Source organism: Ruegeria sp. 6PALISEP08 (genome assembly GCF_001238295.1).
In the GTDB taxonomy this organism is placed as follows: Bacteria; Pseudomonadota; Alphaproteobacteria; order Rhodobacterales; family Rhodobacteraceae; genus Ruegeria.
The window spans coordinates 53,723-107,260 of the sequence record NZ_LGXZ01000016.1; the positions used below are offsets into that span (position 1 = coordinate 53,723).

At 56.7% G+C, this 53,538-nt stretch carries 51 protein-coding genes (1 of these 51 running past the window's edge); 15 read left to right on the plus strand and 36 right to left on the minus strand.

Annotated features, from left to right (window positions below):
- Positions 1–204, plus strand: partial view of a hypothetical protein gene (locus ALB80_RS19095; protein WP_050605741.1) — the 3' portion only. It extends 120 nt beyond the left edge of the window; the window shows 204 of its 324 coding nt (coding positions 121–324); its start codon lies off the left edge, out of view; the stop codon is at positions 202–204.
- Between the two features lie 4 nt (positions 205–208).
- Complete coding sequence (locus ALB80_RS22755) at positions 209–427, plus strand: GDCCVxC domain-containing (seleno)protein (protein WP_083445370.1); 219 nt, start codon at positions 209–211, stop codon at positions 425–427.
- A gap of 211 nt (positions 428–638) precedes the next feature.
- Here ALB80_RS22755 and ALB80_RS19100 read toward each other — a convergent pair whose 3' ends face one another.
- Both ALB80_RS19100 and ALB80_RS19105 read right to left on the minus strand, forming a co-directional pair.
- A complete protein-coding gene (locus ALB80_RS19100) occupies positions 639–1,115 on the minus strand; it encodes a DUF411 domain-containing protein (protein ID WP_050605696.1) in 477 nt (158 codons plus the stop codon).
- A 283-nt stretch (positions 1,116–1,398) separates the two neighbouring features.
- Positions 1,399–1,812 carry a MerR family DNA-binding protein gene (locus tag ALB80_RS19105; protein ID WP_050605697.1) on the minus strand — a complete coding sequence of 138 codons (414 nt, stop codon included), beginning with the start codon at positions 1,810–1,812 and terminating at the stop codon, positions 1,399–1,401.
- 89 nt (positions 1,813–1,901) lie between these two features.
- Here ALB80_RS19105 and ALB80_RS19110 point away from each other — a divergent pair, with 89 nt between their 5' ends.
- Complete coding sequence (locus ALB80_RS19110) at positions 1,902–2,930, plus strand: lysylphosphatidylglycerol synthase domain-containing protein (RefSeq protein WP_050605698.1); 1,029 nt, start codon at positions 1,902–1,904, stop codon at positions 2,928–2,930.
- Complete coding sequence (locus ALB80_RS19115) at positions 2,917–4,167, plus strand: MFS transporter (RefSeq protein ID WP_050605699.1); 1,251 nt, start codon at positions 2,917–2,919, stop codon at positions 4,165–4,167. Before ALB80_RS19110 ends, ALB80_RS19115 begins: the two co-directional genes overlap by 14 nt.
- Positions 4,168–4,459: 292 nt before the next feature.
- Here the strand turns inward: ALB80_RS19115 and petA are convergent, their stop codons facing one another.
- The 9 genes from petA to ALB80_RS22760 all read right to left on the minus strand — a co-directional run bounded on the left by petA (position 4,460) and on the right by ALB80_RS22760 (position 12,869).
- Positions 4,460–5,008: a ubiquinol-cytochrome c reductase iron-sulfur subunit gene (gene petA, locus ALB80_RS19120; RefSeq protein ID WP_050605700.1), complete on the minus strand. Its 549-nt coding sequence runs from the start codon at positions 5,006–5,008 to the stop codon at positions 4,460–4,462.
- Positions 5,009–5,336: 328 nt separating this feature from the next.
- Positions 5,337–5,615, minus strand: coding sequence for a DUF2933 domain-containing protein (locus ALB80_RS19125; protein ID WP_050605701.1), 279 nt, complete (start codon positions 5,613–5,615; stop codon positions 5,337–5,339).
- On the minus strand, positions 5,612–6,946 hold the full coding sequence (locus tag ALB80_RS19130) for an APC family permease (protein ID WP_256364030.1): 1,335 nt from the start codon (positions 6,944–6,946) through the stop codon (positions 5,612–5,614). Before ALB80_RS19130 ends, ALB80_RS19125 begins: the two co-directional genes overlap by 4 nt.
- Complete coding sequence (locus ALB80_RS19135; RefSeq protein WP_172677922.1) at positions 6,943–9,228, minus strand: copper-translocating P-type ATPase; 2,286 nt, start codon at positions 9,226–9,228, stop codon at positions 6,943–6,945. The genes ALB80_RS19130 and ALB80_RS19135 overlap by 4 nt, the downstream gene beginning before the upstream one ends.
- 132 nt (positions 9,229–9,360) lie before the next feature.
- Positions 9,361–10,410: a YncE family protein gene (locus tag ALB80_RS19140; protein ID WP_050605702.1), complete on the minus strand. Its 1,050-nt coding sequence runs from the start codon at positions 10,408–10,410 to the stop codon at positions 9,361–9,363.
- Between the two features lie 132 nt (positions 10,411–10,542).
- On the minus strand, positions 10,543–10,902 hold the full coding sequence (locus tag ALB80_RS19145; protein ID WP_050605703.1) for a hypothetical protein: 360 nt from the start codon (positions 10,900–10,902) through the stop codon (positions 10,543–10,545).
- Between the two features lie 84 nt (positions 10,903–10,986).
- Positions 10,987–11,355 (minus strand): hypothetical protein, encoded by a 369-nt coding sequence (locus ALB80_RS19150; protein WP_157054266.1) that lies wholly within the window; start codon positions 11,353–11,355, stop codon positions 10,987–10,989.
- Positions 11,352–12,074: a TVP38/TMEM64 family protein gene (locus tag ALB80_RS19155; RefSeq protein ID WP_050605705.1), complete on the minus strand. Its 723-nt coding sequence runs from the start codon at positions 12,072–12,074 to the stop codon at positions 11,352–11,354. Before ALB80_RS19155 ends, ALB80_RS19150 begins: the two co-directional genes overlap by 4 nt.
- 252 nt (positions 12,075–12,326) lie before the next feature.
- Positions 12,327–12,869 (minus strand): calcium-binding protein, encoded by a 543-nt coding sequence (locus tag ALB80_RS22760; RefSeq protein WP_253276926.1) that lies wholly within the window; start codon positions 12,867–12,869, stop codon positions 12,327–12,329.
- Between the two features lie 172 nt (positions 12,870–13,041).
- Between ALB80_RS22760 and ALB80_RS19165 the strand changes: the two genes are divergently transcribed.
- Together ALB80_RS19165 and ALB80_RS19170 are read left to right on the plus strand one after the other, a co-directional pair.
- Entirely contained in the window at positions 13,042–13,767 is a 726-nt protein-coding gene (locus ALB80_RS19165) for a response regulator (RefSeq protein WP_050605706.1), read from the plus strand.
- Positions 13,764–15,161 (plus strand): ATP-binding protein, encoded by a 1,398-nt coding sequence (locus tag ALB80_RS19170; protein ID WP_050605707.1) that lies wholly within the window; start codon positions 13,764–13,766, stop codon positions 15,159–15,161. The genes ALB80_RS19165 and ALB80_RS19170 overlap by 4 nt, the downstream gene beginning before the upstream one ends.
- 73 nt (positions 15,162–15,234) lie before the next feature.
- Here the strand turns inward: ALB80_RS19170 and ALB80_RS19175 are convergent, their stop codons facing one another.
- The 15 genes from ALB80_RS19175 to ALB80_RS19250 form a co-directional block, all read right to left on the minus strand.
- Positions 15,235–15,855 (minus strand): trans-aconitate 2-methyltransferase, encoded by a 621-nt coding sequence (locus tag ALB80_RS19175; RefSeq protein ID WP_050605708.1) that lies wholly within the window; start codon positions 15,853–15,855, stop codon positions 15,235–15,237.
- Between the two features lie 566 nt (positions 15,856–16,421).
- Positions 16,422–16,763: a copper-binding protein gene (locus ALB80_RS19180; protein ID WP_050605745.1), complete on the minus strand. Its 342-nt coding sequence runs from the start codon at positions 16,761–16,763 to the stop codon at positions 16,422–16,424.
- A 29-nt stretch (positions 16,764–16,792) separates the two neighbouring features.
- Positions 16,793–19,972, minus strand: a complete 3,180-nt coding sequence (locus ALB80_RS19185) for an efflux RND transporter permease subunit (RefSeq protein ID WP_050605709.1) — start codon at positions 19,970–19,972, stop codon at positions 16,793–16,795.
- Complete coding sequence (locus ALB80_RS19190) at positions 19,969–22,164, minus strand: efflux RND transporter periplasmic adaptor subunit (protein WP_050605710.1); 2,196 nt, start codon at positions 22,162–22,164, stop codon at positions 19,969–19,971. The genes ALB80_RS19185 and ALB80_RS19190 overlap by 4 nt, the downstream gene beginning before the upstream one ends.
- Before the next feature lie 617 nt (positions 22,165–22,781).
- Entirely contained in the window at positions 22,782–23,168 is a 387-nt protein-coding gene (cueR, locus tag ALB80_RS19200) for a Cu(I)-responsive transcriptional regulator (protein WP_050605712.1), read from the minus strand.
- A gap of 15 nt (positions 23,169–23,183) precedes the next feature.
- Positions 23,184–25,694, minus strand: coding sequence for a heavy metal translocating P-type ATPase (locus ALB80_RS19205; protein WP_050605713.1), 2,511 nt, complete (start codon positions 25,692–25,694; stop codon positions 23,184–23,186).
- 325 nt (positions 25,695–26,019) lie between these two features.
- A complete protein-coding gene (locus ALB80_RS19210) occupies positions 26,020–26,712 on the minus strand; it encodes a DsbA family protein (protein WP_050605746.1) in 693 nt (230 codons plus the stop codon).
- 37 nt (positions 26,713–26,749) lie between these two features.
- Positions 26,750–27,223, minus strand: a complete 474-nt coding sequence (locus ALB80_RS19215) for a c-type cytochrome (protein WP_050605714.1) — start codon at positions 27,221–27,223, stop codon at positions 26,750–26,752.
- The gene (locus tag ALB80_RS19220; RefSeq protein ID WP_050605715.1) at positions 27,223–28,593 is read right to left on the minus strand and encodes a multicopper oxidase family protein; all 1,371 of its coding nucleotides are present in this window, start codon (positions 28,591–28,593) and stop codon (positions 27,223–27,225) included. Before ALB80_RS19220 ends, ALB80_RS19215 begins: the two co-directional genes overlap by 1 nt.
- Before the next feature lie 39 nt (positions 28,594–28,632).
- On the minus strand, positions 28,633–29,532 hold the full coding sequence (locus ALB80_RS19225; protein WP_050605716.1) for a c-type cytochrome: 900 nt from the start codon (positions 29,530–29,532) through the stop codon (positions 28,633–28,635).
- Between the two features lie 9 nt (positions 29,533–29,541).
- On the minus strand, positions 29,542–30,129 hold the full coding sequence (locus ALB80_RS19230; protein WP_050605717.1) for a cytochrome c: 588 nt from the start codon (positions 30,127–30,129) through the stop codon (positions 29,542–29,544).
- A 60-nt stretch (positions 30,130–30,189) separates the two neighbouring features.
- On the minus strand, positions 30,190–30,372 hold the full coding sequence (locus ALB80_RS22280; protein WP_157054267.1) for a hypothetical protein: 183 nt from the start codon (positions 30,370–30,372) through the stop codon (positions 30,190–30,192).
- A 153-nt stretch (positions 30,373–30,525) separates the two neighbouring features.
- The gene (locus tag ALB80_RS19240) at positions 30,526–30,975 is read right to left on the minus strand and encodes a cytochrome c (RefSeq protein ID WP_050605719.1); all 450 of its coding nucleotides are present in this window, start codon (positions 30,973–30,975) and stop codon (positions 30,526–30,528) included.
- A 68-nt stretch (positions 30,976–31,043) separates the two neighbouring features.
- Entirely contained in the window at positions 31,044–31,634 is a 591-nt protein-coding gene (locus ALB80_RS19245; RefSeq protein ID WP_083445373.1) for a L,D-transpeptidase, read from the minus strand.
- A gap of 634 nt (positions 31,635–32,268) precedes the next feature.
- Positions 32,269–32,922, minus strand: a complete 654-nt coding sequence (locus ALB80_RS19250; RefSeq protein WP_050605720.1) for a L,D-transpeptidase — start codon at positions 32,920–32,922, stop codon at positions 32,269–32,271.
- A 374-nt stretch (positions 32,923–33,296) separates the two neighbouring features.
- Between ALB80_RS19250 and ALB80_RS19255 the strand changes: the two genes are divergently transcribed.
- The 3 genes from ALB80_RS19255 to ALB80_RS19260 all read left to right on the plus strand — a co-directional run bounded on the left by ALB80_RS19255 (position 33,297) and on the right by ALB80_RS19260 (position 36,034).
- Complete coding sequence (locus ALB80_RS19255) at positions 33,297–33,620, plus strand: DUF2933 domain-containing protein (RefSeq protein WP_253276927.1); 324 nt, start codon at positions 33,297–33,299, stop codon at positions 33,618–33,620.
- The gene (locus ALB80_RS22285) at positions 33,617–33,820 is read left to right on the plus strand and encodes a hypothetical protein (protein WP_157054268.1); all 204 of its coding nucleotides are present in this window, start codon (positions 33,617–33,619) and stop codon (positions 33,818–33,820) included. The genes ALB80_RS19255 and ALB80_RS22285 overlap by 4 nt, the downstream gene beginning before the upstream one ends.
- Positions 33,821–33,907: 87 nt before the next feature.
- Positions 33,908–36,034, plus strand: a complete 2,127-nt coding sequence (locus ALB80_RS19260; protein ID WP_050605722.1) for a protein-disulfide reductase DsbD — start codon at positions 33,908–33,910, stop codon at positions 36,032–36,034.
- 9 nt (positions 36,035–36,043) lie between these two features.
- Here the strand turns inward: ALB80_RS19260 and ALB80_RS19265 are convergent, their stop codons facing one another.
- From ALB80_RS19265 to ALB80_RS19285, 5 genes are all read right to left on the minus strand, one after another.
- A complete protein-coding gene (locus ALB80_RS19265; protein ID WP_050605723.1) occupies positions 36,044–36,502 on the minus strand; it encodes a hypothetical protein in 459 nt (152 codons plus the stop codon).
- A gap of 114 nt (positions 36,503–36,616) precedes the next feature.
- A complete protein-coding gene (gene ccmI / locus ALB80_RS19270) occupies positions 36,617–37,765 on the minus strand; it encodes a c-type cytochrome biogenesis protein CcmI (RefSeq protein ID WP_050605724.1) in 1,149 nt (382 codons plus the stop codon).
- Positions 37,762–38,250: a cytochrome c-type biogenesis protein gene (locus ALB80_RS19275; protein WP_050605725.1), complete on the minus strand. Its 489-nt coding sequence runs from the start codon at positions 38,248–38,250 to the stop codon at positions 37,762–37,764. Before ALB80_RS19275 ends, ccmI begins: the two co-directional genes overlap by 4 nt.
- Positions 38,247–38,816, minus strand: a complete 570-nt coding sequence (locus ALB80_RS19280; protein WP_050605726.1) for a DsbE family thiol:disulfide interchange protein — start codon at positions 38,814–38,816, stop codon at positions 38,247–38,249. The genes ALB80_RS19275 and ALB80_RS19280 overlap by 4 nt, the downstream gene beginning before the upstream one ends.
- A gap of 4 nt (positions 38,817–38,820) precedes the next feature.
- Positions 38,821–40,815, minus strand: coding sequence for a heme lyase CcmF/NrfE family subunit (locus ALB80_RS19285; RefSeq protein WP_050605727.1), 1,995 nt, complete (start codon positions 40,813–40,815; stop codon positions 38,821–38,823).
- Positions 40,816–41,053: 238 nt separating this feature from the next.
- On the opposite strand from ALB80_RS19285, the gene ALB80_RS19290 reads away from it, so the two are divergent.
- The gene (locus ALB80_RS19290) at positions 41,054–42,163 is read left to right on the plus strand and encodes a transporter (RefSeq protein ID WP_050605728.1); all 1,110 of its coding nucleotides are present in this window, start codon (positions 41,054–41,056) and stop codon (positions 42,161–42,163) included.
- A gap of 4 nt (positions 42,164–42,167) precedes the next feature.
- On the opposite strand, the gene ALB80_RS19295 is transcribed toward ALB80_RS19290, so the two are convergent.
- On the minus strand, positions 42,168–42,833 hold the full coding sequence (locus ALB80_RS19295; RefSeq protein WP_050605729.1) for a hypothetical protein: 666 nt from the start codon (positions 42,831–42,833) through the stop codon (positions 42,168–42,170).
- Between the two features lie 230 nt (positions 42,834–43,063).
- Here ALB80_RS19295 and ALB80_RS19300 point away from each other — a divergent pair, with 230 nt between their 5' ends.
- The 5 genes from ALB80_RS19300 to ALB80_RS19320 all read left to right on the plus strand — a co-directional run bounded on the left by ALB80_RS19300 (position 43,064) and on the right by ALB80_RS19320 (position 49,135).
- Entirely contained in the window at positions 43,064–44,119 is a 1,056-nt protein-coding gene (locus tag ALB80_RS19300; protein WP_050605730.1) for a tyrosine-type recombinase/integrase, read from the plus strand.
- Positions 44,120–44,484: 365 nt separating this feature from the next.
- A complete protein-coding gene (gene repA / locus ALB80_RS19305; protein WP_050605731.1) occupies positions 44,485–45,669 on the plus strand; it encodes a plasmid partitioning protein RepA in 1,185 nt (394 codons plus the stop codon).
- A complete protein-coding gene (gene repB, locus ALB80_RS19310) occupies positions 45,654–46,637 on the plus strand; it encodes a plasmid partitioning protein RepB (RefSeq protein WP_253276928.1) in 984 nt (327 codons plus the stop codon). The genes repA and repB overlap by 16 nt, the downstream gene beginning before the upstream one ends.
- A gap of 177 nt (positions 46,638–46,814) precedes the next feature.
- Positions 46,815–47,870 carry a helix-turn-helix domain-containing protein gene (locus tag ALB80_RS19315; RefSeq protein WP_083445375.1) on the plus strand — a complete coding sequence of 352 codons (1,056 nt, stop codon included), beginning with the start codon at positions 46,815–46,817 and terminating at the stop codon, positions 47,868–47,870.
- 155 nt (positions 47,871–48,025) lie between these two features.
- Complete coding sequence (locus ALB80_RS19320) at positions 48,026–49,135, plus strand: Fic family protein (RefSeq protein ID WP_050605733.1); 1,110 nt, start codon at positions 48,026–48,028, stop codon at positions 49,133–49,135.
- A 159-nt stretch (positions 49,136–49,294) separates the two neighbouring features.
- On the opposite strand, the gene ALB80_RS19325 is transcribed toward ALB80_RS19320, so the two are convergent.
- The 4 genes from ALB80_RS19325 to ALB80_RS19340 all read right to left on the minus strand — a co-directional run.
- Positions 49,295–50,452 carry a HupE/UreJ family protein gene (locus tag ALB80_RS19325; protein WP_050605734.1) on the minus strand — a complete coding sequence of 386 codons (1,158 nt, stop codon included), beginning with the start codon at positions 50,450–50,452 and terminating at the stop codon, positions 49,295–49,297.
- 19 nt (positions 50,453–50,471) lie between these two features.
- Positions 50,472–51,635 carry a membrane dipeptidase gene (locus ALB80_RS19330; protein WP_050605735.1) on the minus strand — a complete coding sequence of 388 codons (1,164 nt, stop codon included), beginning with the start codon at positions 51,633–51,635 and terminating at the stop codon, positions 50,472–50,474.
- Positions 51,636–51,729: 94 nt separating this feature from the next.
- Positions 51,730–52,128 (minus strand): GYD domain-containing protein, encoded by a 399-nt coding sequence (locus tag ALB80_RS19335; RefSeq protein WP_157054269.1) that lies wholly within the window; start codon positions 52,126–52,128, stop codon positions 51,730–51,732.
- Between the two features lie 68 nt (positions 52,129–52,196).
- Positions 52,197–53,538 (minus strand): amidohydrolase family protein (locus ALB80_RS19340; RefSeq protein ID WP_216597694.1); only part of this gene is annotated, 1,342 nt, incomplete at its 5' end.

Below are 53,538 nucleotides of genomic sequence, written 5' to 3' on the forward strand. Positions count from 1 at the left end.
TTCGGCAAGATCGCCGCCGCGAGTTATTACGTGCTCGGCGGTTCGACGGCCCTGCTGTTTCTCTCTGGCATCGTCGCGTATCGCCGTGGTTCGCTCGACCGCCTCAAATGGTGGCTGACAGGCAGTTTTGCGTTGACGGCCATCGCTTGGGTTATCGTGCTCAACGAAATCCGAATAAATGATTTCCTGATAACCTTGATGTGACGCCATGAGTGAAAAGCGCCCGAACCTTGTCAGCACGATCATCTGCCCGGAATGTGGACATTCAAGGCCTGAAACGATGCCAACAGACGCGTGCCAGTGGTTCTACGAATGCACATCTTGCGGAAAAGTCCTGAAGCCACTTCCCGGCGATTGTTGCGTCTACTGTTCCTACGGATCGGCTCCATGCCCGCCAATTCAGGCGGGCTACAAATGCGGCGGTTGATACGGCGGCCGGGATGTCGGTTTTGTCCGCAAAGCCGGTCATCAGGCTTTGCGGACGCGGGTATTTTTTCACCGTAAGCTGGAACTTGCCCGGTAGGACAAGGCAGGCGTGAAGTCACGGATCAACTGGTTTGCCGTGAAGAATGTCACGTAAACCGGGCAGAAGAAGCGAGCGCCGCGTTTTTCAGGATCTTGCCAGCGCCATCGGAACTTCATGCGGCCGGGTATCTGGCGAACACCTCTGTGGTTCCATCCTTGCGGATCAGGAAGACGTCAAAAGCTTCGCGTTCGCTTTCCGGCCCCATGCCTGGCGAGCCGAAAGGCATTCCCGGAACCGACAGTCCGACGGCATCCGGGTGTTCGCCCAGCAGGCGCCGAATGTCAGCGGGCGGGACGTGTCCTTCGATCATGTAGCCCTCCACGCGGCCCGTGTGGCATGACATCATGCCCTCCGGAATCCCATTGGCGGTTTTATGAGCGTTCAAGGCCTCCCATGCACTGTTTTCCACGCTCACTTCAAAACCTTCCGCCCGCATGATTTTGATCCACGAGCCGCAGCACCCGCAATTCGGATCCTTCAGGACATGGATTGAGGGGCCTGTTTTCGCGATGGCGGGAAGCGCCGCGCTTCCAGCAAGGGCCGCGGCTCCTTGCATCACACGGCGGCGGCTCAGTTTATTCATTGTCATGTTCCCTCCTGGGAAATCTTGTCTTGAACCGATGTGAAAACACACCGGTAAGATTGAATGCGGACGGCATATACGAGACCGCCATAATCGTCACCCTCGGATACTCATCAGATATGGCTTTCTGGACGACGCAGGGATTTCTCACAATGATCTGGCGCAAACTCTGTTCGGAAACGGAACCTTTGATCTCCTTTTTCGCTACACCTGCCACTCTGGGTCCGGCTGGGCAATAACCCGGTTCGCATGCAACCCCGCTACCCTCCGTTCAAGGCCCGAATTGGGCCTATTTCTCACTGCTGCGTTCGATGGCGTCCACGATCGAACATTGCTGAATTTCACCCCGCCCCGGACACGCTGCGATAAGCTCGTCCAGATTATCCTTCAACCGTGCAAGCCCCTCGATCCGCTCCTGAATTTCGTCCCGCTTTCTGCGCGCTCTGGCCTGCATCGCGACGCACTGGGCATTTGGCGCCGTGCGCAATTCCAGAAGATCCGCGATTTCGGCCAGCGAAAATCCGAGCTTCTTAGCGCCGGATATGAATTTCAGCCGCCAAAGTGTGTCGCCACTATAATCCCGCGCGCCGCCGCCAATCGGGCGCGGCGGCTGAGAGACAAGGCCCTTCCTTTCGTAAAATCGGATCGTCTCGACGCCAATCCCGGCCTTGCGCGCGGCCTGGCCGATCCTGAGTGGTTGCATCGCGGTCTCCCTCCGTCACCGGCATCTTGACACCGTATCATGATACGGAAGTTAAAACACTGGGGTCTTAGTGGTTGCGAGGATGTCAGATGTGGACCTTCCTGAAACGGTGGTTGCTGCCGGTATTCGGCTCCGCCCTGGCGCTCTATCTGGTGTTTGCGCTCTACGGCAGCCTCGATTTTGCGCTGTTTCTGCAAGGGCTGCGCGGAGCCAACGTGTTCTGGATCGCCATTCTTGCCGCCACCATCCTGCTGGAGCAGCTGATGAGCGGCTGGAAGTGGCGACAGATCCTGTTTGATGTGAAACCGGTCGGCACCCTGCGGCTGACGGGGGCGCTACTGGCCGGTTATGGCGCAAATGTCCTTGTCCCGCTCGGCATCAGCCCGTTGGTCCGGGCCTGGCTGGTTGCCCGGCTTGACCAATTGAAGATGGCGACCGTGCTTGCAACCGCGATCATCGCCCGGTTCCTCGACGGCGTCGTTTTCGCCCTTTTTGCCGGAGCGGTGGCCGCCGCCGGCCAGATTCCACAGATCGAGGGTGAACTGCGGCTGGGATTGAGCGTCGCGGGCCTGTTGAACCTGATGCTTTTCGGCGGCCTGCTTTGGGTTCTGTTCCGGTTCCGCGCGTCACTTCTGAGCGAAGGCCCTCTGGTCTGCCGCCTCTTCGACTGGGCTGCCGCCCGCATCGGGGCCGATGGCCCATATCTGCGCACCGCGCTCGGTGAAGGGATCGTCTGGCCGCGGGCACGGGCCCGCCGCATCGCCGCCATTGCCGCGGCCATTGCGGGCAAGCTGGTGGCGACAACCCATTTCCTGTGGGCCGGGCTGGCGGTTGGCGTGGTGCTGAACGCGTGGGATTACCTGTTCCTGATGGTGTTTGCCGGGTTCGCCATGGTTCTGGGCCGCTTCGTGCGCATCCCGGCGAGCTTTGTCTTCGGGGCCGGGTTCGCGCTCAAGGCGCTCGGTGTTCCGGACGAGACCGCCCTTCTGATGATCCTGTTTAACTATGTGCTGACGATCCTTCTGGTGGTCGGGATCGGCCTGACGGTGTTGTGGCAGAGCGGCATCGACATCCGCCGCGCCCGGGCGGAGGCAGAGGCGGCGAATGGCAAGGCGTAATCCCGAAGACACGAGATTTTGGCGCATCGCCGGTGCTGGTGCGGTGTTTCAGGGCGGGTCGGCGGCGGTGGACAGCGCGACGGTGGTGGCCAGTCTGGTGCATATGCTGACCGGTAGCGCGCTGGCCGTGGGCTATGCCAGCACGGTCCTGCGTCTTGGCTGGCTGCTGCCCCAGTTCGCGGTGGGCTACCTCGCCGAGCGCACCGATCGGCGCATGCCGTTCTACGCCCTTGGTGCCTATGGGCGGGCGATCACGGGCGCGATGATCGGTATGCTTCTGTGGTGGGGGGCGGACTGGCCGCAGGTCGATTGGCCTCCGGTTCCGCTGGCGCTCGGAATGCTGGGGCTGTGGACAATCTACGCCTTCGTCAGCGGCGTGGTCGCGGTGCCCTACAACGACATCGTCGGCCGGGCGATCCCGTCCGAGCGCCGCAGCCGGATGTTGGCCTGGCGCTTTTTCGGCGGCGGTGTTCTGGCGGTTTTGGTGGCGGGCGTTCTGCGACTCGCGCTCGACGTGTTGCCGCCGCTCAGGGCCTATGCGCTGATCTTCGGGCTCGGCGCGGTGTTGATGATCGTCTCTGCGACGTTATTTGTCGCCGCGGGTGAACCCGCCACCGCTGCAAGGGCGCCACGGGACCGCCCGGCTAACCTGTCTGGTTTTCTGCGCGAAGGTTTCTCTACGCTGCAACGGGACCGCCGGTTCCGGCTGTTCCTGATCTTCCAATGGCTTGGCGCAGCGACGCTGATGGCATTGCCGTTCTATGTCGTTGCCGCCAGCCGCAGCGGCCTCGGGGCGGCGGATGTCGGAACGCTGCTGGCGGCCCAGACCGTCGGCGCGCTGGTCTCGAATCCGGTCTGGGGCCGTATCGGCGACCGGATGGGCAAATTGCGCCTGCTGGGGATAGTGGCACTGGTGCGTCTCGGACCTCCGGTGCTGGTGTTGCTGCTTGTGGCCACAGGTTCGGGGCTGACCGGTTTCGCGGCGCTGTTCTTCCTGATCGGCGCGATGATGAACGGGGTGACCATCGGCTATCTCGGCTACCTGCTGGAGATCTCGCCCGACGACCGCCGTCCGGCCTATTCCGCGTGGTTCAACAGCTTTGCGGCCCCGGCGGCGCTGGCGCCGCTTGCGGGCGGTGTGGTGGTCAGCATGATCGCCATCGAAGCCGTGTTCATCGCTGCGATCCTGGCCGCGCTGGGACAGGTCGCGATCGCCGCGCGGCTGACACGGGGTTGAAATAGAACCTTGTTCAGGACCAAAGCGTTTCCTCTCAACCCGCAATTCAGATGCGATCCTGTCAAAAGGCAAGATGGCATGTCTAAACATGGGCGAAGCAGAAAACGTTGAGCGCAGCGATTAGAATTGTTCCGTTCAGAACATGACGGCGAGGTCTCTTCTCGAAAACTCCAGAAAGCGGGGTACATGTCGAATTCCGCCGCATAGCATCGCGGCGCTGATCGAGGGATATTCGAGGACTGACAAACGAACCTGGTGAGGCACGCGCCTCTGAACAAAGTTCACCGCGCCGTCACCCAATTTTGACCCGTGTGTCGGTGACGAACTCGTAAGGGGGCAGATCGAGGTTGCGGGGCGCGGGGCCTTTCCGAATTCTGCCAGACGTGTCGTAATGTGAACCGTGACACGGACAGAACCAACCGTCCCAGTCTCCGGTGGGTTCGCTGCCGCCCTGCCCGAGTGGTATGCATCCCAGATGGGTGCAAACGCCAATAACTACCAGCCATTCCGGTCGCTGTACGCGCTCGGCGTCAGGTTGCGGGTCGATCATTGGTGCATCGTCTTCTGCTATCGCCAGCGCGATCCGCTCTTTAGTCCGGTGGTCTATAAAGATCGGCTTGCCTTTCCATTTGACAGTGATCCTCGTTCCTGGTCCGACACCTTCAAGATCTATGTCGACAACGGCTTGGGCGGAGATGTCTGCACTGGGGTTCATGCTGTTAACAAGTGGCCAGACCGCCGCGCCCGTGGCCACGATGGCGGCACCGCCGGTGACGAAGTATAAGAAATCGCGCCGAGTTTCAGGCTCTGAAGGTGCCTGTCTTTCAGAAAATTCAGACATATTGTTCCTCCTGTGCGTCAGGATAGGTTCATCGAATGATAGGACTTGGACGAGGTGGATCAGTCGCCCTGGTCCTCTTCTTCTTCACCGCGATGCCCCATTCCCTATTCATCAGAGTGATCTTCGTCGGTGTCACCGTGCAATGCCTTTACAGGCAGTGCACCGGCCGTCAGGTGCAGTTCAATTGCTGCTCTCCGAATTGGATTTGCTAACATGGCAACTTCCCTTCCTTATTGGGTTACAAATTTGTTCTGATCAGTTGGCCGTTGCTGCTCCTTGTTGCGCAGTGTTCTTGCCGCAAAGCCGCCAGCTATACAGGGCGCCGTTCTCAGTGTTTGCCGTGGCCGCGATGCATTAAGAAATGCATGCCCACGCAGACCAGCAAGAACAGCAACGGAGAACTGAGCAAAGGATAGAGTGTCTCGCGGTATTCCCAACCCAGAACAGCGGCGCCCAACGCGATCGCAATGACAACCGGGAGCCAATTACGCTTGGCACCGTTGGCCGTCTGATCTTCGGTTTTGGGCGCTTCGGCCGTTTCGTCAGAGCTGACCCTTTCGGTCGTCTCCTGTGTGGCGCGGGTTTCGTCGAAATTTGATTGGGTCATAGCTGATTTGCCTCCTTTTCGATGATCCATTGTTTGAGAAAGATGCGCTCATAGACGAAGACCAAGCCGATGCCAGCAACGGCATAAACCACGATCATCGGATCCGAGCGTAGTTTGAGTATTGTGAACGCGATCAGCACCACCGCATCCAGCGTCAGAGCGGTCAGCAAGACCCATCCCCGGGCGTTGATCTGACCGCGCAAGCGTCGCCAGACACCCCAATGCACCGCCATGTCCATCACCAGGTAGAAGAACGCCCCCAACGAGGCGATGCGAGACAGGTCGAACAACACCGCAAGCAGACCCGCAATCACGACCGTGTAGATCAGCGTGTGAGACTGGATGCTGCCCGTCATGCCGAAATGGCTGTGCGGGATCATCTTCATGTCGGTCAGCATCGCCAGCATCCGGGACACGGCGAAAACGCTGGCGATCAGCCCCGAGGCCGTTGCCACCATCGCCAGCGCAACGGTCAGGTAGAACCCGCCCTGCCCCAGCACCGGCTTGGCAGCCTCGGCCAGAGCATAGTCCTGCGCCGCGCGGATCTGCTCGGGCGGCAGGCTGACGCCGACCGCAAGGGCGACCAGCAGGTAGACCACCGTGCAGATCGCGATCGAGATCATGATGGTGCGCCCGACATTGCGGTGCGGGTCGACGATCTCAGCCCCGCTGTTGGTGATGGTGGTGAAGCCCTTGAACGCGAGGATCGACAGGGCCACCGAGGCGACGAACCCCAACGGCGCCGCCGGTTCCGAGCCCTGAACCTGCCAGGTTCCGCCCGCCGCCCAAAGTGCGGCGATGCCGAATATTGCGATCCCGCCGATCTTGAGCGCCGACATGATGATCGACCACAACCCCACCGACCGGTTGCCCGACCGGTTCACCGCATAGGCAAAGACGATCAGCGCAACCGCGACCAAAGGTACCAGCGGTCCGCTCTCGATGTTGAACGGGCGGAGCGCATAGCTCGCGAATGTACGCGCGACGAGGCTTTCGTTGATCACCATCGACAGCGCCATCAGCAGCGAGGCCGCCGCCGCAACCGCCCCGGGCCCGTAGGCCTTGGTCAGGATCATGGCGATGCCGCCCGATGAGGGCCAGGCGTTGGACATGGCGATATAGGAATAAGCGCTGAAACCCGTCACCACGGCCCCGACCACGAAGGACAGCGGAAACCACGGCCCCGCCAGCCCGGCGATCTGTCCGGTCAGTGCAAATATCCCCGCGCCGATCATAACGCCGGTACCCATGGCGACGGCCCCGGTCAGCGAGATTGATCCGGGCTTCAGCGCGCCATCGGCGCCGTGCGTATTATGCTCGTGCGTACTCAAATCTTCGCCCCCCGCAATCGCAGCGCATTCAACACCACTGAAATCGATGAAGCACTCATAGCGAACGCCGCGAACATTGGGCTGATCAGGATGCCGAAAAGCGGGAACAGAAGACCCGCCGCCACCGGAACGCCCGAGGCGTTGTAGATCAGGGCAAAGAATAGGTTTTGCCGGATATTGCGCATGGTAGCGCGGGCCAGCCTACGGGCGCGCACGATGCCATCAAGGCTTCCGTTGACCAGCGTGAAGCCTGCACTTTCGATCGCCACGTCGGCACCGGTCCCCATGGCGATGCCCACATCGGACTGCGCTAACGCGGGTGCGTCGTTCACTCCGTCACCCGCCATGGCAACCTTGGCGCCTTTCTTCTGCAGTTCGCGAATTATGCGGGCCTTGTCCTCGGGTAGAACGTCGGCTCGAATCTCATCGATACCCAGACGTTCGGCCACCGCCTTTGCAGTGCGTTCGTTGTCACCAGTCGCCATGATGATTCGGAAACCCAGCTCGTGCAGCGCCTTGAGGGCGGCGGGTGTTGTTTCCTTGACCGGGTCGGCGACGCTGACCAACCCCGCCACTGAACCATCAAGCATCACGAACATCACCGTTTCGCCGTCATCCCGACGCGCATTGGCCTTGACCGTTAGTTCGGTCGCCTCGAGTCCGAGATCGGTGACCAGTTTCAGGTTGCCGAGCGCGACGGGGCGGCCATCCACCGTGCCTTTCACGCCTTTACCAGTCACCGCCTCGAAGTCACTGGCGTCGGACAGGGCCACGCCACGTTCCTCGGCTCCTGTGACGATTGCCTCAGCTAACGGGTGCTCCGAGCCCTTCTCCAGCGTTGCGGCCAGCCGCAGCACCTCGACCTCGTCATGGCCAGGTTCGGGTAATACAGCCACAAGCTTTGGCTTGCCCATGGTCAGCGTGCCAGTTTTGTCGACGATCAAAGTATCGATCTTCTCGAACCGCTCCAGCGCTTCGGCATTTTTGATCAGCACTCCGGCCTGCGCCCCGCGCCCCGTGGCCGTCATGATCGACATCGGAGTGGCCAGGCCAAGCGCGCACGGGCAAGCTATGATCAGTACCGACACCGCTGCGATCAAGGCGTAGGAGAGCGCCGGAGCCGGTCCCCAAATTGCCCATGCAATAAAGGCCAGCGCAGCTATACTTATGACCGCCGGTACAAACCAGCCCGCCACTTTGTCAGCGTATTTCTGAATTGGTGCGCGCGAGCGTTGCGCGTTGGCCACCATTTCGACAATCTGGGACAGCATTGTGTCAGAGCCCACTCGGGTTGCTTCGATCACAAGGCTACCGGTGCCGTTAATTGTGGCCCCTGTGACCGGCTCGCCCTGTACCTTTTCAACCGGAACCGGCTCGCCGGAGATCATGCTTTCGTCAACAGATGAGCGCCCTTCGAGTACAATGCCATCTACTGGCACCTTGTCGCCGGGGCGTACGCGAAGGCGGTCTCCTACCTGTACTTCTTCAAGCGGGATTTCCTCTTCGCTGCTGTCAGGGCGGATAATGCGGGCGGTCTTTGCGGCCATGTCCAGCAAAGCGCGGATCGCCTTACCGGTGCCTTCGCGGGCCCGCAGTTCCATCACCTGCCCGAGCAGAACAAGTGTAACGATAACTGCGGCCGCTTCGAAATAGACCCCAACATGGCCTTCTGAATCTCGAAAACCGTCCGGAAATATGTGGGGCATCAATACGGCAACAAGGCTGAACAGCCACGCGGCCGAAACCCCCATGGCAATCAACGAGAACATGTTTAGATTCATGGTGCGAAACGAATTCCACCCTCGTTCCAGAAATGGCCAACCGCACCAAAGAACGACCGGAGTGCCCAGTATCAGTTCAATCCATAGGGTTGTTCGCTCACCAAAAATCTCTCGCACACCAGAGAGCCCAACGTAGGGGCCCATCGTGAAAACCAAAAGCGGCAGCGTCAGAACCGCACCTACCCATAGGCGCCGGGTGAAATCCACCAGTTCCGGGTTCGGCCCCTCGTCCACCATCGCCGCGCTTTCCAGCTCCAACCCCATGCCGCAGAGTGGGCAGGACCCAGGATGGGTTTGCCGCACCTGCGGATGCATCGGGCAGGTATATACGGGTCCGTCATAGCCTGTCGGAACGATGTCATATTCACCGTTGTCGTCCGTCGCGCCATGATGCGCGGAATGATGGTGATGCGCATGCGCATCCACCTCGCCCTCGGGCACAAGGTGCATCCCGCATTTGGGACAGTCGCCGGGCCCAGATTGACGCACGTCAGAATGCATGGGGCAGACGTAAGCGACCTCGGTCGGACCGTTCGCGTGGATTTTGATGTCGTGGTCTTCTGTCATGTTCTGCTCCCTGGTTTGAGCGTCGTTTTTGAGCCGTTGATTTACTCAATGGCCCGGCACAGTCCTTCAGGGCAGAACAACCATCTGGTGGCCCTCACCCAGAATCGGCACTTCGGAAATAGCCGCCAGGCTGACCTGATCGACGATCCAGACCTTCGGCTCGGTCCGGCTCGATACCATCACCTTGCCCGAATTCGGTATTGTCGCCAGGTGGTAAGGCGACGGTGACAGGTTGGTTGCGCGCTGTTTGCCCGTCGCGAGATCGATCGACAACAGTCGGTCGGTGCCCTTGGCGGCCACGAACAGAACGCCTTCGCGGTCGGACAGGCCGATCCCGTGCAGCTCGCCCCCAATGTCATAGGTGTCGGTGACGGAACCGCCGGCAAGATCCACGCGGAAGGCCTTGCCGCCATCGCTGTCGGCGACGAAGGCGGCGCTGCCCGCGGCGTTCAGCACCAGATGCTCGGGGCTTTCGCCAACGGGGATGTTGCGTGCGACAAAGCCCTTGGCGACATCCACTTCGCTGAGCGTGCCATTGCCGGTGTTGGTGACATAGACCCTGCCACCGTCAGGCGCGAAAACCGCATAGTTGGGCATTGGCCCGGTGGCGACGAAACCACGGAAACTGAGCGTTTCGAGGTCGATGATCGAAATACCGTCACCGCCCGGATGAGTCCCCACGGCAAACCGCCCGTCGGGCGACACCGCAGTGTGATGCACCGCGCCCGGAACTTCAATCTGGCGGACGACCCCGCGTGTTTCCGCATCAAGGATCGTCAGCAGGCTCCGCCCCTTGTCGTCGGGCAGCACCGTGGCATCGCGCTTGGCATGGTGCGCGGCGTGGTCATCTTCGGACATACCTTCGGGTTTCGCCGGGGTCGTGGCCTCGGTTTCGGCATAGCTGCCCGCGACCAGGTATTTCACGCCGGGCGCACCGGCCAGCCCGTGGACCGCCACGAGCCGCGGCAGCCGCTCGACAGTCGTGCCGGTTTCGGAGTCGATCACCAGAACCGAGTCCGCGCTGCCTTCGGGAATGAACACGGTTGCCGCCAGCGTGAGCGAAGGCGCAGTCAAAGCTGCGACGGACATGCCTGCGGCCAGATTGAACAGGGTCATTTAGGTTTCCTTTCGTCAACTGAAACGCGCGCATTGGCGGGCACGTGCAGAAAAATCCGGTAGATGACGGCCATCAGGAAGGGCGTCAAAAGCAGGGTCAGAGCGATGGCCTTCATGGCTTTGTCCTTTCAATCAGTTGAGTTTTGTGCGAGCCGCAAAGACATTGAACAGTCCGCCGAACAGCAACGCGGCGTACCAGCCGTAGAGAAACGCCCATAACAGTCCCAACAGGAATGAGGGCAGGCTGAGCCAAGTCATTCCGGGCATCAGGCCGATCCAAGCCCGGTACATGGCAAAACTTGGAAAGATCAGGTCAAAGGCCACGCACAGCAGGTAGGTTGCGGCCAGAAACATGCTGAGCGCCCAGCCAAGGGTTGTCACCGGAACACCGGGATGATGTTCTTGTGTCCCCATCACACAGGGGCCACAGGTCAGGCGCAACAGTGCGAATAGCACCACGCCCGTGACGAAAAAGTACAGAATGGTAAGCATGGTAAGTGTCCTGAACTGAGTTGGGCCGCAATCAACGGCTTGGGCAAGACCCCGGAGCGATTCCGGAGCCATTGCCGGTCACGTTCAGGACAGGTTTGGCGGATGTGGTAGTGGTGCGACCGGCAGGCTTGCGCGTGGCCGGAACCGTTCTGGCGCCACGGGCGTAGCAATACGCATCGAGAGCAATTCAGGTGCCGCCATAACTGCCATCGCATAGCAGCCCGGGTGCACTGAGCAGTCTAATTCTTCTGATGGATGAGACGCGGGATACCCACCGCTGTCATCGATCACAAGCTCGGCCTGGGTGGCGGCCTTCGCGATGTCATGCCCGGCATGGGACGGCACAACAGAGATCAGCATCGAAACCACCAACGCACAGATCAACAGGACCTGCAGCCGACCCATGGCTCGGGCCGTCCGTGTCGCAGTTGATATCCATTGTGCGCGGATCACTTAGGGTTTCCTCCATTCTCCAACAGTTTAGGGCCGCTTGGACCGGTCGCATTGATCTGGCTCAACTCGTGGTCTGAAGAGCCAACAGGCATCTTGCGTTTCCAAGCCAACCAGATAAGTGGCGCCCCCGTCAACAGCCCAAGCCCGATAACCGCAAGGCTGGTGCCGCCTGTCGCGGTTTCGGTAATCTGGCTGCCCAGATGGGCCAAAACGAAACTGGCCGGCAAGAGTCCAGCCAAGGTGGCCAGTGCGAACCGCCAAAATTGAAGTCGGGTCAGACCAGCGGCATAGCTGACCATGTCGAAAGAAACGAAAGGCATCAGGCGGCTGGTGAACACTGTCAACATCAGGGCATTCTGCGATCCAAGCAACCCCATGTCCAACTTGTCGCCGAACCACCGGCGCAGCGCGTCGCGCCCCAACCAACGGGCTATCAGGAACGCCAGCAGCGCCCCCAACTCCGCCCCGATAGCAACCAATGCGGTTCCCAGCCCATGCCCATATGCCACCCCGGCAGCGACAGCGATCGGAGCGCTGGGGATTGGGCTGGCAACCACTGCGGCTGTCATGAAGCCGATGATGACAACGGGTCCGAACGGGCCGGCCCAATCCACCCACGCAGTAATGACTTCGCGCGATAGTCCTGCGTCCAACGCGCCAGACAGCCACAACCAGATGGTGGCGATCAGCAACGCGGTCAAAACCGCGATGAAAACCAAACGGCTATTGCTGTGCAGGCCTTCCAGCTTTCGTTCCTCCTATGACATAGCCCTCCACCCCTATATGGGAGTGACGGATTCCGAGGTCACTTAGCGATGTATTTGACCAGTGCCACGATCGCCAGAACGATCAACACTGCAATCAGCAACATCCAAATCATGCCAAACCCCATTCCAGCGCCATACCCCATCATCGCTTTGTTCCTCAGTGGTTTGTGGCCGAGTGCGATGACCCGGCTACACGGTTGCGTTTCAGTTGTTGGTTTCAGAAGGCTTTGTCACAGGCTTCGAGGACTTCATGCCGTGTTTCGGCGACATCGTCTTCGCGCCTTTCTCGATTTCCCCTGTGGTCACCGCGCCATCGCCATTGGCATCCAGATGCTGAAATCGGTCCACCATGGTTTCGCGGATCATTCCGGAATGCAGCGCTTCGAACTCATCAATCGACAGGTTGCCATCTCCATTGACGTCATGCGCCTGCATCCGGGCCTTCAGACCTACGGCGATCTCAGATTCGCTCACGCGACCGTCCTCGTCCATGTCCAGAACCGCCAGCCAGTTGCCGCCCATCATACCCTTGCCATGCATACCACCCATCATCTGGCCATGCATTTTCATCATCATTTGCATCATGCCTGCGTGATCGCCCATTATGCCGCCGGGCGCACCCTGCATCATGCCGCCCTGATGGCCCTGCATCTGCGCGCTGCTGCCATGCTGACCGGCGGCAAGCGCGGGCAGCGCCATCAAAGTCGCGGCAATGGCTCCAGCGGCCAGCGTGAAGGTACGTTTCATGACTTTCACCTCTCGGGTTTTTGTTTCTACACAAAGCATATGGCCGCCCTCGGTCGCGCCACCACCCCCCTGCTCAACCCGGTTTGTATCGTTGTGTCGCAGCCCGCCCAACTGATACAAAGGGATACAAAAAAGCCGGGATTTGTACCGCGCTGGGACTTATGATTGCGCCATGACTGAAGCACCACATATCTTGATTGTCGACGACCACCGCGAAATCCGTGATGCCGTCAGCCGCTATCTGGAAAAGAACGGGTTGCGCGCCAGTTCCGCGCGCGATGCCACCGAAATGGACGCGCGACTGGCGGCCGGTCGGTTCGACCTTATCGTGCTCGACATCATGATGCCGGGCGAAGACGGATTGTCGGTCTGCCGCCGCCTGTCCGCGGCGGGTGGCCCGCCGATCCTGATGCTGACAGCCCTTAGCGAGGACACCGACCGTATCGTGGGTTTAGAGATTGGCGCCGACGACTACCTGCCCAAACCATTCAACCCACGTGAATTGCTGGCCCGGATCAAGGCGATCCTGCGGCGTTCCGAAACCACCGTCCCCCCGGCTGGCAATCTGAGCGGCAAACGGATCGCCTTTGGAAGCTGGGTTCTGGATGCCGACAGTCGCACCTTGATATCCGCTGAAGGGGCCGAAGAAAGTCTGACCACCGCCGATGTCCGGCTGCTGGCCGTATTCCTGCAGCGGCCCCGCAAACTCCTGTCGCGAGACGAACTGCTGGATTTGACCGCCGGCCGCAGCCCGCACTTGTTCGACCGTACGATCGACAACCAGGTCAGCCGCTTGCGTCGCAAGATCGAAGCTGACCCAACGCGGCCGAAGCTCATCACCACGATAAGAGGTGGCGGTTATTGCCTGTCGACCGACGTGAGCGAGCTTACGGGATGAAAGCCTTTGCCCAAAGTCTGCGCGGTCAGCTTATCCTTTTGATCATCGCCGCGCTGGCTGCCGCGCAACTGGTCAGCCTGTGGCTGTTCGTCGACGAACGCTCAATGGCAGTGCACATGGCCCTTGGCCTGGAAACCGCCGGACGCGCCGCAAACATCGCGCGGCTGATTGAAGAAGCTCCACCCGAGATGCACGACGCGATCCTGCGGGCGGCAAGTTCTCCACTGGTGCGTTTCAGCCTTACAGATACGCCCGCAGTCGATCACACCGGACATAGCGCTGGTGGGACGGTCGAAAACACAATCCGCAGAATTCTGCCAGGCTATGAAAACCGTCCCATCCGGGTAGAGTTGCATGAGTTCTCTCCCGATATGCTGCCGGTTGAAGGTGTTCCGTCTACAATGGCTGAAATGCACATGGCAATGATGCGTGATCACGTTTCCGCAATTGAAATGCAGCTGTCGATCGCTCTGACGACCGATCAATGGCTCAACGTGGATACCCGGTTCCATAACCCTCCTCTGCAATGGCCTTTGCAGTCCTTCGTCAGCTTCGGTTTCACTGCAACTTTAATTCTTGGAGCAGCCATTTGGTTTCTACTGACACGGCTGACCGGCCCGTTGCGCCGCCTGTCACTGGCTGCAGACCAGTTTGGTCGCGGTGAAGACGTCCAGGAACTGACGGTTTCTGGTCCGACCGAGGTGCGAGATTTGACGCAGGCGTTCAACCATATGCGTGATAGGCTGACTCGCTATGTTGCCGATCGGACCAGACTATTGGGGGCGCTGGGTCACGATTTGCGGTCGCCACTGACGGGATTGCGGGTTCGCGCCGAACTGGTGGAGGAAGAGGAGACCCGTGACCATCTGATCGAGACCATCGAGGAAATGCAGGAGATGGTGGACTCCACCCTGTCATTTGCCAAGGGCGTGGCCACGCGCGAACCTTCCAGTACCGTCCCAATTGGTGAATTCGTAACCAAAACGACCGAAGACATTGTGCAAGCCGGTGACACGGTTGAAGTATCGGTCGCAGACAATCCGGCCGTCACGCTTCGGCCGATGCTGATGAAGCGAGCTCTGCGCAATATCATTGAAAACGCCTGCCGGTATGGTGCCCGGGCCAACGTCTCGGTCATGCAAGAGGGGAATGAGGCAAAAATATTGATCCAGGATCAGGGGCCCGGCATCCCCGAGCATATGCTCGATGCGGTATTCGACCCATTCGTGCGGCTTGAAACATCCCGCTCGCGAGAGACTGGCGGAACCGGCTTGGGGCTGTCGATCGCACGTACGATCATCCAGTCGCACGGTGGCACGATAGAATTGCTAAACGGGGAAACTGGCGGCTTGTGCGCTAAGGTGGTTCTGCCAGTTTTTGAGGGCCAAACGTAACTTGTGAACACAATCGGCACGTTCCGAAAGCTTATTGGATGCGCACCGCTTTGGGCCAGTTTCAGGTGTGGGCTCAAACGCAGCGGCGGAGAACACTGAACTGGAAAGACTGACTTTCCCCCCACGGGGTTTGGTGCAGGTGATGGCGATGCGCGACGAGTTCAAAGTGTTCCTCGAAAAGCATGGCGATATCGCTCGGACTATAACGGGCGACCGGGAGACCACTGCAAGTCTCCGGCCCATCAAGTGCAAACGTAGCAATGATTACATGGCCTCCAATTTTTACCCCTCTCTTCACGCTTTCCAGATAGGCCGCGCGTTGCGATGTATCCACGAGAAAGTGAAAAACCGCCCTATCATGCCAGACGTCATATCTGCGATCGGGGACCCAAGAAGTTATATCTGCGGAAATCCAAGTGACTGTTTCAGCGGCGCGCCCCAACCTTTCCCGGGCCGTGTCCAACGCGACCTGCGATAGATCGAGAACTGTCACGTCATGGAGCCCCTTCGCAAGCAACGCTCCAGCAAGACGAGATGTACCTCCGCCAATGTCGATGACGGATGAAGGCTTAGACACTCTTATCAACTCGATGAGTTCAAGCGATATCTCTGGATCATCCTCGTGCCAACTCAATTGGGTGTCAAACTTCTCGCAATAGACATCGTCCCAGTGCTCTCTTGTGTTAGCCGTCATGTCGTATCGTTTTCCCAAATCGTCGCCCTGGAGATATCCTCATTTTGACCGCTCCGCGCTGCGTTTTCGACTGGAGCAAAAACCAACAAGGCAACGCTTCAGACAATTCGATGCTGGTTCGTTGAATGGCCGCATGAAGTCATCTCGGCGACATTGTAGTACACACATTCCAATAGTGAAATGTTTTAGGTGGGATTTGCTTGTCGGTCAGATTTCCACTGGGCTGCGCAAGCAGCTCCAGAATTTAGCGCAAGTTTAACTGCAGTGGCGCGGGGCGGAGATACCGAAGCGTTGGCAGTTTGTGTACTGCTTGCCTGGATTGCTCTGTTCCTTCAGAATAGCCGGAAGATTTTCTGAGCTTTGGAGCTTCAATCAGTCAACGAATTGCTTATAGCGCCTTTAACCGACAATGGACTGATAACTTATGAGCAGAGCCACAGATCGTTAAAATACGATTTGGTTCTTGAGTGGCTCCTACTCCATTTCTCTTAGTTCATAGAATTTCCTACGGTCCTTGAAACGGCGAACAATCACATCATTGGTGAATAGCTGCCGCATCAACAGACTCAGTTTTTCATGATTGCGCCGATCGCATACATACCACCATCGCTTTTGACCAACATCAGTGTGACTTCGTCACCGGCGCTAATCTCACCCATCATCTGGGCATTCTCAAGAAGCTGCAAATCCATCGTCATCGCGGGCCACCCGATCTCGGGGATCGGATCATGGCTGACGTTGGCGGTTTCGTCGCCAATTGAGTTCACCAAAGCTTTTGCGTGAACCGCCCCTTCCATCTGTTCGGACGACATGGACATGTTGGAATGGTCCATGTCGTGGTTCGTTTGCGCGAAGCTGGTTGTCGTAGACACGGCCAAAAGGGCCACAATAGCAGTCAAAGTTCTCATCAGATGCTCCTGTTTCAAGGTTGTGGGTATTATTCTGCCGGAAGCGCAGGGGGCACTTCCTGTATCGTGTGGGAGATCTCTCGGTTCACGCGATTGAGCGCGAGCCGTTTCCAAATCACGAATATTGCGGGAATGACGAAAAGCGTGAGAAGGGTTGCTGTCACCATGCCCCCAATCATCGGCGCAGCGATCCGCTGCATGATTTCAGAGCCTGTACCGGTGCCGTACATGATGGGTATCAGTGCTGCAAAGATCGTGGCTACAGTCATTACCTTCGGCCGAACCCGAAGAACGGCTCCTTCGAACACCGCGTCTTCGATATCGTCACGTGTCAGCTTTCGCTGTTCCGATTGCGCCAGCCCTCGACGTTTCTCCCAAGCAAGATTGAGGTACAACAACATGACAATCGCTGTTTCCACGGCAACTCCCGCCAGCGCGATGAAGCCCACGAGCACAGCAATTGAGATATCGAAGTTAAGATACCATAAGAACCAAACCCCACCTGCCAATGCGACCGGGAGCGCCGCAAGAATTATCCCGACCTCAATCACCCGATTGAACGCCAAGAAAAGCATGAGCGTGATAATTAGCAGGGTTGCAGGAGCAACGATCGTCAACCTGTCCTGCATTCTCTCTATGTACTCATACTGCCCTGACCAAGTCAGCGAGTAACCTGGAGGCAGGTCGACCTTTTCTGTAACCACCTCTTGTGCTTCGGCCACATAGCCGCCCAGGTCGCGCCCCGCGATGTCGATGAACACGAACCCAGTTCGTCGAGCGTTCTCTGATCGTATCATTCCCGGCCCGTCAACTATTCGAATATCGGCGAGAGCGGACAGTGGCACATGAGCTCCCGACGGTGTGACGACAGGAAGATTTTCGAGCCGTTCCGGGCTGTCTCGCCATGCTTGAGGGTACCGTAGGTTTATAGGAAACCTCTCCAGCCCCTCCACAGATTCCGACACTTGCATACCGCCAATTGCGGTCTGAACTACGTCCTGAACTTCTCGAACACTCATCATGTATCGGGAGGCGGCATCTCGCTTGACGTCGATTTCGATGAAACGCCCGCCAACAGGTCGCTCTGCGTAGGCGGAAGCCGTTCCATCAATATCAGCGACCGCACGTTCTACTTCGATCCCGATATCTGTAATGACCTCCAAGTCGGTGCCGGATATTTTGACACCGACAGGTGTACGGATACCCGTTGCAAGCATGTCGATGCGGTTCTTAATAGGTTGGATCCAAACATTTGTGACGCCCGGAACCTGAACGATACGATCAAGCTCATTTCGGATTTTCTCCATTGTCATGCCGGGTCGCCATTCTTTTTCCGGCTTGAGTTGGATAGTGGTCTCCACCATCGTTAGAGGTGCTGGATCGGTTGCAGTCTCCGCACGCCCAACTTTACCGTGAACAGTTTCGACTTCAGGCACGGTCGCGATCAGACGGTTGGTCTGCTGCAGTACCTCACGGGCTTTTCCCGTCGAGATCCCGGGGTAGAAGCTCGGCATGTAGAGAAAATCACCTTCGTTCAACTCGGGCATGAATTCAGAGCCAATTCTCTGGTACGGGTACCACATGGACGTCACCAGAACGCCGGCCAACAGTGTTGTTGCCCATGGCCAGGCAATTGCCGCGTCCAGAAATGGGCGGTACACGAACACGACCAAGCGATTTAGCGGATTTTTTCGCTCCGGTAGAATACGCCCCCTTACAAAGTAACCCATCAAGACCGGAACCAGCGTTATCGAAAGGATGGCGGCTGCAGCCATGGCGTAGGTCTTGGTATAAGCGAGTGGCGAGAAGAGCCTACCTTCTTGATCTTCCAGAACGAAGACAGGCAGAAAACTGACCGTGATGATCGCCAGAGAATAAAAAAGTGCTGGTCCCACCTCAGACGCGCACTCTTGCACAATCCGCCATCTGTTCTCTGCTGTGAGCTTTTCTTTTTCCAACCGCCTGTGCATCGCCTCGATCATCACGATCGATGCGTCGACCATCGCACCAATAGCGATGGCTATGCCGCCGAGCGACATGATGTTTGCGTTTACACCTTGCGCCTTCATCAGAATAAATGCGGCAAAAATGCCCAGCGGGAGCGACAGAAGAATCACGAGGGATGACCGCAGATGAAGTAGAAAAGCCGCGCACACAAGAACAACGACAATGAATTCCTGCGTCAGTTTCTTCTGGAGGTTATCGATAGCGCGCTCAATCACACCAGATCGGTCGTAGGTCGTTATGATTTCGACCCCTTCCGGCAGGTTTGAGCGCAACTCTTCGATGCGCGCCTCCACCGCTTTGATCGTTGTCAACGCATTCCCACCCCATCGCAGAATGACTACTCCGCCAACCGCGTCTCCTTGCCCGTCGAGCTCTCCGACACCGCGCCGCATTTCCGGCCCCAGACGGATTTCAGCGACGTCTCCAAGCGTCAGAGCGGCGCCACGCTCGTTGACCATCAATGGCGCGCTTGCAAGGTCTGACAATTCGTCAATGTAGCCCGAGGACCTTACCATGAATTCGGCCTCACCCATCTCAATGACACTGCCGCCGGTCTCGCGGTTGGCGGCCTGAATAGCCGTCCTCAATTGTGCAAGTGTTATGTCATAGGCACGTAGTTTGTTTGGATCGACGACGACCTGGTACTGTTTGACCATACCGCCGATGGTGGCGACTTCTGAGACACCTTCCACGGCTTGTAATTCGTACTTCAGAAACCAATCCTGCAGAGTCCTGAGCTGCGCCAGATCATGATTTCCGGTTCTGTCAACCAGCGCATACTGATAAATCCACCCGACCCCTGTCGCATCGGGGCCAAGTTGTGGTGACACGCCTTCAGGCAAGCTGCCGGTAATCTGGCCCAAATATTCGAGCACACGCGACCGAGCCCAGTAGAGGTCCGTCCCGTCCTCAAAGATGACATATACAAAGCTGTCTCCAAAGAACGAGAACCCGCGAACGTCTTTTGCACCGGGTACGGCCAATAGGGCTGTCGCAAGTGGATATGTGATTTGGTTTTCGACAACTTGAGGCGCTTGCCCGGGATATGGCGTGCGAACAATTACCTGGACATCCGACAGATCCGGGATTGCATCAACCGGCGTCTCACGAATGGCCCAAATACCCGCAACTCCTATCATGAATGCGAGGGCCAAGATGACGAACCTGTTGGCGAGCGAAGAACGAATGATGGCCGTGATCACTGCGTAACACTCCCATCAAGCGCGACCTCTAACAGCGTCATCGAAAAGTCGGGATTGCGGCGAAGGATCAAAGAAACATCAATCCCTACAGGCAAGTTAGAAACCTCAATCCCCTCCGCAACCGGGAAATCCATGGTCATGCCCGGCATGCCGATCTCAGTCATCGGACCGTGTGTTACGTTCGCAGTACGCGCGTTCGGGTCGATACTGTTAATCCGGCCAGAAACCTGAAGCGGCGGCGCAATAGGCGTTGCCGCGGCCAAGATCATTGTCATGCCATCTGTACGCGCGAAAGTCAGAGTCATTTCAGAACCGACTTCGAGCATGTTTGGGTCCAATGTTGGCTCTATTGGGAAATCCATTGTCATGCCCGGCATCCCAATCTCAGTCATCGGCCGGTGAGTGATGGTTGCAGTTCCTGCCTCAGCATTAACGAGGTTGATCGTGCCGGTGACTACAATCGGTGGAGCAGAAGGCGTGATGGTTTCTTCGGGTTCAACTGAATCCGTCGGCGGCGAGCCCTCTTCGCGAACTGCCACAATCGAGAACATCCCCCCTTCTCCCTCAGCCAGATCAAACTCAATTGGCATGTCGATTGGCACGGTAGTGAGATCTACTCCCACAACAGGCAAATCCATTGTCATGGCGGGCCAACCGAGCTCGGGGATCGGTCCGTGCTCAAGCGTCAATTTGCCGTCGGAAGTGACGGCGCGCGCGATTCCGGCTCCAGTTCCGGCAATACCGTCGTCTGGTGCAAGCTCCATCAAGCTCAGAAGCCCATCCGCACCCCGCGCGATCACGAAAGCAACCGCGTCGCCAGCATTCAAACGGTCGAGCGAAACACCAGACCTAACCGGAAACTGCGAAGTCATTTCGGGCCAATCAAGGCTTTCGAGAACGTCGTGACGAACAGTAGCCATACGATTTTGGGCATCGAGTGAAACCAGGGTACCTGTCCCGCGTGCTGGTTCGGTGTCCGTTGGTGCCATACGCGTGAAGCCGGCGCTCAAAGCACTTTCACTGTCGATTAGAAACTGTGCGGATGCGACAACTTCCTCGCCGGGTTCAAGCCCTTGTAGAACTTCTGTTCGTCCCCCCTCGCCGAAACTGTCTCGAAGACCTGTGGTCACCAGTCTTGGGCGAAAAGTACCATCGCCTGTTTTCAAGATGACGCGCTCCGCCGAACCGGTACGAATCAACGCCTCTGATGGAACAGTGAGAACATTTCGGCTTTCATCCGGTATAAGGCTAACACTGCCAAACATGCCCGGCCGCAGCACGCCCTCTGAGTTATCGAAACTAAGCCTTACGGGAAGGGTTCGGGTTTGCGGATCAAGCTCAGGGTAAACATAGTCGATGTCGCCTTCGAAGGTGCGGCCGGGTAGGTGCTCGAATCTTGCTATCGCGCGCATATCCTCCGACAAACGTGCAATATCTCGTTCGAAAACATCGACGATCAGCCATACTTCGGAAAGATCGGTTACCGAAAAAGCAAGCGTGCCTGGCTGCAGGTACATTCCATCGGCGGCATTCAGCGCTATGACAACACCGTTTTGAGGCGCCTCAATTTCCACATTTCGAACCAACTCACCGCCCGCCTCGATCTCTGCAACCTGACGTGCGGACATGCCGTGGCTGATCAACTTGTTGCGCGCCGCGTCCAAAATACGCGGGTCTCCAGCTTCGACTGCGCGCACAAGATCGCCGGTTGCAGCTGCGATCAGCGGTGAAAAGAGTTCGAATAGAACTTGCCCCTTCTCAACACGATCACCGACCGCGCGAACTTTCAGTTGCTCAATCCAACCTTCAACGCGTGTATGAACGTGATTGGTCAGGTGTTCGTCAAAGCCGACGAAACCCACCGTCTCGATGCGAGGCTCGATATCCGCCATGCGTGCAACCGCAGTTCGCACACCAATTGCGTTGATTTCCGCAGCGCTTAGGGTGACTTCTTCAGGGTCGCCGGTAGGTTCCTGCCCAGAATAAACCGGGATCAAATCCATACCCATCGGCGATTTTCCAGGTCCAGGCTGCCGAAAATTCGGATCCATCGGTGCTACCCAATAAAGGACCTCTGGTTCGTTCGACTGGCCCTGATCAATTGGATTCAGGTACAGTCTTTCAAGAATGACACCTCCACCCAGGCCAAACGCCAAGGCAAGTACTGATAGTGCCGCATATCTTCCACGCATAATAATCTCCCGACGGTCGCAATGAATGCTGGAACCGAAACAACATGAATGCCCGCGCTTGCGGGCCTGAGGATGTCAGGAGATTTGAGGAGGACGATCGGGAGTCAGAGGTCCCTGAGACAGATGGGTGTCCGAATCCATGTTTCGGGTTTGCTGCACGAAAGCTGTAGCCAACACAGCAACACTCACTTGGGTAGGATATTCACCAACGCAGCAGATGCCGGAATGACATTCTCCGCTGTGATTTACGTGGCTATCCGTGTGGATTTGGCCAGTCGTCGGATGCAAACCGCTATGGTCGTGTTTGAAGTCTGATGACTTTGCAGCCATTGAAACGCCGTGAGGCTCAGAGGTGCTACTGTTTTTGACGTCACTGCTCGCGACCACAACAGTGCCGACGAAAGTCATCGCCAAGCAGACGCATGTCAGAAACGTCATTCGCAACACTGAGAAAAACTTCCACTCCATCCCGTGCAGTTAGGACGAACGTAACGAGTGTTCAAGCCAGTCGGAGGAAAAAACAGGTGAGTTGGTGCGCTGTATCGAAATGAAGCGGATTCCCGCGAATACACGTAACAAACTGCCAAAATAGGAGGCAGTTCATACGATGAGCGCATCTAAGTTTGGCCGAGGTTCTTCAGGATCGGGCAGTCAGGGCGGTGGTCGCCAGCACATTCGTCGATCAGATGAGACAGTGTAGCATGCATGGCCTTCAGGTCCGCGATCTTGGCATCTATCTCTTTTAGGTTCTGTTTGGCGATATCCTTCACGTCCGCGCTTGCGCGTTCTTTGTCCTCGTACAACGCCAGTAGTGAACGGCAATCCTCAATGGTAAAGCCCAATGAACGGGCCCGTCCGATGAAGGCCAGTTTGTGCAGCTCCTTTTCGTCGAAATGGCGATACCCATTCAGGCCGCGCCTGGGTTTGATAAATCCGATATCCTCGTAATAGCGAATGGTCTTGGCTGGTAGACCCGAACGTTCTGCTACATCTCCGATATTCACAGCGGCTCTCCTATACTATTCAGCAGGCGCTGATTGCAGCGCCCGCTCCTCATTCTGCGAAATCTGCTCTCGACCAACTTTGATCGCCTTCACCCAGCGCAACCGCAGCGCGTTGGTCAGAACAAAGACACTGGACAGAGCCATGGCACCTGCAGCCAGAACCGGCGAAAGCAGCGGGCCACCAAACGGATAAAGCACCCCCGCTGCAACCGGTATGAGCAGAGTGTTGTAGCTGAACGCCCAGAACAGGTTTTGGCGGATGTTACTCATAGTTCTCTGACTAATATCGAAAGCGTTGACCACGCCTGTAAGGTCACCTGACATCAGAACGACGTCAGCCGCTTCGATGGCGATGTCAGTGCCTGTCCCGATCGCAATTCCTACGTCAGCCGCCGCAAGCGCGGGTGCATCGTTGATGCCATCACCCACAAAGGCCAGTTTTCCGCCATTTGAACGCAAATCCTGCAACGCGGATACTTTACCCTCAGGCAGAACCTCGGCCACGACATGATCGATGCCAAGCTGCGCCGCAATGGATTTGGCAGTAGCGGTATTGTCGCCGGTAATCATCGCCACTTTCAGGCCCAGCCCGTGCAAAGCTTCAATTGCGTCTGGCGTGGTGGTTTTGATTGGGTCCGCCACGGCGATGACGGCTGCAATAAATCCGTCTACGGAGGCATAAAGTGGAGTCTTTCCGTTGATTGCGAGTTCAGCGCCCCGATCAGTCAACGCGCCCATTTCAACCCCTTCGCGACTCATCAGGCGGTCGGCCCCGATCAGGATTGTATGACCTTCGACTGAGGCGCTTACCCCGTAGCCGGTGATCGACGTGAAGTCCTCTGGCTTTGGAAGCTCCAGACCGCGGGTTTCAGCCGCGCGCACGATGGCCGTGGCGATCGGATGTTCGGATGTGACCTCGACGGCCGCAACAAGGCGCAGAACCTCATCCTCGGCCAATCCTTCGGCCACAATCAGGTCGGTCAGCTCCGGACGCCCTTCGGTCAAGGTCCCCGTCTTGTCCACCGCAACAACGGTGGTTTCCTGCAGCATTTGCAAGGCGTCGCCCTTTCGGAACAGGACACCCATCTCGGCCGCGCGGCCGGTGCCGACCATGATTGAGGTGGGTGTGGCCAACCCCATGGCGCAGGGGCAAGCAATGATCAGTACCGCAACCCCGGCTACCAACGCCAAGCTGAGCGCGGGATCAGGTCCGAACAACATCCAAACCAGCACAGTCACAACGGCCACAGCGATCACTACCGGCACGAACCACAGCGTGATGCGGTCGACCAGGCCTTGAATCGGAAGCTTGGCACCTTGTGCTTGTTCGACCATCTGAATTATCTGGGCCAACATAGTGTCTGCGCCGATCTTTTCGGCCCGGTACGTCAATGCGCCCGCGCCATTGACTGTTCCGCCGACCACAGTTGCGCCCTCGGTCTTTTCGGCAGGAACCGGCTCGCCGGTGATCATGCTTTCATCGACATATGACGCGCCGGTCATTACGGCACCATCCACCGCGATCTTCTCGCCCGGTCGAACGTGCACAATATCCCCAACAACGATCTGCTCGATCGGAAGCTCGACAACCGATCCGTCGCGCTCAACTCGCGCTGTTTTTACCTGCAGACCGACCAGTTTTCGGATCGCTTCACCAGTTCGGCCCTTGGCGCGCGCCTCGAGGAACCGCCCAAGCAATATGAGAACCACGATCACCGCTGCGGCCTCGTAGTAGACGTTTGCGGTTCCGGCCGGAAGAATACCCGGTGCAAAAGTCGAGATAAGCGAAAACCCATAGGCCGCCGAAGTGCCCAGAGCCACCAGAGAATTCATGTCTGGCGCGCCTTTGAACAAGGAAGGGAATCCCTTGGTATAGAACTGCAATCCTGGTCCAAAAAGTACGATCGTGGTTAGAAAGAATTGCAGGTAATAGCTGTTCTGGATGCCGATCGTGCTCGCTATCAGGTGGTGCATACCCGGAATAACATGCGAGCCCATTTCAAGGACGAAAACCGGCAAAGCGAGCAAAGCGGCAAAACTTGTTCGCCGGGCCAATTGGCGAATCTCTTCGGCTTTGCGGTCTTGTGGTTCGGTCTGCGTCGCGGATCGCAGGCTCGCCGGATAGCCAGCAGATGCCGCAAGCGCCGCGATGGCTTCGGGTGTTGTGACTCCCTCAGCATAACGCACAGTTGCACTTTCGGTGGCCAGATTGACCGACGCGGACAAGACGCCATCATCTGCTTGCAATGCCCGTTCAACGCGCCCCACGCACGATGCGCAGGACATGTTCTGAATATCCAGCGTTACCTCTTCCGTCCGTGCCGGATATCCGGCGCTGTTTAACGCATCAGCAATGGCCGCTTTATCGGCTGGATCGCGGAAATCGACCTGAACGCTTTCGCTGGCGAGATTAACCGAAGCGGCATCTACCCCTGGCACATCCTTCAACGCGCGCTCGACGCGCCCTACGCAAGAAGCACAGCTCATACCTTGAACTTGAAACCGTGCATGTGAAATTTCAGTCATATTGTCACCACAAATGTTCTGCTGACGGGCAACATAAGGGTTCCAGCAAGTGGAAGGTCAAGGGATGGGGCTGACTTTCTTTCTCATCATCCTTGACGAACCTAAATATCCCGGAAAGGAGCTGCGGGCACTGCAAGTTAGTTATAGACAAAGCCATTGACACAGTAAGTTCCTCCGCACAGTTGAACTTTGACATGAAAAACCGCAGGGTACGTGTCTTAAGCGCTAATCAACTTGATCATATCCTTGCAGCTCTGAGTCCGAGGGATGCGAAGCCACGGTCGCAACAGAAGTTTAGGAGCGCACATGCTGTCGTCCCTTAGTTCTATCTTGCGTCTCTGACTGCCTCGATTAGCCGGGTCATTTCATCTTCGGCGATCAGCCCCGGGGCAAGCGCATCTCCAATCACAAACGAAGGGGTGCCACTGAAGCCAAGCTGCCGGGCCAATTCCATGGACACTTGAATATGCGCGTCGACTTCCGGCGCCTCCATGTCTGCGCGCAATTGATCCTCGTCCAGGCCGAGTTCCCGAACAACTTTCAGGACGCTGGCCTCAGTCGCACGACCGTTCAGCGCCATAAGCGCCCAATGGAATTCTTCATATTTTCCCTGGTTTCGTGAGGCAAGCGCGGCGCGTGCCGCAAAGTCGGAACCTTCTCCGAGTATGGGCCATTCTCGGTAAACAACTCGGACATCGGAATCGCCTGCGATTACGTTTTTCACGACCGGGGCCGCGCGTTTGCAATATGGGCAGTTATAGTCAAAAAACTCGACTACGGTTACATCACCTTCCGGGTTTCCGATGACAGGCGCATTCGGATCCTGTTCCAGCAATTCACGCTGATTTTCCAAGACGTTTCCAATGGCTTCGGCTTTTGCCTGATCCTCGCGCTGTTGAAGCAATTGAATCGCCTGCATGATGATTTCAGGGTTTTCCATAATGGCTTCCAGAGCCAGCCGTTTTACATCGGAGTCAGACAATTCGTCAGCACTCGCCATAGCAGCACCAATCGACATAGTGATGGCAATTAAGCCTGCAAAAAATCGTTTCACGTCAGTTTCCTTCCGTTTGTTCTGCCTCGGTGCGCTGCTCTTGCAGCTTGCGTTCCCGATCCGGCCAACTCTCCTTGATGAAGGCAAGGATGTCCCAGATTTCCTGATCCGACAGAGTTTCTCCGAAACCCGGCATGCCGCTTTTGACGTCAGCGACACCCATCTGTTTTAGTGTTTGGTACCCGCCAAGCTTTGTATAATCGAACAACAGCTTGTCGCCGTGATGCCAGGTGTGCCCTGTTCGGTCATGCGGGGGAGCTCGCAAGACGCCATCTGGATCAGGTGTCTGCCAATCTGGTTGACCCTCCAAATTTGCCCCGTGGCATGACGCGCAGTTTTCGGCATACAAAACTGCACCACGTGCCGAATCCGCTGATGCACTGTTTTGTGCACGCCCGCTCAGGCCCCAGCCAGCGACCGCGACAATGATCACCACAGCAGCTAGTGACACCCATTTCGCCGCGCTCTTGTTCATCACGCCACGCTCAGCCAGGTCTTCATTCCAGCGGCCTGATGCGACAGCATATGGCAATGAAACAGCCAGTCCCCCGGGTTATCCGCAACGAACGCAATCTCCCGCGTTTCCATCCGGTCAACCAGTATCGTGTCTCGCAGCGGTCCCAGGCTCCCGTTCGACAGTACTTCCTGAAAGTGCGTCCCGTGCAAGTGCATGGCGTGCGCAAAGACAGTGTCGTTCTGCATCTGAATACGGACTATGTCGCCACGCGAAACAGAAGCGAGCGGGTCTTCGGGTAACCCTGCGACTCCGTTGAATGTCCAGATCTGTCCTTCCTGAACCAACTCATTAGCGCTCATGACTTGGCCGTTGTAAGTACCTTGACGCAGTCCGCCCATCGCCCCGCCTTCCATCACCAATTGAACCTTTAAGGCGTCAGAAACATCTTCAAGAAAAGAAACAGGGTTGGGTGGCAGAGCTTCAATCTCACCGCGGCTGGCAGATGTACCGCTTCCCGAAACCGGGATCTCAGCGATAACAAATGATTCATCGCGTTCGTGAAGAGTTATTTGAACGGCTTCGTTCGATTCCGCTGTGACGTCGACGATCAAATCTGCTCGCTGCGCAGGTCCGAAAACAAGTGTTTCGAAATCTTCTGGCTGCCTTACAGGCATGCCATCATAAGCGACCAGTTTCCCGTTTGCGCCACCTACTGACACATACATGATCCGATCAGTTGCCACGTTGACCATTCGAATTCGCAATCGCTGGTTCGTCAAAACTTCGGTCATTGGCGATATGCGCGCGTGAACGTAGTTTCCCATGCGACCTGCATGGGTCCAATCATGCATTGCACCAAAATCATCTACTATTTGAGCGTCCTTACCCAACCGCCAATCATCCAGAAGGATCGTGATGTCATGGTCCGTGTCCGGCGGGTCCGTTTCGTCGACGATGAACGCGCCGTAAAGGCCCTTGGCCACTTGTACCGTTGACTGGTTGTGAGAGTGATACCAGAAGGTCCCCGCGTCCTTCAGAGGCAAGTCATACTGAAATTTGCCGCCGGTTGGTACAGCCTCCTGCGTAAGGCCCGGCACCCCATCCATATTGTTCGGAACCCGCAATCCGTGCCAATGGATTGCTGTAGGCTGAGGTAGCGAGTTCAGGAGTGTCCGGCGAACCGTTTCGCCTTGCCGGGCACGAATTTCGGGGCCCGGAACACCGCCATCATATCCCCATATCTTGGTTTCAGGATAGCTGTCGGGGGCAACACGTGCCAATCCTGAACGCGCCTCGATTATTCGGGGGGCGGTAGCCGCCCTCCCGATAGTCGGCACTGCGATTAGTGCCGACGTGCCTGCAACGAATTGCCTGCGATTGAGCTTCATTAGGACTTCCTTCCAAAGAAAATTTGATCTCTCACTCGATTATCCCCCGTCGTGCACATCCAGCAGATAGGTCGCCATTGCCTTCCGGTCTTCGTCTGTCAGAAAGCTGGTGCCATAGTTTACGACCTCTCCCATGGCCCCGCCGAAGACATCGCCATCAGGCATGACGCCGGTGCGCAACGCGTAGGCCAAATCATCTACCGTCCAACCACGCTTTTGCAGGGTCTCAAAGTCGATGGCCGGTGCCTTGTCACCGCCCGGCAGGGAGTCACTTCCTTTGAAGTGTTCCGTGTCCGAATTTCTTGCGCCAGCCAGGTTCCTCCCGGTGTGGCAGGCCGCACAATGCGTGGCACCTTCGACCAGTAGCCGACCCCGGTTCCACACTTCGTCATTGCCCGGCACGGGATCAGTACGGGGTGGTTCCAGAAAAGCCGCGCGCCACAGCTTCAGGCCCCATCTCTGATTGAAGGGGAACGCCATTTCCTGCTCTTTTGACGGTTCCGCTACCGGTGCAACCGTTTGCCAGGCGGCCCAGAGATCGGCGATATCCTGATCCGTGAAATTGGCATAGAACGGATAAGGAAAGGCCGGGTAGTAGGGTTGTCCGCCGGGTGACACGCCTTGACGCACAGCGCGAGCAAACTCCTCGATTGTCCAGTCACCGATCCCGTGGTCAGGATCTGTGGTCAGGTTCGGCGAAAAGAGCGTGCCGAACGGGGTATCCAACTCCACCCCACCGGCCAAGGGCGCGCCCCCTTTGGCAAAATCTGTGTGGCAAGCGATACAGCCACTTGCCCTTGCCAGATAAGCCCCGCGGTTAACGTCACCTTGAATGTCGAGAGCTTGTAAGGGCTGGCCAATTGGCCAAGCCATCACAGCAACAAGTCCCGCTGACGCCGTTACGGCGGCAGCAAGGCCCAATCGGAATATCGGTCTCATGACGCATTCCTATTCCGACCGAAATTGCGTGTGACACGCCGAGCATGTCTGGCTCAGCATCATAAACACACCGTCTGCCGGCATTTCAGACAGCTGTGCTAAGTTTGGACTGCCAGCCATCATCCCGCTGCCCATCATGGAACCACCTCCCATCATGGAACCACCTCCCATCATGGATTTGCCGCCCATCATGCCGGAACCATGACCCGATCCGGACGCCATCAGCCCGTTGTCTGCCGAAAGCGCAAGGCCTTCTGAGTAGATTTCCAATTGTCTGGCTATTTCTGTAAAGGAACCCCAATCCTGCCAGATTTGCGATTTGGCCTCCGAGGGTTTGCCATCAGATCCCTCTGGAAACAGCTTTGTCATGCTTTCACCGGCGTGGCTTCCGATTTTCTTGGCTTCGCTTCGTACCGTTTGCGCATTGTAGGGCGTTTTCCCCTGCATCATCGGTGTAAGGACCTTCATGCTGTCCTTCATCGCGGACATGCCATCCATGCGTTCTTTGACGATGCCGGTTGCGCCACCATGCGCCAGGGCGGCGGCTGCAAACAGAGAAACCAGGGCAACGCCTGTGGTCATTTTTAGAATGTTCATTGTTTTGTCCTTGTCGTCTGCTTCGACGCGCCCAGGTTGAGCGCAATTCGACTGGTCAGATCAGGACACGCGGCGGTGGTGGGTCAAACGCCGCGATACCGAGAACCCGGTATTGGGCTCGAGGGATCGAGTATCTTTGTTCAGTATCTTGGGGGCCAGGCGGTGGTGGACCCATCGAAAATAGACCAACAGCGTTGCAAATCGTTCCGCCATGACAATGTCCGGGATGACCCTGCTTGACATGCTCAACGTCCGCGGAGTCCGTTTGGTCAATCACGTGCTGAGAACCACTGCCATGTGCATGTGCAGAATCGGCCGTTACAAGTAACCCGCCAATGGCCAGCGCAATTGACAGGATGAAGTAACGAATTGCGGTGCCCACTCGACTCGTCACCTTCAGAAAATCCCGTTTTCCTGCTGCAACTCTCTTATATACGCTACGATGCCTTTCACATCCGCGCGGGTCAAGCCATCGACCGGCGGCATATTGCCAAACTTCCAATGATGCGCCCGAACTCCATTTTGGACTGCGACATAAAATGCCTCGTCCGAATGGTGGCCTGGCTCATAGGTTTTGTGCACCAATGGTGGTGCAAGACCTTCCAGACCTGTGGCATTCGTGCCGTGGCACGCCGAACATTTTGCGTCGAATGCAACTTTGCCGACTGCCGCAAATTCGCTCAGCTGCTCCGGCAGATTGACGTTTTCGATTGGGTCCCCTGGCTCCAGTGCTGACGTATCAGGTGGCGTCATCGAGTGGCCTGTTCGTTGTTGATTAAGATTGTAGACGACGGCGGCGGCGCCGGCGATCACTACTCCGCCTATCAAGAGTGTAAGTTTATCCATTTCAGTTCTTCGCATGATTGTCAGTTATCGGATTCAACGCGCGCTCGGAAAAATCGGCCTGACCAGGATCAGATCAGCTTTACCTGGGTGCCCACGGTGGCAAGCTCAAACAGTTCGGCGATCTGTTCGTTGTACAAACCGATGCACCCGTTGGAGGATCTTCTACCGATCTTGCGCGTATCGTTGGTGCCGTGGATGCGGTAGTATTGCCAACTCAAGTAGAGCGCATGTGTTCCCAATGGATTCTCCGGACCCGGGCCTACATAGTCAGGCCAAGCGGGGTTGCGCTCTTTCATTGCCGGCGTTGGTCGCCAAGACGGCCCTTCGACCTTGCGAGTAACTGTGGTGTAGCCCAGCCTTGTAAGGTCTTCCGTCAGCGGTACGCTGGTTGGATACATTCGGTAGACGCTTTCGTCTTCCGACCAATATTGCAGGACCTTGGACTGTGTATCGGACAGGATCACACCATTCTTAAGCGTATCAAAGTGGTCCTGCCATTTAGCAACGCGGAATGAGGAAACATTGCGGCGCGTCCCCTCAGTTGCCGTTGATTGGGCCCAAACGGCCGGTGCTGGAAAAAGCGTCGTCGCAGCAAACGCGGCAATCACTCCACGTCGCGTAACAACCTTTCCTTCTTTGCTCCGTTTCATGCCTGCCATCCCAAAGTTTATTCTTTTTTTCCGACTCAAATAACTCGTATGCCCGGTTCCTGCGCTGGAAGGTCAACACGCAAATGACATTTCATATGGGATGTCTCGTCTGAATTGTCGTTGCCGTTGGCGCAGGGATATTTCCTTAGAAGGCGGACCCAAATCATCAAGTCATTGTGGAAAAGCAATTTTTCTTGGACGTAACTCCAGGCTGCTTTAAGCAAAACCTGACTTTCTTGAATCAACCGAACACAAAAAAGCAACGCTAACAATTGCTTAGTTCTTGGTGAATTGATGTGATCACCCGTCGATGCGAGGGTAGCAGGCACTACAAATGACAATCACAGTGGACTAAACACCATGTCCTTCAGGAAAGCTTTCCAAGCACTGGCCGCACTTTTGTTCATCGGCGCTTGTACCGAAACAACGTCAATATCTGCAGATAGCGAGCCCGGAACGTTTTCCCAAGTTCCTGACGCCGTAGCCCAGATTGCTGCTCCGGGCCAGGACCTGAACGCAGTGAAAATCATGCCTGAGGACGGTTGCTATTGGTATCGCTATGTTGGGCCAGTTGAAACAACCTACCTACCACTTAGGACTATTGAAGGGCGCCCAATCTGTACGCGCGCCTGACAAGCGCCTGTCAGCTGGTCGCGGTCAGAAGCCGCTCGGGAGGGTAGAGATGAGCCGTGGACCCTGGCCTGACACGATCATAAAGCCCGATGATATGTGGCATCGCCATCCTTACGCAGCCAGAACTTGCGCGACCTCCGATAGATCTTGGATAAGGCGTTCCGTGAATTCGCAGGTATGTGTCGCGACCACCTTCGAACAGATAAAACGCCCTTGATCCCAATGGGTTTGTCGGCCCACCGGGCACACCATCTGCGAATTGCGCATATTCATCAGGGTCGCGCTCAATCATTTCGGCTGTAGGAGTCCAACGCGGCCATTTGGCCTTTCGCTTGATCGTGTAGACTCCGGGCTCGTAAAGATTGCCTCGGGCAATGGCTACGCCGTAACGCATTGCTGTGCCACCGTCTTCGATGAAATACAGATATCGTGCCACCGCGTCGACATGAATGTCACCCGGAGTAAGTGGTCGATTGGTTTGCACACGCTGAGGCAGGAAACGTGGGTGTAAACCCCAGGGATTGGATGTTGCGGGATCAAAATTGGCTGGAGTTACTTGCGCATCCCACTCCGACCATTGCGAGGCCGCCGCCGACGTCACTCCAAAAACCGGCTGAGAGAAAATGGCGAGCGAGGCTGCAACAAAATGTCGTCTGGTCAGCATTGATAGCGCTCCTATTGCCTGGTTGGTGTCTGGAGTTAGTATCCAGGGGATTAGACAATCCGCGACGGGGGAAGATTTGTCCATTCAATTATTCGTTCGATATCGCTTCGACCCACCCGCGAGTTTTCAAGGCTTAAAGTGACCTAGGCAGCTTCGTGTTTAACCTGAAACTTCACCAGGCGTCGGGACGACAATGCCTGCTGTTCATACCCCTAAAATCTTCCCTGTTCCGGCCGTGTCTATGCACCAAGTAAGGCCCAAGCAAATGCTGGACTGGTTTGACAGCGTCAAATTCGCTTCGCGCCAAAACAGCTTGACCTTCCATCGTGGGAAGGCGTTAGCAGAGGTCTCCAATCCAAATTTTGGAGTTGAATGTGAAAAAAAAACAGACTGCAAACGCGCCGCAGGCGTCAGTACCGGTTAGCGGCGGCAAGATAATGAAATGGGGCATGATGGTATGTTGCATTGCCATGATAACGCCGATCGCTCTCTACTTGATCGCCGGCGGGACGGTTGGTGGGCTTTCTGACTCCTTGGGTCTTTTCGCACCGTTGATCCTGTGCCTCGGAGCCCATTTCTTTATGCACAAGGCGATGGAAAAATCCTGTCATTCGAACAAATCTGAATCGGAAAGACCAAGGCAACAGACGCCGCGGTCGGACCGAACCCAGTACACCGGCAATAATCTTCAATCATGAAGCTTTGGTGCTCAAGGTTGGCCGCCACGTCGCTGGCCGCTCTTTCGCTGGCGGCTTGCGCACCACGCCCTAAACTATGCCCGCTGCAACCGCCGCAGCCTGAATACGCCCTGCCCCAAGGTTGCCGGGTTCAATGGGAGGGCGCGGATGGCGGGGCCTATTTCATCTGCGAAGACGGGCGCGAAGGTTTCGTGAGCTGATCGTGGGGATGTGACATTCCGGCTCGTTGACCCTCCAGCGCTGGAATCTGGCAGAGACGGGTGCAAAACAACCGATGGCAACGCGCAATGGCAAGAACACTCCTAAATTTATGTATTATGATCTTGGGGTTAATCTTTGGCCAGACTTCCGCCGGGACAAGCCTTGCAGCTACCTCCCAAGCGTATGAATCAGAGCCCCTGGTCGCACACATAATTACCGCGCAGGACGGGATCGCGCCTGACGTCAAGACGATCACTGCAGGACTGCATCTGAAACTGGGCGAAGATTGGAAAACCTACTGGAAGTCGCCTGGTGAGGTGGGAATTCCGCCCAAGATCACTTGGAACGGCTCGCAAAACGTCAACGACGTACAGTTTCACTGGCCCGCGCCGATCCGTTTTCGCGCCTTCGGGATCGAGAATTTCGGGTACAAGGACGAAGTGGTCTTTCCGCTGACCGTCACACTCGAGAACCCCGGAGCGCCAGTTGACTTGAAGGCCGCTGTGACAACGCTGATCTGTTCCGATATCTGTGTGCCGGTCGAGTTTTCGCTGGACTTGTCGCTGACTCAGGGAACGGGTCGGGATCAGGACTCGGCCCGGCTTATAAATGCCTTTCTGTCGCGGGTGCCAACCACGGGAAACACAAGCGGAATGAAGTCCGACGCCGCGACCCTGGATACCGAGTCCGAGATGCTGACGCTGAATTTCACCAGCGACCTGCCCTTTGATGCGCCTGATGTCTTTCCCGACATGGGACGTGACACCGCGTTTGGTGCACCCGACATCCGGCTCGCTGGCGACAGGCGTCAGCTATGGGTGCAGTTCCCGGTCCTCGCTCTGGCACAGGACCCCCCCGCCTTGTCCGTCACGGTTACCGACACCAACCGCGTGGCCGAGTTTTCGCCCCGTACCGACGCTCCCCCTACCCTGCCACCATATGAGATCGCGGCCGCCGAAACTTCAGCCAGCGCGCTGGTCTGGATCATTTTGCTGGCGGTGGGCGGCGGGTTGATTCTGAATGTCATGCCCTGCGTACTGCCAGTGCTTTCGATCAAGCTTTCCTCGGCGGTAAAGGCTCGCGACCGCTCTGCGGCTCAGATTCGCGCCGGGTTCCTGGCTTCGGCAGCCGGAATCCTGACATTCATGTGGCTGTTGGCGGCTATCACCATTGCGGCGCGGTCGCTGGGCTATTCCGTCGGCTGGGGCATCCAGTTCCAGAATCCGCTTTTCCTTGCGGTGATGATCGTGGTGCTGGCGGTTTTTGCAACCAGCCTCGCGGGCTTGTTCGAGATCACGCTGCCGCAGTCGCTGAACACCCGGCTGGCCCATGTCGAAAAGGGCCGCGTGTCGCTGGGCGGGGATTTCCTGACCGGAGCCTTCTCAGCAGTTCTGGCGACGCCCTGCTCGGCCCCCTTCCTCGGCACGGCGGTGGCCTTTGCCCTGACCGGCCGACCGGTGGATATCGTGGCGATCTTCACCGCAATGGGGGTCGGGCTGGCCATTCCTTACCTGCTGGTTGCAGTGCACCCGAAACTTACCGCCGCTCTGCCTAAACCGGGGCGTTGGATGGTGGGATTAAAATGGGCCCTGACGGCGGCACTGCTGACCACGATCGGCTGGTTGGTCTGGGTGATGGTCGGGGTGGCCGGAGACACTGCTGCAACTGCTACCGTGCTGGCTGCAACTGTTCTGGTCCTGTTGATCTGGAAAAGTGCGATGATGCCACCCGTTTTGCGCTGGACAGCCCTGTTGCTGACGCTGACCGCAGCGTTTGCCGCACCGGTTGCGATTGCCGGCAAAGACCGGTCCAGGCTGCTTGAGCCAGCCGGAGAGATCCCTTGGATTACCTTCAGCCGCCCCGAAATCGCCCGCCTTGTGTCGCGCGGCGAGGTGGTTTTCGTCGATGTCACAGCCGACTGGTGTCTGACCTGCAAGGCCAACAAAGCGCTGGTGCTGGAACGCGGCGAGGTTCTGGCAACACTGCAATCGGACAAAGCAATTCCGATGCAGGCCGACTGGACCCGCCCCGACGATGTGATCGCCCGTTTCCTTGAGGACAATGGACGGTTCGGGATCCCCTTCAACATCGTCTACGGCCCGTCGGCCCCCGAAGGCATCGCCCTGCCAGAGATCTTGACCACGAACGCCATTCTCGACGCGATGGAACAGGCCGCGCCGATTGCGGGCGGAGCCGTGGAAAGCGGATCCTGACCCCGGAGTTCACATATCCCGGACGCGGTTGCTCTGCTGCGCTAAACGCATGGTCTCGTGCTCTTCCATATCCAGTAGCGCCTGAAGGAGTTCGCGTGCCTCGGGTATCTCGGCACGCCCGTGCAAATACCGATATAAGTCGATCACCTGATTGTGAAGATCGAAGACCGCTTCGCAGATCTCATCGACGCTCATCTGTGCGAACGGCCTGTCGCAGGTGCGATGTGGGTCGATCGGCTCATTGCCCAAATAGTCATATACCCAGGTGTTGAGCGCTTTGGGATCGGCTCGTTTCACGAAACCATCGACGATTTTCTCCAGAGCAGCCTCATGATCGGCGAGGTAGGTAAGCAACATCCTGGCCAGCTCCTGCTCTGACTGTGTCGAACAGTGGGCCAAACATTCGGCGAGCCAATGATGCATTTCCCGCGTCCAGACAATTAGATCAGAAAACGTTTCAACTTTCATGGTCTCAACCTCCTAAAGATCGGCATGCGATAGCCTAAACCGGAATTTTCCAGATGGCTCACTGGGCATCAGCGCGAAGTCGGCGCCGGCCCGATCCACGCCGGGCTGCGGGAATCAACCCCCCAGTTTCAGCAATGCCCGGTCGATTGCCACCTTGCGCGGATCCCCCTGCGGCAGGTCATCCGCCAGATCCCTTGCCCTGCCATAGGCGTTCCGGGCGCCGTCGGTCTCGCCCAGCACCGAATAGGCGTTGCCCAGCCGCATCCAGCCGTCCAGATCGCCTGGGTTTTCCTGCATCCGGCTCGCAAGCCGTTCGACCATCGAGCGGATGAAGGCCTGCCGGTCTTCGTCTGACATCTCCTCGGCCGCCGCCACCTGATCGGCAGTTGGGCCGGGCATGGAAGGGGCAAAAGCCGCCAGATTCACCGGAGCCCGTCCGATCGACGGGGCGATGCGGTTAAGCTGGGCCACAAAACTCTCCATCCATGGCCGGAACTCCCCTTCGGCGTCCATCCGCGTCTTCAGTAGGTCATAGGCCTTATCAGGCGATCCAGCCTGCTCCAGACCAACGGCTTTGTAGAATGTCGCTGCTGGGTTCGATGGGTCCAGTTCCAAGGCTCGTTCAAACGCCCGATCGGCCTTGGGCGTAACGACACCGTCATCGGCATAGACCAACGCCTCGCCATATTGCGACACCAGCGCTGAATTCGCATTGGGTCGGTCCAGCAACCCCTCGAACGCGTCTGCGGCATCTCCAAAGCGTCCCATACGCATATAGGTCTGAGCCAACAACACCCATCCCTCGGTTGGCCCGCCGGTTTCATCCGCCTCAAGCCGCGACTTCATGCGCACGGCAAGGTCGGCGATTTCACGGGCTTCGGCCTGCTCCCCCTCGCGTTGGGCAAATGGCTGGCTGGGGATGTCGGGATTACCCAGTTGCCAATAAAGACCGGCTCCGAGCGCTGGAACTGCCAGCGCAGCAAGTAGAATCAGTGCACGCCCGGAATGGCCCATCATCGCTTTGTCGTCCGATTGCCGGTCAATCGCCTTCAGGCGACGTTCTATCTCGGCTCTGGCAGCCTTGGCTTCTTCGGCCGAGATAATTCCTCGTTCAAGGTCCTTCTCCACTTCGCCGATCTGGTCGGAAAAGATGGCAGAGGCGCTTTCGCGTCTCGACAAGTCCGAGGTCTTGCGCCCCATACCGGAGAGGGCGAGCGTCAGAAACACCGCCGCGGCCATGAATGAAAAGATAATCCAGATCATGCGTGCGGCTCCGTGAGTGAATGGTTTTCGGGATTCCGTTCTTCGCTCGCGCCGCGTTCCGTCTCTTGTTTTCGCGACTTCCGATATCGGCGCGCATTTTGGGTCAATACCGCTGCAGTCGCGATACCACCCAGCCCCAGGATGACGATAGGCGCAACCCACAGAATGTAAGTTGATGGCTTCCATGGCGGGTTGAACAGAACATAGTCGCCATAACGCGCAACCAGAAAATCCATAACCTGCTGGTCCGAGTCACCTGCCACCAGCCGTTCGCGCACAAGCAGACGAAGGTCGCGCGCCACCCCGGCGTTGGAACTGTCGATGTCTTGGTTCTGGCACACCACGCAGCGCACCTGTTTTGAAATCGCCCGGGCCCGCTCTTCCAAAACCGGATCTGCAAGTATCTCGTCGGGCTCAACCGCGAATGCCGGCTGCGACACCAGCGTCGCCAGAGTGACTGCGGTAATTGCAATTCGACGTATCATGAGGCCTCTCCTCCGGCCGCCCGCGCTTGATCCAGCGCGGTGCGCATCTTTGAAATTGCCTCGTCGCCCAGCACCGGGCCGACAAAACGGAAAACGACCTTACCCGCGCCATCAATCACAAAGGTCTCAGGCACGCCGGAAATCCCCCATTCAATCCCGGCACGACCGTCCAGGTCGGAACCTATGCGCTCATAAGGGTTGCCCAGATCGTCGAGCCATTTCCGTGCGTCCTGCGGCTTGTCTTTGTAGTTGATGCCCATCAGGCGAATGCCTTCATCGCGCACCATGCGCGTCAACACAGCATGTTCGGCCCGACAGGGCACACACCAGGACGCAAACACGTTGACCACGATCGGCGCCGATCCGTCATTTTCCACCAGATCGGTGTTGGACAGCCCATGGGTATCCAGCCCATCGACCGGCGGCAAGTCGAACTCAGGCACCGGCTGCGAGATCAAAACTGACGGGATTTCGTTCGGATCGCGATCGGGGTTCAGCCCCCAAAGTAGGAAGGCACCCAGGATGCCGGCAATCGTAATTGGGAACAGTGCAAATAGACGTTTCATCGCCCTACTCCGCCGCTACCGGAACGGAGCCCGGCCCGGCCCGTTTCCGTGGTGCACCGACGCGTAGACGCCGATCAGTGAGCGACAAGACACCACCCAATGCCAACAAACCTGAACCGATCCAGATCCAGACCACCAATGGCTCATACAAGATACGTAGAGTCCATTTGCTCTGCTCAGATTCCGCCGCCGGTTCCGATATCGAGGCGTAAAGGTCCCCTGCCAACGTCGTGCGAATTGCCGATTCGGTCGTACTGGTGCCCGCGACGAGATAGGCCCTGCGCTCGGGCTGAAGCGTGGCGACATAAGCGCCATTGCGAAACACTGTCAGGGTGGCCATGCGAGACAGGTAGTTTGGTCCGCGAAGCTGCTCCACACCGTCAAAACGCACGTCGAACCCGGCAATCTCGATCTGTGTTCCGGGTTCGGCAAAAGTCACGACCTCGGACTTCCACGCGCTGGACCCGGTGAAGCCGATCATGCAGACCGCCAGCCCCGCATGGGCCACGACCATGCCGTAATGCGAACGCGGTAGGTTGCGGGCCCGACGCAGTGACTCGGCCAGCGGTACCTCACCCAGCTTAATTCGGCTGGCCCATTCCGTCAGCACAGCGCCCAGCAACCAAACCGCAAGGCCGATGGACAGTACCGCCAGTACAGGTCCGCCGGTATCCAGATACCACACGACCAATGCCGCAAGCAGGCTAAGCCCAGCCACCCACTTCAGTCGGTCCAGCACACCGCGCAAATCCGCACGCTTCCATGACAACAGCGGCCCAACCCCCATCACAACGACGAGAACCAGCATGATCGGCACGAAACTGGCGTTGTAATAGGGTGGTCCAACCGAAATCTTTTCGCCAGTAACGGCCTCAAGCAACAGCGGGTAAAGCGTACCGAATAAAACCGTCGCCGTTGCGGTGGCCAGCAGCAGATTGTTAACAAGTAATCCTGCCTCACGGCTGATCGGGGCGAATAGACCGCCACTCTCCATCTCAGGCGCGCGAATGGCAAACAGCGTCAATGAACCACCGATTGCGACCGCCAACAACGCCAAGATGTAAATGCCGCGTTCGGGATCGACCGAAAACGCATGGACTGATGTAAGCAAGCCTGAGCGGACAATGAATGTCCCCAACAAGGACAACGAGAAGGTCAAAACGGCCAGTAGGATCGTCCAACTTTTGAAGCTGCCGCGCTTTTCGGTCACGATGGCCGAATGCAACAGCGCTGTGCCAGCAAGCCAAGGCATAAACGAGACATTCTCGACCGGATCCCAGAACCACCAGCCACCCCAACCCAGTTCGTAATAGGCCCACCAACTGCCCAGAACGATACCAAGTGTAAGAAACACCCAGGCCGCCAATGTCCAGGGTCGGACCCACCGAGCCCATGCCGGATCGACCCGCCCTTCGATCAGGGCAGCCACCGCGAAGGAAAAGACGATCGAGAAGCCGACATAACCCAGGTATAGGAACGGCGGGTGCAGGGCGAGGCCGACATCCTGCAACAGCGGATTTAAATCCTGACCATCCAGTGGCGCCGGAAGCACCCGGTCGAACGGGTTCGAGGTGAACAGCATGAATGACAGGAACCCGGCGCTGATCCAGGCCTGCACTGCCAAGGTGCGCGCCTTGAGTTTCAGCGGGATGTTCCGAGCCAACAGAGACACACCCAGCCCGAAAATCACCAATATCAGAATCCACAACAGCAGCGACCCTTCGTGGCTACCCCAGGTCGCAGCCACCTTGAAAAGCATCGGTTTCAGCGAATGAGAATTGGTGGCCACATTTAGCACAGTGAAATCGCTGACCACGAAGGACCACATCAGAGCGGCGAAGGCGACAGCAACCAGCGCTGTCAGCAGGACCGAGGTCGCAGATGCCGATCGCATCCACATGACATTGTTCCGCGCTGCTCCAATCAAAGGTAATACGCTTTGCACCAAGGACACGGCCAGGGCAAGCGCCAGGGCGAACTGCCCGATTTCCGGTATCATTCCAATCCCTCCGGATTTCCGGTTTTGCGGCCTTGTCCGACAATCCAGCGCTGGAGGGTCAAGCGCATTATTGCCGCACCCCCCCTTCGGCTGATGCATGCTTGACGAGCGCAAATCTGGCCGGCGGCCTTGACCTTCCAGCGCTGGAGACCCCTACCATTTCGTCTTCACCGATGGACGTAGCGAACACTTTGTTTTCAGGGCACGAACTCAGGAAACAAACGAACACGAGGGCATCATGACACGGAACAAAACCGAGATTTGGTGCGTCTGGCAACACATCCAGGTCGTAATACTGGCTGGGGGGCTGAGCCTTGGGTCAACTGCCATGGCCCAACCCGAAACCCGTCCGGCTGACAACGTGGCGATGAACCCGCAAGCCTCCAGCAACATGTCAGGTATGGGAAGCATGTCCAGGATGATGCGCCCCGACGCGGTGCCGCCAACGGGTGTCGTTGGCGGTATGCATCCACCCGAGGGTGTTTTGATGCCTGTGTTCTCTTACATGAACATGGAGAAGGACGGAAATCGTACCGGAACGCAGTCGCTGTCTACCTCGAACGTTCTGTCGCAGTATCCGATCGCGCCGCTCAGCATGAGCATGAACATGGCGATGGTCGGCCTGATGTACGGTGTGACCGACGAGATCTCGGTGATGGCGATGCTGCCCTATACCCGCAAGACGATGAAGCACCAGACCCGCATGGGCCAGACCTTTAAGACCAGGGCACAGGGGTTTGGCGATCTGAAGATCATCGGCGGATATGATATCTACAAATCCGACGGGCAGGTGCTGGAACTATCTCTTGGCCTCAGTCTGCCGACTGGCTCGATAGACGAGACCGACACCACGCCAGCTGGGCCGGACCAGCTGCTGCCCTACCCCATGCAACTGGGTTCAGGCACCTACGACCTGCTGCCGGGCGTCACCTATACGGGCCAGAACGCGGATTGGTCTTGGGGCGCCCAGCTGGTCGCCATGATCCGGATGGGTGAGAATGATGCCGGTTACACCTTGGGTGACGTCTATTCAGCAACAGTTTGGGGTGCACGGCGCTGGAATGACCAGTTCAGCTCCTCGTTGCGGGTGGTCGGCGACATCGTGGAAAACATTGACGGGTCGGATGCGCGCCTGAACCCAGGCATGGTGCCCACCGCTGATCCGACCCTGCGCGGCGGCCAGTTTCTGAGTATCGGAATCGGAGTGAATTACCTTGTGCCGGGGTCGGGCGTTTTGGCGGGCACGCGCCTGGGTATCGAGGGCGTGATCCCTGTGTATCAAGATCTAGATGGGCCCCAGCTTGAACGCGATTACGCAGTCTCCTTCGCGATACGCAGGGCGTTCTGACCCTTCAGCCCCAAACCGACTGTAAACGGACAATCAGCGCCGCCGCGGTGGTCAGAACGACCACTGACACCGCCATCAGTAGCAGGGCCAATGTCACAGGTCCGCCGCGCCCAGGTACGCGACGTGCCAGTTGGGCTGCAAATCCAGTACCGTGGGCGATCTGGCTCTGAACGACGGATAGGTATAGCGGCAGCGCTCCGACCAGCGTGGCGTACAGGTAAACGCCTGAGATGTTCTCGAAGTAGGCGGAGCGTACCAGCGTCGGACCGACTACCCGCAACGCCACTACGGGATCACCGCCGAAAGACCCGAACCAGTCTGCCGAAAGCGCGTAGATCAGCGCGTGCAGCGCGATGAACAGGACGGCCCGTAGCAGCAGGTCAATTAGCAGATACCGGGCCGGGATGGCCCCCCTGCCCCGCGCCCTTACCCCAACGGCGAACAGAAAAAAGCTGAGATAATTTAAAAGGAAAACGACCGGCAACCCATTCGTCACCACCTGACGCAAAAACCGAACAAACGCGGGACCACTGTTCAGGAGGTGCGTCGCAAAGCCCGGCGTGCGCAAAACGAAGATGGCCAACAGCGGAAACAACGCAAGGCAACTGACAATCAGCGTGTTTCTGGCAAACTTCCAGAAAGGCAATTCAGTGGCAAAATATCTGTTCATTTCATTTAGTTTGCCAACGGTTCCAGCGCAATGTCGATGCCAATTGGTTTACAGACCTGCGACAGAACCTCCGATTTTATTATTCCGCAAGCCCTCTACCTACTTTACGCGCAAAATCTGTTACTTTTGCTCGTTACTTTTGTTGCGCTATCAGTTTCCAGTTACACTCGATAAGTATCCCTTATCATGAATGATTGAAATTTGCCGCGAAGCGGTGCAGAATGTGCCCCATGAAGCCGCCTACCCCCTATCTTCCAGCTGCCTCCCCTGCCCTGTCGCAGGCAGATCAGGACGCCCTGACCGATCTCTATATCCGCGGCACACCTGCCAACACGCTGCGGGCTTATGAGCGCGATCTGCTTTATGTGACAGCGTGGAAGACGGCCCGGTTCGAGCTGGCGCTGCGCTGGCCCGAGAGCGAGGCCACAGCGCTCGCCTTCATTCTCGATCACGCCCGCGATCTGAATGACGCACCAGAAACGGATGTGGCGCGCGAAACCGCAGAAGCGTTGATTGCTCAGGGATTGCGCAAGTCCCTCGCCTGCCCTGCCCCTTCGACGCTGGACCGGCGCATCGCCTCCTGGCTGGCCTTCCACCGGATGAAAAATCTGCCCTCCCCGTTCGATGCGCCACAGGTGAAACAGGCCCGGGCCAAGGCCCGCCGCGCCGCCGCCCGGCCCCCTGCCCCAAAATCGCAACACCCGATCACCCGCGATGTGCTCGAACAGCTGCTGGCCACCTGCCGCGGCTCGCGCCGCGATTGCCGCGACCGGGCGCTGCTGATGCTGGGCTGGGCCTCGGGCGGACGGCGTCGCTCGGAGATCACCGGACTGATGCGCGCGGATGTGGCGCTGACGGAGTTTGACACATCAGGCGTGATCTGGATCTCCCTGATGGAGACTAAGACCACGCAAAAGGGCGAGACACCCCGACTGGTGCTCAAGGGCCGCGCGGCGCAGGCGCTGGTGCATTGGATCGAGGTGGGCGGGATAGAGGATGGCCCCCTGTTCCGCCCCATCTCCAAAGCCGATAACGTTCTGAAGCGCCGCCTGAGTCCGGATGCGATCTATCAGATCGTCAAGCACCGGTTAAGACTGGCTGGACTGCCCGAGGACTTCGCCTCGCCCCACGGGTTGCGCTCGGGTTTTCTGACACAGGCCGCATTGGATGGCGCCCCGATCCAGGCTGCCATGCGCCTTTCCTTGCATCGCTCCATGGCCCAGGCGCAGAAATATTACGACGATGTCGATATCGCGGAAAACCCGGCGGCAGATTTGTTGGGTTGAGGAAATACGTCATCAGCTCCATTGGCCCCCTGCCCTTCCCAATTACTTGTCTTGGTGCTCAAGCCGCTACTTCCTTGCGCCAACTACTCGCTGGGAAAAGCTCAACTCGAGGCGGAGCATTCAGAAGGGTTTTGTGCACGCGCCTACTTTTTTGCACGCAGAACTTCATCGGCAATAGTAGCCCGGGAACCGCTTCAACAAGGTTTACAGCTGTAAACCAATTTGCTCTGATGCAAAGCGTATGTAGTTTGCAGCTTTGTAGAACCCACAATATAAGCGAAAATCCTTGACTTAGGGCAATGAATCACGGCTGTTTGTCTCAAGTGGCGCAAAAATGACCACATTCGTTAATTTGAGGCAACTACATGATTCCCGTGACACCACTTGCGGCAGAACGACCATCAGCTCTCGCCACGGAAATTTCTGAGAGATTAAACTCGGCTATCCGGGAACATCTTCTTGCGGCATTCGCCCCTGACAACACCAAATCATTACGCAACTTTGCAGCCCCAGAAGCGGCCGAACTCTTAGGTGTCTCAGGTCAATTCATGCGTAAGGTCCACGCAGAAGGAACGATTCCGGAACCAAAAGACGTGCGCAGCGGTCGACGTTACTATACCGCGCATGAGCTTTGGGAGGCTCGCGAAACGCTTGAGAAAACTTCTCGCAAAAAGGGGCGCTATATCCCTCGTCGGACTGAAGGAGAGAAACTCCAAGTCTGGCAGTTGATGAACTTCAAAGGTGGGAGCAGCAAGAGCACCACAACAATTCACTTGGCTCATTATTTTGCGCTTCGAGGTTACCGTGTACTGGCCGTTGACCTGGATCCACAAGGCTCGCTTACATCCATGTGCGGCATCAGCCCTGAAATAGAGTTTGACGGGCTGACGATTTACGATGCCATTCGGTATGAAGATCCGGTAGATATGTCGGACGTTGTGCTTCCGACATACTTCCCCGGTCTGTCTGTAGCACCGTCACGGCTTGTTCTTTCCGAATTTGAGACAGAATCTGCCGTTCACTCCAACCCGGACCATCCGTTCTTTACGAGAATACGGAATGCCTTGGCCCAGGTAGAAGGCGATTTTGACCTTGTTCTGATTGATAGCCCACCTCAACTCGGATTCTTGACAATAGCCGGGATGGCCGCCGCCAGTTCATTGCTTGTGCCACTGACACCTTCGATGCTGGACGTGTCTTCTACGGCTCAATTTCTCGAACTCGCTGGTGCTTACATGGCAGTCATTGAAGATGCCGGCGCGACGCTCGAATACGACAACTTCAAATTCCTGATAACGCGCGACGAGCCGACAGACGTACCGTCTCAACAACTGGCTTCGTTCATGCGAGCACTGTTTCAGGATCGCGTTATGTCAGCTACGGCCCTCAAGAGCACCGCAATCAGTGACGCCACAATGCTCAAACAATCAATTTACGAGGTCGTGCGGTCGGAAATGACACGCGCAACTTATGATCGAGCAAAGAACTCAATGGATGCGATCGGTTCTGAGGTAGAGCAAATGATCCATCAAGCATGGGGACGCAGCTAATGGCTAGAAAATCGCTTCAGGAGATGTCTGGGATCGCAAACACCATCGCGCGCTCTAGCCCCAAGACCATTGACAAAGCCCCAAAACCCAATGCGCCTGCACTTGGCGCGCTTCAGGGCTCCTTGGCCGCAATCAGGGAAATTGACCCTGCTCTGATCGACGATTGGGGGCCAGCCGATAGGCTTGGTGAGTTTACAGCTGTAAACACTGACGAAGAAGACGATAGCTTTGAAAGCTTGATGTCGAGTATCCAAGACGGTGGCCAACAAGTTCCCATTCTTGTCAGAAAATCGAAATCCGACGGTCGATACGAAGCAATTTATGGGAGGAGGAGGCTCAAAGCCTGTCGTGAACTCGGTATTAGAGTCCGCGCCAATGTTCAGGATATCGACGACGCTTCAGCGCTTCTCGCCAAAGGGCTTGAGAATGCTGCGAGGCGCAATCTTTCCTTCTACGAGAAAGCACGTTTCGCCGAGGCGATCCTGACTTCCGGGCATGACTCTGCAACGGTGCGGCAAGTATTGAACCTTTCGAAATCAGGGCTGTCTCACCTGACAAAAGTTACGCAACATGTTCCTGCAAAGATTGGTGACATGATCGGCGCAGCCCCAAAATCAGGCCGCCCAAAATGGACCATGCTTGCAGAACACTTCGTTGCAGGCAAGCTGGCGGGAGATGAAGCGGCAAACCTGCTTGCAACCATTGAGCCATCAATGTCGTCAGATGATCGGCTGGAAATGCTCCTAAAAGCAGCTGCCAAACGTGGTGCACGACAAAGAGAAGGTGCCGCCGAAGTCAGCCCAATTGAAGGAGTTACAATCAGATCCACCAACGGATCACTAACAGTTTCGGTCAAAAGGACCGGAGCTAACGCTGACTTCGCTAGCTGGTTGGACAAAAACATGGCTGAAATCATCAAGCGCTCACACGCTGAGTTTACAGCTGTAAACGCCGAGAAAAAGAACTGAGGACGAGCAGAAAGGAGGAAGGCAAACAAACAAAACCCCCGAAACCGGAGCTTCGAGGGCTGCTGCGCAAAGCGCAATTCTTAGATTAGACACCTAGAATCTAGCAGCACCCGAATCGCCACACAAGAAAAAACGCTCTTGAGCGAACGGGTAATTTTTGTCTGCCGATAGATAATCATGAAAACAGTAGCAGCATTGGCTCCAAATGGAGCAACCTTGTCGGGGACGGCAGGGCAGGGGAGTAGTACACCCAAAAAATGGATACTTCTTCGCGCCGTTGAAGAGGCCAGAGAACCTCTTGGGTTGAAATCCACAACTCTCAATGTCCTGAGAGCCATGATTTCTTTTGTGGGCGGTGATCAGATTACTGCGGACCAAGATGATCATCACATCTGCTTCGCTTCCAACGCGGCGATCGCCAAACGGACGCATGTCAGCGTGCAGACAGTTGAGCGTCATATCTCGACGCTGGTTGAGCTTGGACTTATCCGCCGCGTAATGAGCGCAAACGGTAAGCGATGGGCGCGCCGGGATCGACAGGGCAGGGTGGTCACCGCAACTGGGCTCTCCTTGATGCCCTTGTCTGAACGGCACCCTGAGTTCATCCAGGAAGCCCAGAGGCACGCTGATCGAGTTCTGGAGTTCACTGTACTCCGTGACAAGGTTTCCGCCGCTCTGGCACGCCTTAGGGAACTCGTAGCAAATGACACCGCGGTCTCCGATTTGATGACCACCGTACGCAATGCTCTGCGTCGCAAACCAGATGCGAATGTACTCTGCGAGCTATTGGCAGAAATCTCTGTGGAAATCTCAGAAATAACACAGACAGATACAGAAAAATTGAGGGACAGTGACAATGAAATCGAGGGGCACAAAGAGGACTCTTTGAATCCGGAAGTTAAGAAAGAAAAACTTTCTCAGATTCAGGTTTCTCCAGACCAAATGGAGCGCAGTTTTCCACGGCTATGCTCAGAGCTACGCTTTGCAAAAGATCAGCACCACTGTGATCGGCTTATGGATGATATCGCCGAGTATCTACGGCTTGGCCAAACCTGGTATGCAATGAAATCAACGTTTGGCCCAGCTATTCGCTTCATCGTTCTCGGGTACATCTGTCAGCGTGCTGAGAACATACAGTCTCCAGGGGCTTATCTGATTTCACTACTGGCCAAGATTGAAAAGGGAGAACTATCTCCAAGCGCAATGCTGACGCGGACCTCCAATGGTTCGTAGGTTTTTTGAAACAGGAAGAGATTTTCTGTCGTCAGCTTATACTTCAATCCAATGTTTGGATTGAACGGTTCGGGAAGAAGTGAGCTATAGGATTGACCTCTATGGATCATAAAGTAATAAATAATGAGTTATAGACTGGATTCTTATACCTCACGATGTGGAACTGGCAGAGCCCTGATTGGCCGACATTTCGTTACGATGCCTCAAGACTCGAACCATACGAGCAACAGTTCCTGTTGTCCTCAGGGGAAGTGCTTGGAGCGGTACATCATGTGAACCGGGCAGATCGTGATCAATTGCGTATCGACCTGCTGAGCGAAGAGGCGATGAAAACCAGCGCGATCGAAGGTGAGATGCTGGATCGGCTCAGCGTGCAATCATCCCTGCGCCGACATCTTGGACTGGCTCCCGACAGCTCTCCGTCCAAACCGCGCGAGCAGGGCGTTTCCGAAATGATGGTGGACGTTTATTCCAACTATTCAGAACCACTGTCACACGACACCCTGTTTCAGTGGCATGACATGCTTCTGTCCCACGACAGGCATCTGGAATCGATTGGATCATACCGGAGCCATGAGGATGCGATGCAAATCGTCTCAGGCAGGCTAGACCGTCCAACGGTTCATTTCGAAGCGCCACCTTCACGTCAGGTTCCGGCTGAAATGGACCAGTTCGTAACCTGGTTCAACCGGACCGCACCGGATGGTCCCGAACCATTGCGTGCACTGATCCGGGCAGGATTGAGTCATCTTTATTTCGAGAGCATTCACCCCTTTGAAGACGGCAATGGCCGGTTGGGTAGGGCGCTGGCTGAAAAGTCCCTGGCACAAAACATTGGTCAGCCGAGTCTGATTGCACTTGCTTTCACGATCGAGCGAGAGCGGAAGGCATATTATGATCAGCTTGAACGCCATCAAAGGACGCTGGACGTCACGCCATGGCTCGTTTGGTTTGCCGAGACAGCCCTTACAGCACAGCAGGTGACGCTTGAGCGGGTCGGCTTCTTTATTACCAAGACGCATTTTTACGATCGGTATCGTGATCAGTTTAACGCCCGCCAAAGCAAGGTAGTCGCCCGTTTGTTCAAGGCTGGACAGGACGGGTTCAAAGGGGGGCTCAGCGCCGAGAACTATATCTCTATCACGGGAACGTCGCGCGCCACGGCGACGCGGGATCTGCAGGACCTGGTAGAAAAGGGGGCGCTGAGCCGAACAGGTGAACTCAGATACACCCGCTATTGGTTAAAGTTGGATTGGGAAGGGTAGGGGGGTGAAGTACGACACGAAGGGCGGGAAGCAGACCTTCGCTGCGCCGATTTCGAATGACCGCATTGCGGACAATGCAGCCTTTGGTTCGCATTGGCAGGGAGACGGCTTCCGACAAGATAGCGGACAATCAAAAACCATAGACTTGATGCTCACGTCTTATGTCAACGCTGCAAGAGCCCGCTCGACAGTCCAGAAGGCGCCTACCAAAGCGATGACAAAACTCGCCGGTACCACGATGAGCGATCTGTACCACGGTTCCTTGCGCCAAAGTCCAACAGCCAGAAAGGCTGCCGCTATGACAACCAACTGGCCAATCTCAACGCCTACATTGAAGCCAATTAGCCGGGTCAACCAATGGCCGCCTGATGGGCTAATCTCCTCTAGAACTGACGCAAAACCGAACCCATGGAGCAGACCAAAGAAGAATATTAGAGTGAAGCGGGCACCGCCTGGTTTGTTGCGCAATATGTTTTCAACAGCGGCATATACAATGGACAAGGCAATTAAAGGTTCAAAGAACCCTGTTGGCAAATCAACGAAGCCTAGCCAGCCGAGGGTCAGTGTCACCGAGTGCGCGACGGTAAAAGCCGTGACCTGCCAGATCAGGTCGCGGACCGTATGCGCAAATAGGAACAGGCAGAGTACGAACAAGATGTGATCCAGCCCGTAAGGGACGATGTGAATGACCCCCTGCCATGTGAAATACAAGAAGTCGGCCAGTGCTGAGCTCAGTGTTGTTTCTTGGGTCCCAATAAGGTTCAGTGCCTGGCTGGTTCGTCCAGCCTGCAGCAGCGTGACACTTGGGACCGACACTTCAAGCCGCATATCCCCAAGTAAAGGCGACATTTTGATACTTACTGCGCTGGCACCTTGCGGAGCGTCACCATAACCGACGAAAACCAAGCGGTATTCAGTGCTGCCCGGTGGTCTGTCGAGAACAGCACGGATATCGCGCGGAGATGGAAAGGACATTGCCCGCAATTCGGCCGTCTTGCCGTCGAAACGTATGAGCGTCTCTTCGGCGACTGCTGCACGTATTTCTGACAGCGTGGTTTCGATTGTGCCGAGATCCAGCCCGCGCACCTGCTCAACAAGAAATCGATCTGATCCGTTCAAGTCTAAGTGGCGCTCGAAAGCCTCGATCAAGTCGGCGCTTACGGCAATCTGATAGCTGTCGCCTTCAATGGACAACTGTGCATCGCCCAACTCGAACTTATGTGCGAGAGCGGACTGCGCAAAGAGCACAAGCAAAAACGCAAAAGCCAGTCGGGTGAGTAATAACCCGACCAGCCTTATCAAGCGATGGGAAGTCATGTCTCGCTTTTCTTGTCGACTACCCCCAAACCTGCTCGAAGATGCGCGTGAAGTTGCCTCCCATTACTTTCTTGACGTCCTCGTCAGAGTACCCGCGCAACCACATTTCATCGATAATGGCCGCATAGATTTTCGCGGCTTCCCCGATGCCAGTTGTGGCCAATTTGTTTACCGCTGCACTGAGTCCGCCGTCGTCGAATTGTTCTGGATTTGACTTCCCAAACTCATAAATCTTAGACCAGTCAAAACCGTCGTCGGAGCTGAGTCCAACGTTGTCGATGCTTGTCAAATCCCGCATGTAGTCAATTCGGTCGACAACGTCCTGAGGACGAGTGAGCTCTGTCTGCGGGCTGATCATTATGAAAGGCAACATACAAAGGCTAACCACACCTCCGGTATCTGCAACCGCTTGAATCCGCTCATCGGAACTTGTCCGCAGGCGGATTTCTCCCTCAGGATAGCCAGAGTAGAGAGCGTGCACGGAAGAGTGCGTTTCGATTACAGGTAAGTCGGGACGCATTTGTTTTGCATATTCGATGGTACTAAGTGCGGTGGGTTCGCTGGCATGTGACGTGTCGACGAGCACTCCATGCCTTTGCATCGCGTCGACGACTGTCTTGCCATAGGCCGAGATTGGCCCTGGGTTCAGGACAAAATTCCCATCACCCGCACGCTGACGCTCGTTGTAGGCCAAGCCCATTGTGCCAAGTCCCATCGACTTTGCCACGGGCATGTAGATGTCCGGCTGGTTGTTGAGAATCTCCGCTGATTGCGAGTTCCAGAAGAAGCCATATTTTCCTTCTTCATGGGCCCGCCGGATATCACCTGCCTTACGCACCACCATAAACCGATCGTCCGCATCGATTTTGCGGAGGTTGTAGCTGGTTTCACGAGCGAATGTGTCGAAGTCGTTGATGCCTTGCGCGGTTGTAACACCCGTCGCCGTGATACCCGCTTCGAGGGCTCTGGTGTAATACTCGTCCCACATCTCGGGTCGTGTGGCGGTTTGCTCAAAGTTCGCGTTCAGCGAGTCTATGGCAACAATATCCTTTAGGAATTGAGCCGCCTTGTCGCTGGACTCCCAAACCGGGCTGTATTCGCTGGCCCATGTCATTTTTCCGCAGGTAGCTGACAGGGCAGCCGCGGCACCTGCTGTTTTAAGAAATGCGCGTCTGTTTTGCATGGTGAAGCTCTCCCTTTTAGATCATCTAGTATTGTTCATTCAAATTTACTTTGACCCGAAGCCCACAATTCACGGTTCCTCTCTATGGCCAATACTACTCGGCCGGTGTCGAAAACTCCGGCACCCGTTTCAGCGCCTCGACCATGTCTGCGCTCGTCATCAACTCGATGAAGGTGTAGTTTTTTAGGACGCCCTGCCTTAGGCGGGCTGCGTACATTGCCTGCACCATGGCAGGATCATCTGGCAGCCGCACGGTAACGTAGTTTCGACCGTCGGCCATGCCCCAGAAGTAGCTAATCATCTCGCCACCCATTGCTTCGAGCGCGGCCCCCATGCCCTTTCCCCGGTCGGTGGGATTCTCGATCATGATCTGCCAGGCTTCAGGAGACGGTTCTCCGATTCCCAGGTAGTATCGGCTGCGAGTTTCTTCGGCGCTCACGGCGGTCGTGAAAATCAACGCATATGCAAGTGCGGACAAGAGTAGTCGTTTCATTGGCTCATCCTTTTTTTGGGGCTACAGGGGTGCGCGGGATGCCGAGGTACATTCACCCCGCGCGACACTCAATCGAGTGTATTTTTGTAGATCACGCCGTCTTTCATGATCAGATCGAAATTGTTCTCGTAATCCGTCATGATCAGGGCATCCTCGACCGGGTTGCCATCGATCAGTAGAATGTCGGCATACGCACCTTCTGCAATCACACCGAGCGGGCCTTCGGGATAGGGGTTGAGTTTACCTGACAGGGCCAACAATTCACCGGCTTTTGAAGTTGCTTGCATTAGAACTTCGTAGGATGACCATTGTTCGAGACGGTACTTGAACTCATCGTTCTGTTTGGTGAGAGCCACAGGATCCCCAATAATGTCGGTTGAAAAGGCGACTTTTTCGATCCCGAATTCTTTCAGCAACCGCATCTGGTTTCTCGCTCCGCCCTGAACCTCAAGGAACTTGGGCGCTGCCAACGGGCCAAGCGCCTTGGAGACTGTTTCGGCATCCAGCCCCAGAAGCGAGAAGAATGGCACAACCCAAACATCTGCGTCCTTGATCGCCTGCGCCGACACCTCGGTCATCAATTGTGCATGATCGATGCTCTGCACACCTGCCTCGATGGACCGCAGAATGCTCTCGTCGTTGTAGACGTGCACCAGAACGTAGGTATCCCAATCTGCCGCAGCTTTGACAGCAGCTTCCAGTTCTTCCGGTAAGAATTGAACCGTATGTAATGGGTCTACGCTGGAAGACACACCTCCGCCAGCCATGACCTTAATTTGCGATGCGCCCAGACGCAGTGCTTCCCGCGTCGCGCGCAGAACTTCTGGAACACCGTCGGCAAGAAACTCAACGTGCTGATTAAAAAACGACGGCGACGCCCCTTCGAAGTTTGGGTGCGGTTCTGTGTAGTGCCGATGTTCACCATGCCCGGACGTCTGTGAGATCACTGGCCCGGACGGGTAAATACGGGGGCCAATTGCTTTACCCCGGTCGATGGCTTTTTGAAGCCCCATCGCCGGCCCACCCGCATCACGGACGGAAGTAAAGCCGCGCAACAGCATCTTTTCTGCTTCGATCGTGGAAACGGCCCCCCAGTACATCCAATCAAAATTGTCCCTGAGATCCGCAACCGGCTCCGTGATCGCCATGTGCACATGCGCATCAATCAACCCCGGCATCAATGTGCGACCACCTCCATCCACAACCGTCGCGCCCGGCGCGTCGATTGCCTCGGTGGACACTTTTTTGATCAAGTTGCCTTCAACCAGAACGCTGGCGTTCTCGATCCGCGCCTCATTTACTCCGTCAAAGACATGGACGTTGGTGAACAGGGTTTGCGGTAGGGTATCCTGTGCAAATGCGGCAGTGGCCGTGCAAAAAATCAGGCTCGCGACGGCAGCCGCCTTTGTC

What these genes read in the sequence shown, in the direction of transcription:
- ALB80_RS19285 (WP_050605727.1), bottom strand. Translation starts at nt 40,815, where the DNA reads ATGATACCGGAAATCGGGCAGTTCGCCCTGGCGCTTGCCCTGGCCGTG.
- ALB80_RS19315 (WP_083445375.1), top strand. Translation starts at nt 46,815, where the DNA reads ATGAAAACAGTAGCAGCATTGGCTCCAAATGGAGCAACCTTGTCGGGG.
- ALB80_RS19300 (WP_050605730.1), top strand. Translation starts at nt 43,064, where the DNA reads ATGAAGCCGCCTACCCCCTATCTTCCAGCTGCCTCCCCTGCCCTGTCG.
- ALB80_RS19240 (WP_050605719.1), bottom strand. Translation starts at nt 30,975, where the DNA reads ATGGATAAACTTACACTCTTGATAGGCGGAGTAGTGATCGCCGGCGCC.
- ALB80_RS19175 (WP_050605708.1), bottom strand. Translation starts at nt 15,855, where the DNA reads ATGACGGCTAACACAAGAGAGCACTGGGACGATGTCTATTGCGAGAAG.
- ALB80_RS19145 (WP_050605703.1), bottom strand. Translation starts at nt 10,902, where the DNA reads ATGCTTACCATTCTGTACTTTTTCGTCACGGGCGTGGTGCTATTCGCA.
- ALB80_RS22285 (WP_157054268.1), top strand. Translation starts at nt 33,617, where the DNA reads ATGAAGCTTTGGTGCTCAAGGTTGGCCGCCACGTCGCTGGCCGCTCTT.
- repB (WP_253276928.1), top strand. Translation starts at nt 45,654, where the DNA reads ATGGGGACGCAGCTAATGGCTAGAAAATCGCTTCAGGAGATGTCTGGG.
- ALB80_RS19260 (WP_050605722.1), top strand. Translation starts at nt 33,908, where the DNA reads ATGGCAAGAACACTCCTAAATTTATGTATTATGATCTTGGGGTTAATC.
- ALB80_RS19250 (WP_050605720.1), bottom strand. Translation starts at nt 32,922, where the DNA reads ATGCTGACCAGACGACATTTTGTTGCAGCCTCGCTCGCCATTTTCTCT.
- ALB80_RS19325 (WP_050605734.1), bottom strand. Translation starts at nt 50,452, where the DNA reads ATGACTTCCCATCGCTTGATAAGGCTGGTCGGGTTATTACTCACCCGA.
- ALB80_RS19275 (WP_050605725.1), bottom strand. Translation starts at nt 38,250, where the DNA reads ATGATACGTCGAATTGCAATTACCGCAGTCACTCTGGCGACGCTGGTG.
- ALB80_RS19335 (WP_157054269.1), bottom strand. Translation starts at nt 52,128, where the DNA reads ATGAAACGACTACTCTTGTCCGCACTTGCATATGCGTTGATTTTCACG.
- ALB80_RS22755 (WP_083445370.1), top strand. Translation starts at nt 209, where the DNA reads ATGAGTGAAAAGCGCCCGAACCTTGTCAGCACGATCATCTGCCCGGAA.
- ALB80_RS19265 (WP_050605723.1), bottom strand. Translation starts at nt 36,502, where the DNA reads ATGAAAGTTGAAACGTTTTCTGATCTAATTGTCTGGACGCGGGAAATG.
- petA (WP_050605700.1), bottom strand. Translation starts at nt 5,008, where the DNA reads ATGTCTGAATTTTCTGAAAGACAGGCACCTTCAGAGCCTGAAACTCGG.
- ALB80_RS19225 (WP_050605716.1), bottom strand. Translation starts at nt 29,532, where the DNA reads ATGAGACCGATATTCCGATTGGGCCTTGCTGCCGCCGTAACGGCGTCA.
- ALB80_RS19330 (WP_050605735.1), bottom strand. Translation starts at nt 51,635, where the DNA reads ATGCAAAACAGACGCGCATTTCTTAAAACAGCAGGTGCCGCGGCTGCC.
- ALB80_RS19115 (WP_050605699.1), top strand. Translation starts at nt 2,917, where the DNA reads ATGGCAAGGCGTAATCCCGAAGACACGAGATTTTGGCGCATCGCCGGT.
- ALB80_RS19180 (WP_050605745.1), bottom strand. Translation starts at nt 16,763, where the DNA reads ATGAGAACTTTGACTGCTATTGTGGCCCTTTTGGCCGTGTCTACGACA.
- ALB80_RS19110 (WP_050605698.1), top strand. Translation starts at nt 1,902, where the DNA reads ATGTGGACCTTCCTGAAACGGTGGTTGCTGCCGGTATTCGGCTCCGCC.
- ALB80_RS19280 (WP_050605726.1), bottom strand. Translation starts at nt 38,816, where the DNA reads ATGAAACGTCTATTTGCACTGTTCCCAATTACGATTGCCGGCATCCTG.
- ALB80_RS19165 (WP_050605706.1), top strand. Translation starts at nt 13,042, where the DNA reads ATGACTGAAGCACCACATATCTTGATTGTCGACGACCACCGCGAAATC.
- ALB80_RS22760 (WP_253276926.1), bottom strand. Translation starts at nt 12,869, where the DNA reads ATGAAACGTACCTTCACGCTGGCCGCTGGAGCCATTGCCGCGACTTTG.
- ALB80_RS19140 (WP_050605702.1), bottom strand. Translation starts at nt 10,410, where the DNA reads ATGACCCTGTTCAATCTGGCCGCAGGCATGTCCGTCGCAGCTTTGACT.
- ALB80_RS19245 (WP_083445373.1), bottom strand. Translation starts at nt 31,634, where the DNA reads ATGGCAGGCATGAAACGGAGCAAAGAAGGAAAGGTTGTTACGCGACGT.
- ALB80_RS19170 (WP_050605707.1), top strand. Translation starts at nt 13,764, where the DNA reads ATGAAAGCCTTTGCCCAAAGTCTGCGCGGTCAGCTTATCCTTTTGATC.
- ALB80_RS19100 (WP_050605696.1), bottom strand. Translation starts at nt 1,115, where the DNA reads ATGACAATGAATAAACTGAGCCGCCGCCGTGTGATGCAAGGAGCCGCG.
- repA (WP_050605731.1), top strand. Translation starts at nt 44,485, where the DNA reads ATGATTCCCGTGACACCACTTGCGGCAGAACGACCATCAGCTCTCGCC.
- ALB80_RS19125 (WP_050605701.1), bottom strand. Translation starts at nt 5,615, where the DNA reads ATGACCCAATCAAATTTCGACGAAACCCGCGCCACACAGGAGACGACC.
- ALB80_RS19215 (WP_050605714.1), bottom strand. Translation starts at nt 27,223, where the DNA reads ATGAACAAGAGCGCGGCGAAATGGGTGTCACTAGCTGCTGTGGTGATC.
- ALB80_RS19220 (WP_050605715.1), bottom strand. Translation starts at nt 28,593, where the DNA reads ATGAAGCTCAATCGCAGGCAATTCGTTGCAGGCACGTCGGCACTAATC.
- ALB80_RS19205 (WP_050605713.1), bottom strand. Translation starts at nt 25,694, where the DNA reads ATGACTGAAATTTCACATGCACGGTTTCAAGTTCAAGGTATGAGCTGT.
- ALB80_RS19210 (WP_050605746.1), bottom strand. Translation starts at nt 26,712, where the DNA reads ATGTCGATTGGTGCTGCTATGGCGAGTGCTGACGAATTGTCTGACTCC.
- ALB80_RS22280 (WP_157054267.1), bottom strand. Translation starts at nt 30,372, where the DNA reads ATGTCAAGCAGGGTCATCCCGGACATTGTCATGGCGGAACGATTTGCA.
- ALB80_RS19135 (WP_172677922.1), bottom strand. Translation starts at nt 9,228, where the DNA reads ATGCATTCTGACGTGCGTCAATCTGGGCCCGGCGACTGTCCCAAATGC.
- ALB80_RS19320 (WP_050605733.1), top strand. Translation starts at nt 48,026, where the DNA reads ATGTGGAACTGGCAGAGCCCTGATTGGCCGACATTTCGTTACGATGCC.
- ALB80_RS19230 (WP_050605717.1), bottom strand. Translation starts at nt 30,129, where the DNA reads ATGAACATTCTAAAAATGACCACAGGCGTTGCCCTGGTTTCTCTGTTT.
- ALB80_RS19290 (WP_050605728.1), top strand. Translation starts at nt 41,054, where the DNA reads ATGACACGGAACAAAACCGAGATTTGGTGCGTCTGGCAACACATCCAG.
- ccmI (WP_050605724.1), bottom strand. Translation starts at nt 37,765, where the DNA reads ATGATCTGGATTATCTTTTCATTCATGGCCGCGGCGGTGTTTCTGACG.
- ALB80_RS19190 (WP_050605710.1), bottom strand. Translation starts at nt 22,164, where the DNA reads ATGCGTGGAAGATATGCGGCACTATCAGTACTTGCCTTGGCGTTTGGC.
- ALB80_RS19295 (WP_050605729.1), bottom strand. Translation starts at nt 42,833, where the DNA reads ATGAACAGATATTTTGCCACTGAATTGCCTTTCTGGAAGTTTGCCAGA.
- ALB80_RS19105 (WP_050605697.1), bottom strand. Translation starts at nt 1,812, where the DNA reads ATGCAACCACTCAGGATCGGCCAGGCCGCGCGCAAGGCCGGGATTGGC.